This is a genomic window from Sphingomonas sp. ABOLH (assembly GCF_003951715.1).
Lineage (GTDB): Bacteria > Pseudomonadota > Alphaproteobacteria > Sphingomonadales > Sphingomonadaceae > Sphingomonas > Sphingomonas hankookensis_A.
Map to the genome: position 1 here is coordinate 112,601 of NZ_QQWV01000002.1, position 55,325 is coordinate 167,925.

A 55,325-nucleotide genomic window follows, 5' to 3' on the forward strand; every position below is an offset into this window, starting at 1 on the left:
GTCGGCCATCTCGGCATCGCCCTCGGCCTCGGCCATCTCGATCAGTTCGACCGTGTCGGACAGCTCACGCTCGATGGTGCGGGTGGCGGTGATCGCCTCGTCCAGCCGGCGGCGTTCGCGCATCACTTCCTGCGCGGCCTTGGGATCGTTCCACAATGCCTGGTCCTCGACGCGCGCGTTCAGCTCGTCCAACCGGCGCAGCGCGCGGTCCCAATCGAGGAAGCGGCGCAGCAGCGCGAGGGCATCGTTGATCTTGTCTACATGGGCTTGCGCTTCGGCGCGCATGGGGGAAACTCCGGAAAAACGTCATCAGGGGGAATGCCGCCGATATAGGGCGCGCGCTAGTAGATTCCCCCTTCGCGTTGCAAGAAGTCGCTGTCGCGCGGTTGCGCCTGTCGTTGGACCGGCGCGGCGCGGGTCGGGTCGCGGGTGACGGGCGCGCGCGCCTCGCCCAGCCGGCCGGTGGCGCGGCGCGCCTCCGTCTCGGGCTTGAACGCTTCCCAGATGATGCCGGCCTTGGGGTCGGTCGTCGGCCAGCCGCCATAGACCGGACGGCCGCTGGCGCGGTCGATGCGGACCATGCGGATGCCGGCGGGCGCGCGGAACGGCAGCACCTCCATGTCCTTGTACGCCTTGACCGCGAAGCTCTTGTAGATCGGCGCGGCGATCGTGCCGCCCTGCGCATAGCCGCCCAGATTGCGCGGCGTGTCGAAGCCCAGATACAGGCCGGCGATCATCTGCGGCGTGCCGCCGACGAACCATACGTCGGTGGGACCGGTCGAGGTGCCGGTCTTGCCCATGATCGGGCGGCCGAGATCGCGCAGGGTGGTCGCCGTGCCGCGCTGGATCACCCCCTCCATGATGTGCACCATCTGGTAGGCGCTCATCGCGTCCATGATCTGGCGCGACTTGATCTGCGGACGCGGCATCGGCTTGCCGTCCCAGTCGGGCGCGTTGCAGCCGTCGCAGGCGCGCCAGTTTTCGGGCAGGATCACCTTGCCGCGCCGGTCCTGCACGAAATCGATCACGGTGGGTTTGAGCTCGCGGCCCTGATTGGCGAGGATCGAGTACGCATTGACCATGCGCATGACCGTCGTCTCGCCCGCGCCCAGCGCATAAGAGAGGTACGGCGGGAACTTGGTGTCGCTGACGCCGACGCGCTGGATCAGGTCGTTGACCTTGTCCATGCCGGTCTGTGCGGCGGCGCGCACCGTCATCAGGTTGCGCGACTGTTCGACGCCCCAGCGCATGGTGTGCGGCCCGGCGCCGCCGCCGCCGAAGTTGCGGAAGCATTTCTGGCCCAGCCGCCCGCCCTGGTTCACGCAGAACGGGCCGTCGACGATGATCGAGGCCGGGGTCATCCCCGCCTCCAGCGCGGCGGCATAGACGATCGGCTTGATGGTCGATCCGGGCTGGCGCATCGCCTGGGTCGCGCGGTTGAACGACTGGATGCGGCTGTCGAAGCCGCCCTGCATGGCGAGGATGCGGCCGGTGCGCGGGTCCTCGACCACCATGCCGCCCGACACGCGCGGGACCGAGCGCAACGACCACTGGCTGCCGGCAGGGGCCACTGCGAGGATGTCGCCGGGCAGGATCGCGGCGAAGGCGGTGCCGCCCTGCCCCCGGACCGGCATCACCGCATTGCCGCGCGGCAGGACGCCGGTGCGCCCGTCGGCGAAACCGATCCGCGCCTCGCCGCCATCCTTGGCGATGACGATGGCGGCCTGCCAGTCCTGATAATCGATGGCGATGTTGGTGTTAAGCAACGCCGACTGCCAATTGTCCTCGTCGACCTCCAGCCGCGGCTTGTTGAGCGGGCCGGACCAGCCACGCCCCGAATCGAAGCGGATCAGGCCTGAACGCAGCGCGTCCTGCGCATCCTGCTGAATCTTCGGGTCGAGCGAGGTGCGCACCCACAGCCCGCCGGCATAGACGCTGTGCGGACCGTCCTTCGCATTCTCGCCGAACCGGTCGAGCAGCTGGCGGCGCACTTCCTCGATGAAGTAGCCGCCGGCGGTTTCCTGTCGCGGGGTCTGGCGCGGGATGGTGCCGAGCGGTTGGGCGACCGCCGCCGCACGCTGGGCCGGCGTGATGAAGCCGTTGCGCTCCATTTCGCCCAGCACCCAGTTGCGCCGGGCGATCGCGCGATCATAGCCACGTTCGGGGGTGTAATTGGACGGCCCCTTGGGCAGGATCGCCAGATAGGCCATTTGCGGCAGCGTCAGCTCGCGCAGTTCCTTGCCGAAATAGGCGTGGCTCGCCGCCTCGACGCCGAACGCGTTCCGGCCGAGCGCGATCTGGTTGAGATAGAGTTCGAGGATCTGCTGCTTGGTCAGCGCGCTTTCGATGCGATAGGCGAGCAACGCCTCCTTCGCCTTGCGGACATAGCTGACCTCGTTGGTCAGCAGCAGGTTCTTCGCCACCTGTTGCGTGATGGTCGACGCGCCGATCGGGCGGCCGCTGCGCGTCAGGTTGGTGAAGACCGCCGCCGCGATGCCGGGATAATCGACGCCGTGATGTTCGAAGAAGGTGCGATCTTCCGCCGCCAGGAACGCGCGGACCAGCAGCGGGGGATATTCGGCATAGGACAGCTGCACGCGGCGTTCGCGGGCATAGCTGTGGATCGGATCGCCCTCGATCCCCCGGACATTGGTCGGCAGCGGCGGTTCATAGGCGCGCAGCGAATCGACCGAGGGCAGCGTGCGCCACAGCAACAGCCAGATCAGGAACACGCCGATCCCGGCCAGCAGGAACGCGAAGGCCGGCAGGCGGAACCACCACCGCCGCCGGATACGGGCGAAACGGGCGCGCCAGCCTGGGCGGGCGGCGTCGGGAGTGGCTTCGGTGTCGGATACGCTCATCGCCCGCGCGGTTTAGCAGGTTTGGGCGTGGGGGAAAGCGGGGCGTTTCTTGGGCCTCGCCCCGGATACGTCATCCCAGCGAAGGCTGGGATCTCCCGGTTGTAGCATGGGACAGGAGCCGATGGAGGCCCCAGCCTGCGCTGGGGCGACGTGTGTGGCGAGAAAGCTACCGCCCCGCCCCATCCGCCACCAGCGCGTCGGACAACAACGCCCGGATGGCACGCAGTTCGGTGATGCGCGCTGCGCGGCGTGGCGCCGGGGCGACCGGCAGCGGGGCCTTGGCCTCCTGCGCCAGCAATTGCTGCACGCCGCGCACGGTATAGCCCTGTTCGCCCAGCAGGCCGTGAATGCGACGCAGCAGCGCCACATCCTCCGGCCGGTAATGGCGGCGGTCGCCGGCGCGGGTCAGCGGCTTGATCTGCGGGAAGCGCCCTTCCCAATAGCGCAGCTTGTGCTGCGGCACCCCCAGTTCGCGCGCGACCTCACCGATCGTGCGATAGGCGCCGGCCGATTTGTCGACGGGGGGCGCCAATCGGGTCCGATCAGCCCGCCGCGACGATGCGGTCGCGCATCATCTGGCTGGCACGGAAGGTGAGCACCCGCCGCGGCGCGATCGGCACCTCGACCCCGGTCTTGGGATTGCGGCCGACGCGTTCGCCCTTGTCGCGCAGGACGAAGCTGCCGAAGCCCGAAATCTTGACGTTCTCGCCCTTGGCGAGCGCCTCGCACAGATGCCCCAGAATCTGTTCGACCACGCGCGCGGAATCGGCGCGCGACAGGCCGATTTCGCGGTGCATCTCTTCGGCAAGGTCCGCGCGGGTCAGCGTGCCATCGGTTGCCATCGGTTCTGTTCCCCTTCGAAATACGACGAACCGATAGCAGGCCGTATACGAAGATTCAAAAATACGAAAGGATTACCAACGCACTACGGCGGCGCCCCAAGTAAAGCCACCCCCCATCGCCTCCAGCACGACAATATCGCCGCGCTTGATCCGCCCGTCCTTGACCGCGACGTCGAGCGCCAGGGGAACCGAGGCTGCGGACGTGTTGGCGTGCCGGTCGACGGTGACGACCACCTTTTCAGGGGCGAGGCTCAGCTTGCGCGCGGTCGCATCGAGGATGCGGGCATTGGCCTGATGCGGCACGACCCAGTCGACATCGGCCGGGGTCAGCCCGGCGAGGTCGAGCGATTCGCCCATGACGGCGGCAAGGTTGACCACCGCATGGCGGAACACTTCCTTGCCCTTCATGCGCAGCTTGCCGACGGTGCCGGTGGTCGACGGGCCGCCATCGACGTAGAGCAGCTGGTTGTGGCGACCGTCGGCGTGGAGCCGGGTCGACAGGATGCCGCGTCCGTCCGAATCGTCCTGCGCCTCGAGCACGATCGCGCCCGCGCCGTCGCCGAACAGGACGCAGGTCGTGCGATCCTCCCAGTCGAGGATGCGGCTGAAGGTTTCGGCCCCGATCACCAGCGCGCGGCGATGGACGCCGGCCCGCAGCATCGAATCGGCGACCTGCACCGCGTAGAGGAACCCCGAACAGACCGCCGCGACGTCGAACGCGACGCAATCGTCGATGCCCAAAGCCGCCTGCACCTTGGTCGCGGTCGCCGGGAAGGTCTGGTCCGGGGTGGCGGTCGCCAGCACGATCAGGTCGATCTGTCCCGGTTCCAGCCCGGCGGCGGCGATCGCGGCGCGCGCGGCATCGGTCGCCAGCGACGAGGTCGTCTCATGCTCGGCGGCGATGTGGCGGAAACGGATGCCGGTGCGCTCGACGATCCATTCGTCGGAGGTATCGACCCGCTCGGCCAGGTCGGCGTTGGAGACGCGGTTGGCGGGGAGCGCCGATCCGGTGCCGGTGACGATCGCGCGAATCATGCTGCCTGTGCCTCGATACCGGCCAGATCGCTGGCGATGCTGCGGGTGAGGTCGTCGCGCACCATCTTGGCGGCGACCTGGATCGCGTTCGACACGCCGATCGCATTGGCGCTGCCATGGCTCTTCACCACCAGCCCGTTGAGGCCGAGGAAGACCGCGCCATTATGGTTGTTGGGGTCGAGATGGTGGCGCAGCAGCTCGGTCGCCGGCTTCGAGATCAGGAACCCGATCTTCGAGCGGACCGACGAACGGAACGCCCGCTTGAGCAGGTCGGCGACGAAGCGTGCCGTCCCCTCCGCCGTCTTCAGCGCGATATTGCCGGAAAAGCCGTCGCAGACGACGACATCGACCTGCCCGCGCGACAGGCGATCGCCCTCGATATAGCCGGTGAAGGTCATCGGCAGATGCGGCGAGGCGCGCAGCGTCGCCGCCGCTTCCCGCACGCTGTCGATGCCCTTCAGCTCCTCGGTGCCGATGTTCAGCAGCGCGACGCGGGGGGATTCGAGGTCCAATGCGGTGCGGGCATAGGCGGCGCCCATCACCGCGAACTGCACGAGGTTGCGCGCATCGCATTCGGCATTGGCGCCGAGGTCGAGCATGACGAGGTCGTTGTCGCCGAGGCTCGGCAGCAACGCCGCCAGCGCCGGCCGGTCGATGCCGGGCATGGTGCGCAGCGCGAGCTTCGCCATCGCCATCAGCGCGCCGGTATTGCCCGACGACACGGCGGCGGCGGCGCGCCCCTGCTTCACCAGGTTGATGGCGATGCCCATCGACGTGGTCTTCGCCCGGCGAATCGCCTGGCTGGGCTTGTCGGAAGAACCGACAACCTCAGGCGCGTGGACGATTTCCGACGCGGCACTGAGGTTGGGATGCGATTCGAGACCGGCGCGAATCGCCGCCTCGTCGCCGACCAGCAGGAAGCGCATCGATTCGTGGCGTCGCCGTGCATGGGCGACGCCCGCCAGCATGGTGGCAAGCCCTTCGTCACCGCCCATCGCGTCGATGGCGATCCAGGACCCGTCAGCCATGCGTGCCTTCCTGTCCGGTGGAGCGGATTACGCTTCGACCGAGACGACTTCGCGACCGTTATAATGGCCGCAAGCGGTGCACAGATTGTGCGGACGCTTCAGTTCGCCGCAGTTCGGGCATTCCTGGAACGACTCGATGCTCAGCGAGTCGTGGCTGCGACGCATACCGCGCTTCGAGGGCGTGGTCTTTCTCTTGGGAACTGCCATTTCGGCACCTTTATCACTTGGGTATCAGTTGGTTTCGCGATCAACTGACGACGCGGCCCAGGCAAGTGCCGGACCGCTTTTCCGCGACCGGCGACCCGCCGGACCGGCAGACAGGCTGGTCGCGAAGCGAACCGCGCCTATAGCGTTTTCGTGCGCGGTTGCAAGCATTGGGTTGGGTTTGGCGGCCTGCCACCGAACCGTATCCCCGCGCAGGCGGGGATCCAGAGCGCCGAACGCCGGCGTGGCGCTGCTTGTCCCTGGATCCCCGCCTGCGCGGGTATGCGATATCGCGCTTACCTGGCCAGCACCTTGTCCCCCACGAACGGGTTCGTCGCGCGTTCATTGCCGAAGGTGCTGCCCGGACCATGGCCCGGCACGAACGCGACGTCATCGCCCAGCGGCCACAGCTTGGCCACGACCGAGTCGATCAGCGCCTGATGGTCCGACAGCGGAAAGTCGGTGCGACCGATCGATCCCTGGAACAGCACGTCGCCGACCAGCGCGAATCGCGCTTCTTCGTGGAAGAAGATGACATGGCCGGGCGTATGGCCCGGTGTTTCGTACACCGCGAAGCTCGCCTCCCCCACAGTGACCGTGTCGCCTTCGACCAGCCAGCGGTCGGGTTCGAACGGGACGCCGCGCAGGCCCCAGCGCTTGCCGTCCTCGTCCAGCCGCGCGATCCAGAAGCGGTCCGCCTCGTGCGGGCCCTCGATCGGTACGCCCAGCTGTTCGGCCAGCGGCTTCGCCTCGCCGCAATGGTCGATATGGCCGTGGGTCAGGATGATCTTTTCGATAGTCACACCCTGCTGCTCGGCGGCGGCGAGCAGGCGCGGCAGGTCGCCGCCGGGATCGACGAACGCCCCGCGCATCGTCTTCGTACACCATATCAGCGTGCAATTCTGCTGGAGCGGGGTGACGGGCACGATCGCCGCGCGGATCGGGGATGGGGTCATGCCGCCGCCTTATCGTTTTCGGGCTGATCCGGCAAAGCCGGATCAGGCGGCACCGGCCCGCTCCCCCACCCGACCACCCAATCAGGATACGCTGTGGGTGGTCGGGTGGGGGAGCGGGCCGGTACCGCGTCCACGAAAGTGGAGCAGCTTTAATCCCGCGTACACAAAGCACCGTCACAATGCTTGCCCCGCGCGCGCGCAACCGGCAAGCGTGGGGGAATGTTCGACACCACCTGGCCTTTCGTGCTGTTCGACGATGCCCGGCCGGGCGGAACCGCACGGCTGTACCGTGCACCCGGCCGGATCATCCGCGCCGATCGGGTGGAGGAGGTCGCCGATGCGCTGGCGCAGGTGCAGGCGACGACGGCGGCGGGCGAGAGCGTCGCGGGCTATATGACCTACGAGGCCGGCGCCGCGCTGGTGCCGGGTGCGCCGGTGCGGGCCGGCGACGGCCCGCTGCTGTGGTTCGGCGTGTTCGACACGACGGAGACGATCGACGTCGCCACCGCCCTGCCCGATCCGGCCGGGGCGTGGATCGGATCGGTCGCGCCGGGCATCGCCGCCGATGCCTATGCCAGGCGCTGTGCCGACATTCTCGACCTGATCGCGGCGGGCGATATCTATCAGGCGAACCTGACCTTCGGGGCGCAGGTCCCGGTGGTCGGCGATCCGATGGCGCTCTATGCCGCGATTCGACCGCGCGCCGCCGCCGGGCATGGCGCGGTGGTATGGACCGGCAGCGACTGGCTGCTGTCCTTTTCGCCCGAGCTGTTCTTTTCGGTCGAACGGGGGCGGATCACCGCGCGGCCGATGAAGGGCACCGCGACGCGCGATCCCGATCCGGTGCGCGACCGCGCCGCGGCGCAGGCATTGGCAAGCGACCCCAAGCAGCGCGCCGAAAACCTGATGATCGTCGACCTGATGCGCAACGACCTGTCGCGTGTCGGCGTGGCCGGCAGCGTGCGCGTGCCCGAGCAGTTCGTCGTCGAAACCTATCCGAGCATCCACCAGCTGATCTCGTCGGTGACCGCCGATCTGGCGCCGGGTAGGCACGCGGTCGATGCGCTGGCGGCGTTGTTCCCGTGCGGATCGATCACCGGCGCGCCCAAGCGTCGCGCGATGCAGGCGATCGATGCGGTCGAACAGCGTGCACGCGGCATCTACACCGGGGCGATCGGCTGGATCGACGGCGATGGCGACGCATCGTTCAACGTCGCGATCCGCACGCTGCGCCTGCCCGCCGGCAGCGCGAACGCGACGCTGGGACTGGGATCGGGCGTCGTCGCCGATTCGGTCGCCGAGGCCGAATGGCATGAATGCCTCGCCAAGGCGCGCTTCCTCGACGTCACGCCGACGCCGATCGACCTGATCGAGACGATGGCGTTCGACCCGCATGGCGGCATGCCGCTGCTCGAGCGGCATCTGGCGCGGATGACCGAGAGCGCGCGGGCGCTGGGGTTCGCGTTCGATCGCCATGCGACGCGCAACGAATTGCAGGCGGCGACCTTCCGCTTGCGCGAAGCGTCGCGGGTGCGGCTGCTGCTGTCGCGCAGCGGGGCGATCGCGGTCGACGTGACGCCGTTGCCGCCCGCGCTGGCCGGGCCGGTCGATGTCGCGGTGGCACGCCTGCCGCTAGACCGCCGCGACCTGCGCCTCGCGCACAAGACCAGCGACCGCCGCTTCTGGCCCGCGCCGCCGCCCGGCTGTTTCGAGACGATCTTCGTCGGCGAGGATGGCGAGCTGACCGAGGGCAGCTTCACCTCGATCTTCGTCGGTGGTGGGGCACAGTTGCTGACCCCGCCGCTCGACCGGGGGCTGCTGCCCGGCGTGCTGCGCGCGGAGCTGATCGCACGGGGCGAGGCGGTCGAGATGCCGCTGACCCTCGCCGATCTTGCGCAAGGATTTTACATCGGCAACGCGGTTCGCGGATTGATTCGTGCGCGCTTGGTTGCAGATGCGAACATTGGGGCGTAAGGGCGCGTCCACCTGTTCCTTCTCAGCATCGGACGTCCCATGAAGCCCTCCGCCGCGCTCGACCGCATCAACCCGTCGCCGACCCTCGCCATCACGTCGAAGGTGCTCGAACTGAAGCGGCAGGGCGTCGACGTCATTGGCCTGGGCGCGGGCGAACCCGATTTCGACACGCCCGATTTCGTGAAGGACGCCGCGATCGAGGCGATCCGCGCCGGCAAGACCAAATATACCAATGTCGACGGCACCGTCGAGCTGAAGGACGCGATCATCGCGAAGTTCAAGCGCGACAACGGCCTGACCTATGCCGCGAACCAGATCAGCGTGAATGTCGGCGGCAAGCACACGCTGTTCAACGCGCTGGTCGCGACGGTCGATGCGGGGGACGAGGTGATCGTGCCCGCGCCCTATTGGGTCAGCTACCCCGACGTCGTGCAGTTCGCGGGCGGGACGCCGGTGTTCATCGCGGCCGGCGCCGACCAGAATTACAAGATCACCCCCGAACAGCTCGATGCCGCGATCACCGAGAAGACGAAGTGGGTCATCCTCAATTCGCCATCCAACCCGACCGGCGCGGGCTATACCCGCGACGAGCTGCGCGAACTGGGCAAGGTGCTGGAGCGGCATCCGCATGTGTGGATCTTCGCCGACGATATGTACGAGCATATCGTCTATCCCGGCTTCGAATTCGCGACGATCGCCGAGGTCAACCCGGCGCTGTACGACCGCACGCTGACGGTGAACGGCTGTTCGAAGGCCTATGCCATGACCGGCTGGCGCATCGGCTATGCTGCGGGCGCGGCATGGCTGATCAAGGCGATGGCCAAGCTGCAGTCGCAATCGACCAGCAATCCCTGTTCGATCGCGCAGGCCGCCGCCGTCGCCGCGCTGAATGGCGACCAGTCGTTCCTGGCCGAACGCAACGCCGCGTTCCAGCGGCGGCGCGACCTGGTCGTCGCCGAGCTGAATGCGATTCCCGGCATCACCTGCCCGACGCCCGAAGGCGCCTTCTATGTCTATCCCGACATCTCCGGGCTGATCGGCAAGACGACTCCGGCGGGCAAGCGGATCGACACCGACGAGGATTTCGTCGGCTATCTGCTGGAGGACGCCAGGGTCGCGGCGGTGCAGGGCGCGGCGTTCGGCCTGTCGCCCGCGATGCGGATCAGCTATGCCACGTCGGACGAACTGCTGGCCGAAGCGTGCGCCCGCATCCGGTCGGCGTGCGCCGCGCTCAAGTAATTACGCCGTAGAAACGGACTGTTAGGGCATCGTCCCTATCACCACGACAGTTGTGATAGGGACTGCATGCTGCTCGATATTTCCACCCTGTACATCATGGTCGCGCTGTGTTCGGTCGTGGCCGGGATCGTGCATCTGACGGCAGCGGCCGGCGGGCGGTTCGATTCTTGGGCCAAGTGGTGGGGTGTCGGGCATGTCCTGCTGGGGGCGAGCGCGGTCGCGCCGCTGCTGCGTCCGCTGCACCTTCCCGGATTGATCAATATCGGCAACGCGATCGCCGCGACCAGCTATGGCCTGATCTATATCGGCATGCGCCGCTTCGCCGACCCTTCCGAGCGTCTGTGGCCATGGATCGCGATCGCCAGCATCGTCGCCCTGCCGATGCTGCTATGGTCCGGTCCCGTCGATGCCGGATATCGCATCGCCTATCTGAATGTCGTCCGCTCGCTGTTCGACGTGGCGACGGTCGTCGTCGCCGTCCGCATCGCCCGGCAGGAGGCGTTGCGTACCGGATGGATCGTGGCGGTGATGTTCACGATGACGGTGCCGATGTTCCTCGGGCGGGCATGGTTTGCCGTTACCGGCCAGCTCGGCCCCGAACCCACCGGCATGCATGGCGGACCCGCGGCATGGCTGGCGGCCGGCGCGGTCGCGTTCATCATGTTCCGCGGCTTTTCGCTGATGACGATGGATGCGGAGCGGTGCGAACAGCGGCTGGCGACGCTGGCCGAGCGTGACGGGCTGACCGGTGCCGGCAACCGCACCGCGTTCGACCGGGCACGCATCGGCTGGCGCGGCGACGGTGCGGTGCTGATGCTCGACCTCAACCGGTTCAAGGCGCTGAACGACCGCCATGGCCATGCCACCGGCGACGCGGCGCTGCGCATCGCGACCCGGGCGGCGGTGGCGTCGATCGCGATGACCGGGCGCGTGTTCCGCTGGGGCGGCGACGAGTTCGTCTGCGTCCTGCCAGGCATCGACGCCGCCGATGCCGAAGCGATCGCCGCCGGAATCGTCGCCCGGTTCGACCAGGGCATGTCCGCGCTGCTCGGCCCCGGCCATGCCACCGGCGTCAGCATCGGATGGGCGGCGGGATCGTTCGAGACGCTCGACCACCTGATTACCCAGGCCGACCGCCTGATGTATGTCGACAAGCATCGCAGCCGTGCCCGCGCGTCGATTGCGCAACGCAGCGTTGCCGATCCCGCACCCTCGCCGCCCTTGATTTCGCAGTCGCAACATGGTTGAGGCTGTGCGCAACATGAACGGACGCGCCAGCGTCGGTTCAGCCCCGCAAACCTATATCTTGCATCGAACATTGGGCGGCACCGCTGAGGCGGCTCCGCCGGACGCCGCGAACCATACGGGGGAGCGGCCGGGCAAGAGGATGAGACAGATGACCGCCAAGCGCACCGGATTCCTTCGCCATTTCATCAGCGGCTTCGCGCTGGGTGCCGTCGCGCTGGTCGCGGTGCAGGTGGCCGATCGCAGCGACGCGAAGTCGGTCCGTGCCGCACCGGCGGTGGTCGAACGCATCGGTTGATCTGGCGGTGCGCGGTTGCGCACCCCATCTTGGTTCCCGGTCCGCCCGAGGAACCTTTGCCATGAAGTTTCTGCTGCCCGTCGCCATCGCCGCCATCGGCGTGGGCGCCCTGTCTATCCCGCCGGCGACTGCCGAACGCGCGGTTCCGATCCCCACCGTCGTCAGCGACGTGCCGCCGACCCCGGGCCTTGCCACCGCGGTACTCGCCGGCGGCTGCTTCTGGGGGATGGAGGCGGTGTTCGAACGGGTGAAGGGCGTCAAATCGGTCGTCAGCGGCTATGCCGGCGGCACGCGCCAGACCGCCACCTACGACCAGGTATCGACCGAGCGTACCGGCCATGCCGAGGCGATTCGCATCACCTACGACCCGCGCGTCGTCAGCTATGGCACGCTGCTGCGGCTCTATTTCTCGGTCGCGCACGATCCGACGCAGGTGAACGGGCAGTACCCCGATTCGGGGCCGAGCTATCGCTCCGCCATCTTCCCGCAAAACCCGTCGCAGGCGCTGACCGCGCGGCGCTACATCGCGCAGCTGACGCGGGCGAAGGCGTTTCCGAAGCCGATCGCGACGAAGGTCGAAACCGGCGCCTTCTATCCCGCCGAGGCCTATCATCAGGATTTCGCCCGGCGGAACCCGTCGCATCCGTACATCATGCGATGGGACCGGCCGAAGGTGGCCGCAGCGAAGGCGGCCTATCCGGGGCTGGTCGGGTAGAAGAATAGGGGTTCGCGCGGAGGCGCGGAGACGCGGAGGAGGTTGCGTTTGCTGCAACCCGATCGCGCAGCGATCTGTTTTCTGAATAGCTGCCACGGGGATGAAGGGTTCCGCTGACGCGGAACGGCAGGAAAGCCGCAACCTCCTCCGCGCCTCCGCGCCTCCGCGCGAACCACTTTTCTACAACAATCCCAACGCCATCAGCTCGCCGATCAGCCGCGGCGGCAGTTCGTCCGCGCCGCTGCCCTCCCCGCCCAGATCGGCGGGCGCGTCGGCCTCCTCGAGATAGCGCCAGCCCTGATGCGCGCGCTTCGGCCGGGCCTCCACCAGCACCAGCTTGGGTCCGAGATGGATCGCGACCCGCCCGCCCTCCGCCTCACCGAAGCCAAGGATCGGCGAGCGCGCGACGAGGCGGTGCTTCAGGATCCAGAACAGCGATCCGCCTTCGATCTCGGCGGCGCGTTTGGGCAGGTAGCGGGTGGTCAGGAACCCGCCCTCGGCATGGCGCGTCGCCAGCCGGTCGGCGAGTTGTTCGACCGATTCGATAGCGAAGGCGACTTTGGTCAGATGGAGCGGCACGCGCCCCAGATGGGAAGTGCCGGCGTCCGCCTCAACCAGTCAGTCCGCTGACGGTCGCAAGCCCCAGGAAAACCAGGAACCCCATCGAATCGGTGGTCATGGTGACGAAGATCGACGACGCGACCGCCGGGTCGGCGTTGAACCGGTCGAGCGTCAGCGGCACGAACACGCCCGCGAACCCGGCGATAACGACGTTCAGCAGCATCGCGCTGCCGATCACCGCCCCCAGCTGCGGATTGCCGAACCACAGGGTCACGCCGGTACCGATCAGCGCGGCGACGGTCGCACCGTTCATCAGCGCGATGATCATCTCGCGCCGGATCGCGCGCACCGTGTTCGACTGGGTCAGCTGGTTGGTGGCAAGCGCGCGGACGGTGACCGCCATGGTCTGCGTACCGGCATTCCCGCCGAGGCCGGCGACGATCGGCATCAGCGCGGCCAGCGTCACCATCTTATCGATCGTCGCGCCGAACGCGCCGATGATCGTCGCCGGCAACAGCGCGGTGATGAGGTTGGTGATGAGCCAGCGCACGCGCGCCTTGTACGAATCGCGGATCGGTTCGTTGATGTCGCCTTCGCCGGCCCCCGACAGCAGCAGCGCGTCCTCGCCCGCTTCGGCCTGGATGATGTGGACCACGTCGTCGACGGTGATCATCCCGACCAGCCGCCCGCCGCCATCGACCACGGCGGCGGAGATCAGCGCATATTTCTGAAAGCGCAGCGCGACCTCTTCCTGGTCCATGTCGACCGGGATCAGCGTCTGTTCGCGCGCCATGACGTCGCCGATCGCGACCGAGCGCGGGGTGCGGAGAATCCACGACAGCTGGCAGGTACCGACCGGCTTGTGCGCCGGATCGACCACGAAGATTTCCCAGAAATCGGTCGTCAGCACATCGTCGGCACGCAGATAGTCGAGCGCGTCGCCGACGGTCCAGTGTTCGGGCACCGCGACCAGCTCGCGCTGCATCAGGCGGCCGGCGGATTCCTCGGGGTAGGACAGCGCCTCCTCGATCGCGGCACGGTCGTCAGGGTCGAGCGCGCGCAGCACCGCGCGCTGTTCGGCATCGTCGAGGTCCTCGATGATCGCGACGGCGTCGTCGGTGTCGAGCTGGGCGGCGAGATCGGCGACCTGGGTCGCGGTCAGTGCCTCGATCACCGCGTCGCGGACCCAGTCGTTCATCTCCGCCAGCACATCGCCGTTCAGCCGTTCGGCGATGGCGGCGGCCAGCGCGGCGCGCTGTTCGCCGGGCACCAGTTCGAACAGGTCGGCGAGGTCGGCGGGGTGTAGCGGTTCGACCAGCTCGCGCGCGGCCTCGTCATCGCCGCGGTCGACCGCCTCGCACACGGCACGGACGAATTCGGGCTTCAGCCGGTCGTCCTCGTCCAGTTCGCTGGTCGTATCGGGAAGGTCGAGTTCGGTCATGGTCGCAACCCTCCTTCTGGCGCAGTCGGTTCCCGCTGTAGCCATGCTGCACCGCCGTGCCAACGCCTGTGCGGTTGTCCTTAGCCGTTCGAACCCCTAGCTAGACCCCGACTTTCAAGGAGCTTTCAATGGCCGATACCCCCAGCACGCTCGTGATGACGCTCGATACCGGCGAAGTCCGCATCAAGCTGCGCCCCGACCTCGCGCCCAACCATGTCGCGCAAATCGTCAAGCTGGCCGATTCGGGCTTTTATGACGGCGTGCCGTTCCACCGGGTGATCGACGGCTTCATGGCGCAGGGCGGCGACGGTGGTCGCGGTGACGGCACCGGCGGGTCGAAGGAACCGAACCTCAAGCAGGAATTCAACGCCGAACCGCATGTCCGCGGCGTATGTTCGATGGCGCGGACGATGGACCCGAACTCGGCCAACAGCCAGTTCTTCATCTGCCTCGACGATGCGACCTTCCTCGACCGCCAGTACACGGTGTGGGGCGTGGTCGAGAGCGGCATGGACGCCGTCGATGCGCTGCCCAAGGGCGAGCCGCCGCGCAACCCGGGCAAGATCGTGACCGCGCGCTCGGAAGCGTAGACGCCTTCCGCCGCCCCCCCCATCCGTCATCCCGGCGCAGGCCGGGATCCATGGATGGGGGGACGGTTGCGAACCATCGACAACATCCGACACAATGGATTCCGGCCTTCGCCGGAATGACGGGTGTTCCCCCCCCCTACTCCGCCGGCGCGTCCAGCGCCTTGACCAGCCAGTCGTGGAACAGCTTCGCCGGCCGTTGCTGTAACATGCGCGGGCGGCACACGAACCAATGGCTGTAGGTCGAATCGACCGCCATATCGAACAGTGGCACCAGCCGGTCGTCGCGCGCGGTTTCGAAATGCGATTCCAGCATGAAGGCGACGCCCAGCCCCTGTGCGGCGGCCTCCAGCATCAACGTGCCCGAATCGAACCGGTCGATCGCCACCGGCTCCACGTCCGGCACGCCGGCCGCGTGCATCCAGTTGGCGAAGGTGTCGGGCATGTCGCGGTGGATCAGCGCGGTGTGCTGCGCCAGTTGTGACGGATCGGTGATCGGCGTGCGATCGATCAACGCCCGCCCGGCGATCGCGTAGATCCGGTTGCGGTCGAGTCGCCGCGCATAGAATGCCGGGTCGATCGCATGATCGAGCACGATCGCGACGTCGATCCCCTCGCCCAGCCGGCCAAGCCCGTGATGCGCGGTGTCGAAATCGAGATGCAGTTCGGGATGCTGGTCGTGCAGATCGCCCATGCGCGGCATCAGCCGCTGGATCGCGAACAGCGGCAGGACGCCCAGCCGCAGGCGCAGCACCTCCACCGCGCCCGACATCTGCTCCACCGCGTCCGACAGCGTGTCGAGCGCGCCCGAGAGCAGCGCCAGCAGCCGCTCGCCATCGTCGTTCAGCCGCAGCGCCTGGTGCCGGCGTTCGAACAGCGGCTTGCCGATGAAGCGTTCGAGCGCCTGCACCCGGCGGCTGAGCGCGGGCGAGGACAGCGCCAGTTCGTCGGCGGCAAGCTTGACCGAGCCGAGGCGCGCGACATGCACGAACGCTTCGATCGCGGTGAGAGGAGGAAGGCGACGCATCCGATACCCTGAAACCTGGTTGCGGTGCGGTACACGCTGCACCGCAAGCGTGTCACTTACAACGATACGGAGGGATGGTGTTGCATTTTATGCAATGCGAATTGATTTGTTCGCACTTGCACAAAAAGACGCCGCACCGCACATAGGGCGTGCCTTTCAGGCATCCTCTCCTAAAAACTTTCCGGCCGGTCGTTTCGATCGGCCTTTTTTTTCGCCTTGTTGCCGGCAACCCACCGCCCATATCCGCCGTTCCTTGTGCCTTCATGCAGGACGGAAAGTTGATGGCGGACAGCGAAACAGGCGGACGGCGGCTACAGGTGGCGAATGCCCGGCCCGAGGATAGCGGGCGCGGCATCGCCCATCTCCCCCGCTCGGTCATGGCGCTGCTCGGTGTCAACGAAGGCGACGTCGTCGAGATCGTCGGCAAAAAGACGACCCCCGCACGCGCCATCGCCCCCTATCCCGAGGACGAAGGCCTCGATATCGTCCGCATCGACGGGTTGCAGCGCGCCAATGCCGGCGTGGGCTCGGGCGATCAGGTCGAGGTGCGCAAGGCCGAGTCGCGCCCGGCCAGCCGGGTGGTCTTCGCGCCCGCCCAACAGAATCTGCGGCTGCAAGGGTCGGCCAACGCGCTCAAGCGCACCTTTTTCGGGCGGCCTTTGTGCCAAGGCGATATCGTCGCCACCACCGGCCACCAGCGGGTCGACAATCTGTCGCCCAATGTCCGCCGTTATGTGAATGCCCCAGCGTTTTCGCTGCAGGAAATCCGCTTGGCCGTCGTCTCGGCCACGCCCAAGGGCGTCGTCCATATCGACGAATCGACCGAGATCGAGCTGCGGTCGGAATATGAGGAACCGCGCGAGACGCGGCGTGCCGACGTCACCTATGACGATATCGGCGGCATGGGCCAGACGATCGACCAGCTGCGCGAGATGGTCGAACTCCCCTTGCGCTATCCCGAACTGTTCCAGCGCCTTGGCGTCGATCCGCCCAAGGGCGTGTTGCTGCACGGCCCGCCCGGCACCGGCAAGACCCGCCTCGCCCGCGCGGTCGCCAACGAATCGGACGCCGAATTCTTCCTGATCAACGGTCCCGAGATCATGGGATCGGCCTATGGCGAATCGGAAAAGCGGCTGCGCGAGGTGTTCGAGGAGGCGACCAAGGCATCGCCCTCGATCGTGTTCATCGACGAGATCGATTCGATCGCCCCCAAGCGCGGCCAGGTATCGGGCGAGGCCGAAAAGCGGCTGGTCGCCCAGCTGCTGACGCTGATGGACGGGCTCGAATCGCGCGCCAACATCGTCGTCATCGCTGCGACCAACCGGCCCGAAGCGATCGACGAGGCGCTGCGCCGTCCGGGCCGGTTCGACCGCGAGATCGTCGTCGGCGTTCCCGACGAGCGCGGACGGCGCGAGATCCTCGGCATCCATACCCGCGGCATGCCGCTCGACGACAATGTCGATCTGGGCGAGCTGTCACGCACCACCTACGGCTTTGTCGGCGCCGATCTGGCGGCGCTGACCCGCGAGGCGGCGATCGATTCGGTGCGGCGGATCATGCCGCGCATCGACCTGTCGGCCGGCACCATCCCGCAGGACGTGCTCGACAGTCTGTCGGTCACCCGTGACGATTTCGTCGAGGCGTTGAAGCGTGTGCAGCCCAGCGCCATGCGCGAGGTGATGGTGCAGGCGCCGACCGTCCGCTGGGACGATGTCGGCGGGCTGGACGATGCGCAGATGCGGCTGAAGGAAGGCGTCGAACTGCCGCTCAAATCGCCCGACTCGTTCCGCCGCCTCGGCATCCGCCCGGCCAAGGGGTTCCTGCTCTACGGCCCGCCGGGCACCGGCAAGACGCTGCTGGCGAAGGCGGTCGCACGCGAGGCGGAGGCGAACTTCATCGCCACCAAGTCGAGCGACCTGCTGTCCAAATGGTATGGCGAGAGCGAGCAGCAGATCGCCCGCCTGTTCGCCCGCGCGCGGCAGGTGGCCCCGACGGTCATCTTCATCGACGAACTCGATTCGCTGGTGCCCGCGCGCGGCGGTGGTCTCGGCGAGCCGCAGGTGACCGAACGGGTGGTGAACACGATCCTGGCGGAGATGGACGGACTGGAGGAGTTGCAATCGGTGGTGGTGATCGGCGCGACCAACCGGCCGAACATGGTCGATCCCGCGCTGTTGCGCCCCGGCCGGTTCGACGAGCTGATCTATGTCGGCGTGCCCGACCGGGCGGGACGCGCCCGTATCCTCGGCATCCAGACGCAGAAGATGCCGCTGGCGGCCGATGTCGACCTCGACGCCATCGCCGCGCGGACCGAACGCTTTACCGGTGCCGATCTGGAGGACGTGGTGCGACGCGCCGGCCTCGTCGCGCTGCGTGCCTCGCTCGACACGCGCGAAGTGACGATGGCGCATTTCGAGGCAGCGCTGGCGGACTCGCGCGCGTCGGTGACGGTGGCGATGGAGGAGGAATATCGCGCCATGTCCGCCCGGCTGAAACAGGATGCGGTGGCGATCCAGCCGATCGGCTTCATCGCGCCCGGCATGGTCGAGGGGCGCGGGCCCAAGGGATGAGGGAAAGCGGGGACCGGCACGACCGGTCCCTGTCGTCCTGCGTCGGACATTCGTCGCACGACGAAACCGATCCGCTTGCAAGTTCGTTGCGCTTTTGCGACGACGCCGTGACCATGGCCCTATGCGCCATCCGTTCGAGGATTTGCATGACGACGAGTTCAAACGCCGCGACCCGACGGAAGCCGCGCGGTGTCCCATCGCCAGCCGGCATCTTCCTGCGCGGATTTGTGAAGCATCCGGTGATGGTCGGGTCGGTCATCCCGTCGTCGAACAAGCTGATCCGCAAGATGCTGGCCCCGATCGACTGGGCCAGTGCCAAGGTCGTGGTGGAATATGGACCGGGCGTCGGCACCTTTTGCCGCCCGATCCTCGAACGGCTCGCCCCCGATGCACAGCTCATCGTGATCGATACCAACCCCGATTTTATCGATTATCTGAACGCGACGATCCTCGATTCGCGCTTTTCCGCCGTGCACGGCTCGGCGGCGGATGTGGAGCGGATCGTGGCGGAGCATGGCCATCCCCATGCCGATTACGTCCTGTCGGGCCTGCCCTTTTCCACGCTGCCGCCGGGTGTCGGCGACACGATCGCCGCGGCGACGCAGGCGGTATTGCGGCCGGGCGGCGCGTTCCTCGTCTATCAATTCAACCCGCGCGTGCGCGACTTTCTCGACCGGCAGTTCGCGCGCATCGATCACGACATGGAATGGTGGAACATGCCCCCCGCCCAATTGTGGTGGGCGTGGAAGGATTGATCGGGTAGCAGATCGGCTCCCCGCGCGTTGAGCGCAGGATGACCCCCGCCCCTGCGCCCGCCGCCTGGCTCAACGCCGTCGCGACGGCAACCCCCTCGCACGATATCCACGACGCCTTTATCGGCTGGGCGCGACGTCGCCTGCCCGATCGCGAGGCGAAACTGTTCGACCGCATGGTCGAGCGCGCCGGGATCGGCCATCGCTGGTCGGTGCTGCCGATCGGGGTCGATGGCGGGTCGCCGGTGGCGCCCGGCGGCTTCTATGCCGACGCCATGCCCGGCACCGCCGCGCGGATGACGATCTATGCCGATGCCGCGCCCACGCTGGCGATCGCCGCGATCGAGGGGCTGGGCGATCGCGTGGCACTGGACGGGATCACCCATCTGGTCGTGGCGAGCTGCACCGGCTTCGTCGCGCCCGGCATCGATCAGATCATCGCCGCGCGCATCGGCCTGTCGCCGCGGGTCGAACGGCTGCTGGTCGGGTTCATGGGCTGCTATGCCGCCGTCGCCGCGCTGCGCAGCGCCCGCCACATCGTCCGGTCGCAACCGGAAGCGCGCGTGCTGGTCGTCACGGTCGAATTGTCGACGCTGCACCTGCAACCGGCGACCACGCTGGAGCCGCTGCTGGCGATGCTGCAATTCGGCGACGGCGCCGCCGCCGCGCTGGTGACGGCGGACGAGGGCGGCTTTGCGATCGAGACCCCCTTTGCCGCGACCCTGCCCGATTCGGCGGCGCTGATCCGCTGGGACATCACCGATGCCGGCTTTGCGATGCATTTGTCAGGCGAGGTGCCGGGCCGGATCGCGCAGGCGCTGACCGACCCCGACTTCGCCGCCGCCGCAACCGGGGGCCGGGCGCTGTCGCAGGTCGATGGCTGGGCGGTCCATGCCGGCGGGCGGTCGATCCTCGACGCGGTGGAGCGCAGCCTATCGCTGTCTCCGCAAGCCCTGGCGGCGTCGCGTGGCGTTCTGGCTGCCCATGGCAATATGTCGTCGGCGACGTTGATGTTCGTGCTGGCGGCGATGCTGGACGGAACGCCGGTGGCGAACGGCATCGCGCTGGCCTTCGGTCCCGGCCTTGCCGCCGAAGGCTTCGGCTTTCGGAGCGCGGCATGAGCTTTCCGCGCGCGCACGCCGAAGAGGCGATGGACGATCCTGCCCTCAGCGCCGACTCCTATGCGGCGGTGCTGCGCGATCTGGCGCGGGTCAACACGGTCACCATGGCGGCGCGGCCGACGCTGGCGTTCCTCGACAGCGTCGTGCGGCCGGGCGAGCGGCTGAAGCTGCTCGATGTCGGTTATGGCGATGGCGACATGCTGCGTCGCATCGCCCGCTGGGCGGCGAAACGCGGCGTGGCGGCGGAACTGGTCGGTATCGACCTGAACCCCCGCAGCGAAGCGATCGCCCGTGCCGATACGCCCCCTGCCCTGCCGATCGCCTATCGCACCGGCGACTATGCCGATCTGGCGGGCGAAGGCTGGGACGTGATCGTGTCCAGCCTCGTCGCGCATCACATGACCCATGCGCAGCTGGTCGCGTTCCTGGCGTTCATGGAGGGCGAGGCGGCGCGCGGCTGGTTCGTCAACGACCTGCACCGCCATCGCTTCGCCCATCGCGGCTATCCAATGCTGGCGACGCTGATGCGTTGGCACCCGATCGTCCGCGCCGATGGCACGCTGTCGATCGCGCGATCCTATCGCCCCGCCGAATGGCTCCCGATCCTTGCCGAGGCAGGGGTCGAGGGTGCGGTGGTCCGGCGGCGCTTTCCGTTCCGGCTATGCGTCGAACGCCGGCGCTGATCGCCGGCGGCGGCCCGGCCGGGTCGATCGCCGCGCTGCTGCTCGCGAAGGGCGGTACGACGCCGCTGGTGCTGGAACGGTCGCGCGAGCCGCAGGATGCGCTGTGCGGCGGGTTCCTGTCGTGGCGGACGCTCGAATCGCTGGCGAGCGTCGGGATCGATCCGGCGATGCTGGGCGGGCATGCGGTGCGCCGCGTGGTGCTGTTCGCCGGTAGGGGCCGCGCCGAATCGCCCCTGCCCGCCCCCGCCATCGGCCTGTCGCGCCTGCGCCTCGACGCGCTGCTGCTGGCGGCGGCACGGGATGCCGGTGCGGGCGTCGAACGCGGCGTCACGATCCGCTCGGCCGAGGGCACGACACTGCATACCGGCGATGGCGCAGCGGTGACGGGCGAGACGCTGTTCCTCGCGACCGGCAAGCACGATCTGCGTGGGACGATGCGCGATGCGGTGGTCGGTGACGATCCGGCGATGGGGGTGCGGGTCCGGCTCGCGCAGCATCCGGCGCTGACCCGGCTGGTCGGCGACGCGATCGAGCTGCACGCCTTTGCCGGGGGCTATGCCGGGCTGGTGCTACAGGAGGATGGCAGCGCGAACCTGTGCATGGCGGTGCGCCGGTCGCGGCTGCGCGGCGCGGGCGACCTGCCCGGACTGTTGCGGGTTCTGGCGGACGAACTGCCGGCGCTGGGGGAGCGACTCGCGCATCTGGGCGGCACGCCCGCGATCGATGCCATTGCCAACGTCCCTTACGGCTGGCGGGCACGCGGCACCATGCCCGGCGTCTATCGACTGGGTGACCAGGCCGGGGTAATCCCGTCGCTAGCCGGGGAAGGCATGGGCATCGCCATCGCCAGCGCCATTCGCGCTGCGGCGCATTGGCAGCGTTGCGGACCGGACGGCGCGCACGGGTTCCAGCATGCGCTGCGCCGACGGCTGCACCGACCGATCGCGCTTGCCCGATTGCTGCGGACGCTGGCCGAACATCCACCCACTCATGCGTTGCTGCTCAACGGCGGGCGGATACCGGGGCTGGTCGGCGCGGCGGCGCGCTGGACCCGGATCGATTCCGTCAGCACCCGTTCAGCAAGTCGTCAGTAGCGCGCGCCATTCCCAATGCGCCTGAGCGCCCGGGGCTTGTGCCGCCGGGGGCGGGCGCGGTATCCGGCGCATCCAGATGGCACGTTCTCCCCAAAGCCCGCAGAAGCGGTCCGCCGCCCCGTCCCGCTGGTGGCGCATCCTGCGCTGGGTGCTGGGGATCGGCTTCGGCCTCGCCATCTTTGGGGCGATCGCGCTGGTCGTGGCGGTCTATAACGCCAAATCGAACCTGCCGAGCTTCAATCAGCTCAAATCCTCGCCCAACGGCCAGATGATCCGGGTGCGTGCGGCGGACGGGTCGATCCTGGTGTCTTTGGGGCCGAGCTATGGCGAGTGGATCCCCTACTCGCAGATTCCGGTACCGATGCGCGAGGCGATGGTGTCGGTCGAGGATCGCCGCTTCCGCTCGCACTGGGGCGTCGATCCGGTGGCGCTGGCGCGCATCACCAAGTTCGCGATCGAGAATCGCGGCACCGGCCGCCGGTTGCAGGGCGCGTCGACCATCACGCAACAGGTCGCGCGCACCATCTTCCTGTCGAACAGCTATACGGTCGGGCGCAAGTTCCGCGAGATCATCCTCGCGCTGGCGCTGGAGCGCAAGTTCACCAAGAACCAGATTCTCGAACTCTATCTGAACAAGGTCTATTTCGGCGGCGGGGCGTACGGGATCGACGCGGCATCGCGGCGCTTCTTCAACCACCCGGCCACCAACCTGTCGCTGTCGGAGGCGGCGGTGATCGCCGGATTGGTCAAGGCGCCGTCGCGCTATTCGCCGACCGCCGATGCCGAAGCCGCCGTCGGGCGCGCGGGCGTCGTGCTGAAGCTGATGCAGGAAACCGGCGCGATCACCGCCAGCGAGGCGATGGACGCCAATCCCGAGGCGATCAAGCTGGCGCCCGAGCCGCAGCAGAACAGCGTGCGCTATTTCACCGACTGGGCGCTGCCGCAGCTCGAAACGCTGATCGACGAGACCGAGGCGCCGCTCGACGTGTGGACCACGCTCGACCCGTCGATGCAGAAGAGCGCCGATACCGCGATCCGCGCCAATGCGCCCGCCGGGGTGCAGGGCGCGCTGGTCGCGCTCGATCGCGACGGCGCGGTCAGGGCGATGGTCGGCGGCAAGGATTACGTGTCCTCGATCTACAACCGCGCGACGCAGGCGACGCGCCAGCCGGGGTCGGCGTGGAAGCTGTTCGTCTATCTGGCCGCGCTGGAAGCCGGCATGAACCCCGACAGCCAGGTCAACGACGCGCCGATCACCATCGACGGCTGGACCCCACGCAACGCCTCGCGCCGGTTCAGCGGACAGGTGTCGCTGCGCACCGCCTTCGCCTATTCGCTCAACACCGTGTCGGCGCGGCTGGGGCAGGAGGTCGGCTTCGCGACCGTCGCCGACATGGCGCGCCGATTCGGCATCACCACGCCGATCAATACCCAGCCGGCGATGGTGCTGGGCACGTCGGACGTGCGGCTGATCGACCTGACCCGCGCCTATGCGTCGGTCGCGAGCGGGGGCACGGCGGTGGTGCCCTATGGCATCACCCGCGTCACCGCCAACGGGCAACTGATTTACCAACACCAGGTCGACAGCTCCCGCGTCCTCGTCGCCCCCTATGTCGCGCAGCAGATGACCGACCTGCTCCAGACCGCGGTCAACACCGGCACCGGCCGCGCGGCGCAGATCGGGCGCCCGGTGGCGGGCAAGACCGGCACGACCACGTCGTACAAGGACGGCTGGTTCATGGGATTCTCGTCGGGCATCACCACCGGCGTATGGATGGGTCGCGACGATGCGAAGGCGGTCGCCGGGCTGCAGGGCGGCACCGCCCCTGCCCGCGCCTTTGCCGCGTTCATGCGGCAGGCGGTGGCCAGCCGCCCGGTCGAGGAGTTCAATACCAAGGTGACGCTGCCCGAATGGCAGGAGGAGCCGGACGCCGAGAGCTATTATGGTGCGCCGGACGACCGGGTCTATGTCGATCCCGACGGCAATCCGGTCGAGCAGCCGGGCGCAACCCAGCCCGATCCGCCGGTCGAAGATGGCAACGCACCGTTGCCGCCGCAGCAGCGCGTACCCGACGAACAACTCGACCAGGAATGGATCGACCGGGCGCTGGGCAGGAACCCGCGCGGCGACCAGCCGCCACCGCCGCGCCGTCCGGCACCGGACCGTCGCCAGCCTCCGCCGGCCGACCGTTACCCGGACGAGGACGCCCGTCCGTACCAGTGAAGCCCCGCACCGTGCGTGCGCAGCCAGCGGCGGGCATCGTTCGGGTTACCCTCGAACAGCGCGTCGACCAGCGCGTGAAAATCGGGGCCGTGGTGCATGTGGACACGGTGGGCGACCTCATGCGCGACGGTAGCCCGACGGACGAAGCCGGGGGCGAGCAACAGCCGCCAGCTGTAGCGGATCGTGCCGTCGCCGCTGCAACTGCCCCAACGCGCCTTGGGATCGCCGATCGCGACTTTGGCGACGGTGACGCCGGCTTTTGCGGCGTAATGGGCGGTGTCTTCGGTGAGGAGGCGCAGCGCTTCGCGTTTCAGCCAGCGTTCGATGCGGGTCGGGAATTGGTCGGACGGGCCGCCGCAGGTGAGTTCCCCATCGGCTTCCGTATCCCCGCGCAGGCGGGGATCCAGGGCGTCGATCGCTGACGGTCGCACTGCTTGGCTCTGGACCCCCGCCTTCGCGGGGGTACGGTCGGCGGCGGGAGTAAGCGCAACCGTCCGCGACGCCCCTTCCCGCCACAACAGCCGCACCGCGCGATCCGCCACCGGCACCACCGCGCCATCGACGAACGGGCGCCCCTGCGGCAGTTTCGCGCGCTGCGCCGCGATCCAGTCGGCCTTCTCCCCCGCCCAGGCGACCGCCTTGGCCAGCGCCATCCGCTTCGGCACGGTCAGGCGCACCCGCCCGGTGGCCGGATCGACCGACAGCCGCGCGACCCGCGCGCGGGGGTGGCGGACGACCTCGACCCCGTCGATCACAGCGTCCGGTCGGTCAGGTGATGTTCGAGGTCGCCGACGTCATTCTCCGACACGGTCCAGCCGCGCGTCGACTGGCCGGCGGCATGGACGCTCTCCCGGTCCCCGCTGTTGAGATAATGCCAGTCGGGCAAGGGCTTCCCTTCATTGCGCAACCGATAGGCGCAGGTGGAGGGCAGCCATTCGATGTCGCCGACATTGCGGGCGTTCAGTCTCACGCATTCGGGAACATATGCATGGCGGTGGCGATAGTCGCTGCACTGGCCCATGCGGCGGTCGAGCAGCTTGCACGCGACGTTGGTCGCATGGATCTCGCCCGTATCCTCGTCCTCCAGCTTGTGTAGGCAGCATTTGCCGCAGCCGTCGCACAGCGCCTCCCACTGCGCCCGGTCGAGTGCCGCCAGCGGCAGGTCTTCCCAGAAGCGTCCGCTGCTCACCGGACCCATTTCTTCAGTTCGGCGGCGACCGCATCGCCGCCTTCGTCCTGCGGCAGCAGCGCGACCGGCTGGCCTTTGGGGTCCATCAGGATCGCGGTGCGGCTATGGTCCATCAGATATTCGGTGGCGCCGGGCGACTGCTGCTTGGCATAGGTCACGCCATAGGCGCGCGCGGCATCGGCGATCGCCTGCGCACTGCCGGTCAGCCCGACCATGCGCGGGTGGAAGGCGGAGACGAACTTGCCGACCACCGCAGGCCTGTCGCGTTCGGGATCGACCGTCACGAAGATCGGCACGACCTTCGCGCCCAATTCCGGCTCCTCGCTCTCGAACGCCTTCACGCCCGCCGCGATATTCTGCACATCGACCGGGCAGACATCGGGGCAATAGGTGTAACCGAAATACATGATCCGCCACTTGCCGGCGAAATCGGTATCGCGCACGACCTTGCCCGTGGAATCGGTCAGCACGAACGGCCCGCCGATCCGCGCGCCGGCCAGCGGCGGGGTGGCGGCCGGTTCGGGCGCGCCTCCACAGGCGGCAAGGGCCAGCGCGAGCGCCGGAATCACGGTACGCAGGATGCTGTTCATGGTGTTGCCAGCCATGATCTGATAGGCGACGGCTTGCAAGTCGCGTAACGTCCCAGTGGAGCCTGTTCCCATGTCCGCCATCCGCCTCGCCCTCGCCGCCGCGCTGATGCTGCCCGCCGCCGCGCACGCGCAGCAGATGTCGCCGGGCTATGTCTTCCTGAAGGCGATCCGCGACGAGGACGGGAACAAGGTGAACGACATTCTGGGGCAGCCCGGACAGACGATCATCAACACCAAGGACCGCACCACCGGCGAAGGCGCGCTGCACATCGTCGCGAAGAGCGGCAACCTGACCTATCTGCGCTTCCTGCTGGCGAAGGGCGCGAACCCGAACCTGCAGGACAATCGCGGCAACACGCCCGCGCTGCTGGCGGTGGAATCGGGGTCGGTCGAGGCGATCAACGCGCTGGCGGCGCGGAAGGCGAACCTGAATCTCGGCAACAGCAGCGGCGAAACCCCGCTGATCCGCGCGGTACAGCTGCGCAACCTCGACATGGTGCGCACGCTGATCGCCGCCGGTGCCAACCCCGACCAGGCCGACGTCATCGCCGGCATGTCGGCGCGCGACTATGCCAAGCGCGACACGCGGACCCCGGCGCTGCTGAAGGTGATCGAGGAAGCACCGGCAGCCAAGCCCAAGGCGGCGGTCGCCGGTCCTCGCATGTGAGTTCGCCGGCTCGTCGACAGAGTTATCCACAGGGTCGCGTCGCCCGACACCGCCGCTGAGGCCAAGTGGATCGACATTCACGCGCCTATCGTCACCCCGGACCTGTTCCGGGGTCCACCACGCCGCGAACGCTATGGATAGAGGCTCGATCCGCACCGCTTGGCCGCGCCGTGGACCCCGGAACAGGTCCGGGGTGACGAAAATAATGGCGGGCCGCTCTCGTCGTACCGCTGTCCGCGATCAGAACGGTACGTCGTCGTCCAGATCGTCGCCGAAGCCGCCGCCGCCGAAATTGCCGCCCTTGTTGCCGCCGGAATTGAACCCGCCGCCGCTGCCGCCGCCGCGCGATCCGCCGCCGCCATAGCCGCCGCCCGAACCGCCGCCGAAGTCATCGCCGCCACCGAAGTCGCCACCGCCGCGGTTGCCACCGCCGCCGCCCTGGCCGCCGCCGGGACCGTCGAGCATCGTCAGCACGCTGTTGAAGCCCTGCAGCACGATTTCGGTGCTGTACTTGTCCTGGCCGTTCTGGTCCTGCCACTTCCGCGTCTGGAGCTGGCCTTCGATATAGACCTTCGAGCCCTTGCGCAGGAAACGCTCGGCGACGTTGGCCAGCCCTTCGTTGAAGATCGCGACCGAATGCCATTCGGTCTTTTCCTTGCGCTCGCCCGAATTGCGGTCCTTCCACGATTCCGACGTCGCGATGCGCAGGTTCACGACCTTGCCGCCATTCTGGAACGACCGCGATTCCGGGTCGCGGCCCAGATTGCCCACGAGGATGACTTTATTGACGCTGCCGGCCATGGCGCAGTTCTCCGAGAAAAGTATAGCCCGGCTTCCTATGCCACCGGGCTGCGCGACGCCAGTACTTGCCGAAGCGGGGGGCACGGTTCATCGTACCGCGATGGGCGACGTCATCAACCTCAACCGGTTCCGTAAAGGCCGCGACAAGGTCGCCAGGGCGCAGGAGGCGGACGCCAACCGCCGCAAGTTCGGCCGGACCAAGGCGGAGAAGGCGGTCGAGGAAAGCGAGGAGGCGCGGCGGAAGGCATTGCTCGATGGGGCGAAGCTGGACGACTAGCGGCGGTCGGGCAACGCTCGTCATTCCCGCGAAGGCGGGAATCCCGTGCCGCTGACGGTCCTGATACCGGCGCTACCTGAGCGTGTATGGACTCCCGCCTTCGCGGGAGTGACGAAGCCCTACCCCAGCCCGAAGGCGACCGCCGTCCAATAGGTCGCACCCGCCGCGATATAGGCCAGCGCGAAGAGATAGCCGATCATCACCAAAGGCCATTTCCAGCCATTGGTCTCGCGCCGCGCGACCGCGATGGTCGACAGGCATTGCGGCGCGAACACGAACCACGCGAGGAAGGCGAGCGCGGTGGCGAGGCTCCAGCGCCCGGCCAGCCGCCCGCCCAGTTCCTGCGCGCCCTGTTCCTCGTCCGCCGCGTCGATCGCATAGACGGTCTGCAGCGCCGACACCGCGACTTCGCGCGCCGCCATCGCCGGGATCACCGCCAGCGACATTTCATGGTTGAAGCCGATCGGCCGCAGCACGACCTCCAGCCCCGATGCGATCCGCCCGGCGATCGAATATTCCGACTGCTTCACGCCCGCCGGCGCAACCGGATAGGATGTGAGCAGCCACAGCGCGACGGTCACCTGCAGGATGATCGTGCCCGCGCGGCGCAGGAAGACATAGGCGCGCTGCCACAGGCCGATGGCGATGTCGCGGATCGAAGGCAGCTGATAGCGCGGCATCTCCATCAGGAAGCCGCCGCCTACCCCCTTGGTCGCGGTCCGGCGCAGCACGAACGCGGCGATCACGGCGCCCAGGATGCCGGTCAGGTACAGCACCAGCAGCACCAACCCTTGCAGGCCCACCCCCGGCAGTACCTGCCGCGCCGGGATGAACGCGCCGATGATCACCGCATAGACCGGCAGGCGCGCCGAACAGGTCATCAGCGGCGCGATCAGGATCGTGGTCAGCCGCTCCTTCGGATCATCGATCGACCGCGTCGCCATGATGCCGGGAATGGCGCAGGCGAAGGACGACAGCAGCGGGATGAACGCGCGGCCGGACAGGCCGACCCCGCTCATCAACCGGTCCATCAGGAACGCGGCGCGCACCATATAGCCCGATGCTTCGAGCAGCAGGATGAACACGAACAGGATCAGGATCTGCGGCAGGAACACCACCACCGATCCGACACCGTTGATGATCCCTTCGACCAGCAGCGAACGCAGGAAATTGTCGGGCAGGTTGGCGACGGCGGTATCGGCCAGCCAGCCCTGCAACCCCTCGATCCAGCCGATCGGTGCTTCGGACCAGCTGAACACCGCCTGGAACATGACGAACAGGATGGCGAGCAGCAGGATCGGGCCGACCACCGGATGCAGCGCGACGCGGTCAATGCCCCGCGTGACGGCGCGCATCCGCGGCTGTTCGGCGGTCGCGGCGCGCGAGATGCGACGTGCCTCGCGCTGAAAATGGCGGATATCGGCATCGACCGACTCGACCGGCGCGGTGCGCGGTGCCGACGCGAGGATGCCGGCCAGCGCCGCACGCAGTTCGTCCAGCCCGCGCTTGCGCACCGCGACGGTCGCGACCACCGGCAGGCCGAGTTCGGCGGACAGCGCGGCGAGGTCGATCTTCAACCCGTCGCGCGTCGCCATGTCGATCATGTTGAGCGCCAGCACCATCGGCCGCCCCAGCGATTTCAGCTGGAGGACGAAGCGCAGATGATTGTCGAGATTGGTGGCGTCGGCGACGACGATCAGCGCGTCGGGCACCCGCTCGCCCGCCTGCCGCCCCAGCACCACGTCGCGGGTAACCGCTTCGTCGGGGCTGGAGGGATCGAGGCTGTAGGTGCCCGGAAGGTCGACCAGTTCGATCGGGCGTCCGTCGTCCAAGGCAAGGCGCCCCGAATGGCGCTCCACGGTGACGCCGGGATAATTGCCGACCTTCTGCCGCGCGCCGGTCAGCGCGTTGAACAGCGCCGTCTTGCCGGCATTGGGATTGCCGACCAGCGCGACCAGAGGTGCAGGGTTCACGTGAGAGGTGCCGTTCAGCCCGCCAGCGGTGCGACGCGGATCGCGCCAGCGACATGCGCGCGCAGCGCCACCGTCATCCGTCCGATCCGACAGGCCAGCGGCCCGCCCGCCAGCATCGCACGATGGAGCAGTTCGATATCGACCCCTTCGTCGAGGCCGAATTCGCGCAGGCGTCGCGCCTCCGCCGGCGACATGCCCTCCCAATCGACCGATGCGACCGTTGCCCCGCAGGTGCGGGGCAGCTGGGAAAGAGGCAGGTTGGGCGACAACATTGCGACTGATTAGCAATAAGCAGCCGCCAAGGGAAGCGGATTCTTCGCCCGTCGCGGCAGGCGTTTAGACCGCCGGGTAGCGCAGCCGCCCGATGAAGCGCGACAGACTCAACCGCCGTTCGGGATCGCGCGACGACAGGATGCGGCCCTTCATCTTCTCGAACCGCATGATCCCGTCGATCCGCCGCGCCAGGAACGCGCGGGTATCGGCATGGCCGCCGCTTTCGTCGTCGAGGAACACCGCGATCGTCGCGCCATAGACCGCGCCCAGCATCGCCCGCTTGGTATAATGGTTGTAATCGGTCGCCTTGTCGCCGGCCAAGCGCCACATCAGGTCGACCGTCCGCCAGCCGAGCTTCGTCGCGCGCGCGACATTTCGCGGCATGGCGAGGATCGCCAGCGCACGGCGCAGCGCTTCCCGCTCGCCCGCGACCGCCGCCAGCCGCGCCTCGACCAGCGCCGTGATCCTTTCGCGAATCTTCATCGCAGCCAGAGCGTCGGCGCTGACCGCTTCCATCATGCGGCGGTCGATCTCGCCGAACCAGGCATCGATCATCTCGACCGCGCTGCCGCCATAGGCCAGCCGGGCAACATCGGCATCGGCGCCGAAGGTCCGCGCCGCCGCCTCAACCGCCTTGTCGCTCCACCCGTCGAACGCGGCATTGGCCGCGACCAGCGGCGCGAGCGCGGCGCGCAGTTCGTCGAGCGTCAGGTCGGCAGGTGCCAGCGGTGCGATCGCGTCTTCGGTCATGGACCTTAGCTAGGACGCGCAGGGCGAAACGGCAACGGCGGAACCCGTGCGCATCCGACACGCTATGGCGACGTACATGCATCAGAAGGAACCGTCATGGCCGACACCCGCGAAGCGACGCTGTATCGCATGGTCCTGCCCGACCACATCTGCCCGTTCGGGGTAAAGGCCAAGCAGCTGCTGCAATCGGCCGGCTTCACCGTCGACGACCGCATCCTGCGCAGCCGCGAGGAAGTCGACGCGTTCAAGGCGAAGCACGGCGTCGACACCACCCCGCAAGTGTTCATCGATGGCCAGCGCATCGGCGGCAGCGACGATGTGGAACGCTATCTCGCCGACATGTGATCGACGCGCCACGGCGGCGCATTCCTTGCCCGGAGAAGGGATTTTACCCCTGCCGCTTAGGCATTCGATCGGCCTATAGGCGGCATCCACGCCGTCTTCGGGAGTTTTCATGCCGTTCCGTTCGCTGGTCGCCCAGCCCGCCGACTCGCTGCTTCGCCTGATCGGGGCGTTCCGTGCCGACCCCCGAGCGCACAAGATCGACCTGGGCGTCGGCGTGTTCCGCGACGATCACGGCCATACCCCGGTGATGCAGGCGGTGAAGCAGGCCGAAATGCGCCTGATCGCGACGCAGGACAGCAAGGCCTATCTGGGGCCGGAGGGCGACAAGGGGTTCGTGGCGCTGCTCGAACCGCTGGTGTTCGGACGGGGTTTCCCGGCGGAGCGCCGCTGCGGATTGCAGACGCCGGGCGGCACCGGCGCGCTGCGGCTGGGCGCCGAGCTGCTGGCCAAGGCCGGGGTGCGCCGCATCCTGGTCGGCCAGCCGAGCTGGGCCAACCACGCTCCGGTCTTTGCCGCCGCCGGCATCGTCGTGGTGCCGCACGCGATGTTCGACATGGGCGCGCAACGTATCGACCTGCCCGCACTTCGCGCGGCAATCGGGCAGGCGGAGGCGGGCGACGCGATCCTGCTGCACGGTTGCTGCCACAATCCGACCGGGATCGATCCGACGGCGGAGGAATGGCGCGCGATCGCCGATGCGGTCGCGGACAGCCGGCTCGTGCCGTTCATCGACCTTGCCTATCAGGGGCTGGGCGACGGCATGGAGGCCGATGCCGCCGGCACGCGCATGGTGCTGGACGCGGTGCCGTTCGCGGTCGTCGCCTATTCGTGCGACAAGAATTTCGGGCTGTACCGCGAACGCACCGGCGCGCTGTGGGCGACCACGCCCGAGCCGCAAGCGCGCGACATCGTGCTGTCGAACCTGCTGGCGCTGGCCCGCGCCAACTGGTCGATGCCGCCCGACCATGGTGCGGCAGCGGTGCGGATCGTATTGGAAAATGAGCAGCTCGCCGCCGACTGGCGCGGCGAACTGGATGCGCTGCGTACCCGGTTGCAGGGGCTGCGCGGCGAGCTGGCGGCGCTGGGACAGGTGGGGTCGGTCGATCTCGCCCCACTGGCGCAGGGCAAGGGCATGTTCGCGACGCTGCCGCTGACCCCGGCGCAGATCGAATGGCTGCGCGCGACCCACGGCATCTACATGGCGGGATCGGGCCGGATCAACATCGCCGGCTTTGCCCCCGGCGACATCGCCCGGTTCGGCGAGGCGTTGGTCGACCTGGGTCGTGCCGGAATCGCCTGAGCTATCTGTCGGCTGAGCGGCGTGCGCTGACGATCACCAGCGCCGCCGCCACCAGCACTGCGCCGACCGCATCCATCGGCCCCAGCCGCTCGCCATAGGCCAGCCAGCCGATCGTCGCGCCGACCACCGGCTGCACCAGCAGGGCGAGGCCGACGACCAGCGGGCTGAGATGGCCCAGCGCGTAGATCATCAGCCCCTGCCCTGCGATCTGGCTGATCAGCGCCAGCGCGATCAGCGGGGTCCAGTGCTGCGGCATGATCGGCTCGCCCAGCGCCAGTGCGAACGCCAGCAACGGCAGCACGCTGGCGACACTCGACAGCGCCAGCGCGGGCAGCGGCGCCATCGTCCGCCGCACGCCGCGCATCACGATGAAATAGACCGCGTAAAGCACCCCGGCGAGCAGGCAGAACAGATCGCCGGCCAGATGGCGCGACGACAATTCCGCCGACCGGCCCAGCAGCAACAGGCCCCCGACCGCCGCCAGCAGCAGCGCCAGCCCCTGCGCCCGGGTCGGCCAGCGCCGCATCGCGATGAAGCCGTAGATCGGAAAGATCAGTACCGCGCAATTCCCGAACAGCGTGGCATTGGCCATGGTCGTGCGGCGAATGCCGATATGCCACGACCCCAGATCGATCGCGAAGGCCACCCCGCCGATCAGCAACGGCACCAGCAGCGCGCGCGTCGGCAGCAATGCCCGGCGGTCGCTCCATCCCGCCATCGCCAGCAGCACCGGCAATGCCAGCGCGATCCGCCAGAACGCCGCCGCCACTGGTCCGGTATCGGCCATGCGTACGAACCAAGGGCCGAATGCGAGGGCGATGTTCGCGCAGACCACGGCAACAATCGCGCCGCTCGGCGTTCTTGGGGGCGACATAGCATTTGTTTCAGGCGGGGCCGGCTGCATGCCGCCCCCTACCGCCCTATCTGTGCGACGTCGCCTGCCTTTGTGCAGCTTTCGGGAGTTTTCGTTTATGCCCAGTCTCTTCGATCCTATCGCGTTGGGCGATATCCAGGCGCCGAACCGGGTGCTGATGGCGCCGCTGACCCGGGGCCGCGGCACGCGTGAGCATGTGCCGACCGCGATCATGGCCGACTATTATGCCCAGCGCGCGTCCGCCGGCCTGCTGATTTCCGAAGGCACCGGGATCAGTCGCGAAGGGCTGGGCTGGCCGTTCGCGCCGGGGCTGTGGACCGACGAACAGGTCGAGGCGTGGAAGCCGATCACCGACGCCGTCCATGCCGCCGGCGGCCGCATCGTGACCCAGTTGTGGCACATGGGCCGGGTGGTCCATCCCGATTTCCTGGACGGTGCCGCACCCCTGTCCTCCTCGGCGACCACGGCGCCGGGCAAGGCGCATACCTATGACGGCAAGAAACCCTATGAACAGGCGCGCTCTGCAACGCTGGACGATATCGCGCGCGTGCTCGACGATTATTCGCGTGCGGCGCGCAATGCCAAGGCGGCGGGGTTCGACGGCGTCCAGCTGCACGCCGCCAATGGCTATCTGATCGACCAGTTCCTGCGCGACGGGGCCAACCATCGCGACGACGCCTATGGCGGCAGCCCGGAAAATCGCATCCGCCTGCTCGGCGAAGTCGTCGACCGGCTGATCGCCGAGGTCGGCGCCGGCCGGACCGCGGTCCGCTTCTCGCCCAATGGCGACACGCAGGGTGTGGTTGACAGCGATCCGGTGTCGGTGTTCGTGCCTGCCGCAAAGCTGCTGTCGGACAAGGGTATCGCCTTCCTCGAACTGCGCGAACCTGGCCCCGACGGCACCTTCGGCAGCGCGACCCAGCCGCGCGTCTCGCCCGAAATCCGCAAGGTCTTTGCCGGCCCGCTGGTGCTGAACCAGGATTATGATGGCGCGCGGGCGCAGGCCGAACTCGATAGCGGGATCGCCGATGCCATCGCCTTTGGCCGTCCGTTCCTCGCCAATCCCGACCTGCCGGCCCGGTTGGAGCGCGACGCGCCGCTCAACAAGGACGACATGGCGACGTGGTATTCGCACGGGCCGGAAGGCTATATCGACTATCCGACGCTGGAGCGCGAACCGGCCTGACGCCGCCGCCGCGCTGTCCGGCGTCCGGCAGCGCGGCGTAGCTCCGTAGCATCGCTGGTGCGGATCGTCTGGAGGGTCGAGCGGATCGACCGTCCCGGTGGCCCCCGCCATCACCAACGAAAAAGGGCGACCGTTGCCGGCCGCCCTTTTTCGTTCGGTTCGGATCGCGCGCCGATCAGGCGGCGGTCTTTTCCTTGTTATAGATCGCCGCAGCATCCCGCAGGATTTCGATGATCCGCTCCAGCGCCTTCGGCTCGTCGACCTGCTCCATCGCCGCCAGTTCGCGCGCCAGACGGCTAGCCGCGGCTTCGAAGATCTGGCGTTCGGAATAGCTCTGCTCGGGCTGGTCGTCGGCACGGAACAGGTCGCGGACCACTTCGGCAATCGACACCAGGTCGCCCGAATTGATCTTCGCTTCATATTCCTGCGCGCGACGCGACCACATGGTCCGCTTGACCTTGGGCTTTCCCTTCAGCGTTTCCATCGCTTCGCGCATCGTCTTGTCCGACGACAGCTTGCGCATGCCGACGCTTTCCGCCTTGTTGGTCGGAACGCGCAGCGTCATGCGTTCCTTTTCGAAGCGGAGCACATAGAGTTCGAGTTGCATGCCAGCGATTTCGCTACGCTGGAGTTCGATCACACGGCCGACGCCGTGCTTGGGGTACACGACATAATCGCCGACATCGAAGGACAATGCCTTGGCAGCCATTGGTAACCTTTCCGTGGTCGTCGTCCCGAAAGCATCGCTTACTGCCAACGCTGGATCGGGCGGCGGCAGGTCGGGCGACACGGGACGTTGCTAAAGGTGGTCTCCGGGCGGGGCATGAAACTGCCGCCGTCACGTGTGATTATAGCAACGTTGCAACAAAATTACCAGCGCAAAGCCGAAGGGCCGGAACCGCTGCTGCGGCCCGGCCTCGGTTTCACGTGGAACATGGTGGCTGGCGTCAGTCGCCCGCGCCAGGCTCGGCCGAGAAATGCTCGATCTTGTTCTCGACGCCCTTCCACTGATCGGCATCGGGCGGGGTCTGGTTGGCGTTGCGGGTCACGTTGGGCCACTGCGCCGAATAGGTGTTGTTCAGCTCCAGCCACTGCTCCAGCCCGCTTTCGGTATCGGGCAGGATCGCTTCGGCGGGGCATTCCGGCTCGCACACACCGCAATCGATGCATTCGCTCGGGTTGATGACGAGCATATTCTCGCCTTCATAGAAGCAATCGACCGGACACACCTCGACGCAGTCCATATATTTGCAGCGGATGCAGGCGTCGGTGACGACGTAGGTCATGGGTCCGTCCAAACTCCGAGAAATCGTATCGCGACCGCGTTATGCCGGGTCGTCGCCCCCGTCAACGGGGCCGGACCCTGTCGGTTCCAGCAGGGTGTAGAGCGTACGCGCTTCGGCGGGCGGCCCGCGTCGGATCGGCAACGCCTCGACCCGCAGGATATACACGCGGGCATCTTGTGGAAAGGCGATGACCATCCCGACGCGTACCGGACAATGCGCGCGCTCGATCCTACGGCCATCGAGGCGCAGCGTACCGCGTTCGGCGATCGCCTGCGCCGCGCTGCGCGTCTTGGCGAATCGGGCATACCACAGGAACATGTCGAGCCGCATGTGCGGCACCGGTTCCGGCGCGCGTGCCGCCATCAGCGGTCGAACCCCAGTTCAGCGAGCGCGGCAAAGGCATTGCCCGGTCGCGCGACCGGACGCGGGGTCGGCGTCGGTGCCCGGCGGCGCGCGGGTGCCCAGCGCCATTGGGGCACATCGCCCGCTGGCGCGCTCGGCCGGAAGCCCAGCTTCGCCATCAGCCGTACGATCGTTTCCGGCTTCAGCCCCATCGATACCGCCAGCGCCGGATCGGGGGCGAACGGCGCATGCCCCTTGCGCGCGTCATGTGCCGCCTGGGCCAGCCGTTCGATCAGGTCGACGCGTACCGCCTGCGGACCGAAGCGACGGAAGCCCCACGCCCCCTGCCCGACCGGCAGCACCGTCGCCCCGGTCGGCGCCAGCGGCTCGACCGGATGCCCGTCACGTGCCGCCAGCAGCGCAGCGCGCCACCGGGCCGCCGCCGGTTTGAAAAGGCGCGCATCGAACAGGTCGAGCGCGCCGATCAACACCCCTGCCTTGCGCAGCCGCCGCCGGTCGTCGCCGTCGAGCGGCGCCAGCATCACATCGAACCCGTCGCGCGGGGCAATGCCGCCGACCTCGGTCAGCGCCGCCGCGACCGCGCGCAGCGATCCGCTGGCCGCCGGATCACGCGCAAGGGCTGCCAGCGCGCCGAGCGTCGGTGCCCGGCGCGCGACATCGCTTTGCACCCAGGCTGCCAACCGGTCGCGCACCTGCCCCTGCGCCGTGCGGTCGAGCACGTAGAGGCTACGGTCCAGCGTCACCACCGGCCGGTCGAGCGTCGTGCCGCCGGTCAAGGTCGCGACGGTCAGCCCGTTCCACGTCAGTTCGGGCACCGCCCCCGGTTCGGCTGAGAGCGACAATTCGGCGTCCGTCGCCGCGACCAGTTCGGCGCCGCGCTTGCGCAGTTCGCCGGCCAGCCCCTTTTCAGCGGCGGCGATCAACAGCCTCTTGTCGGCGACGCGCGTGTCGGACGATACTTCGAACCGGAAGCCGGTCAGCCGGCCCAGCGCATGGCCATCGACGCTGACCGATCCGTCCGCCGCGACATCGACCGGCAGGTCGGCGGCACCGGCACCGATCCGCCGCAACAACACCGTCGTCCGCTGATCGACGAAACGCTGCCGCAACCGGTCATGGAGCGCGTCGGACAGCTTCTCCTCGACGCCGCGCGTCCGCGCCGCCCAATGTTCGGGGTCGAGCAGCCAGTCGGCGCGGTGGGCAATATAGGCCCAGCTGCGTGCCGCCGCGATTCGCCCGGCGATCGTCTCAACATCGCCGTTCATCTGGTCGAGCCGCTGCAGTTCGTCCGCGAACCATTGGTGCGGGATATGCCCCGCCCCTTCGCTCAGATGACCGAAGATTCGCCCGACGAAACGACTATGCGGGTCGGGGCCGAGCTTGCGGAAATCGGGCAGGCCGCACGCGGACCAGAGCCGCCGGACCATCGCCGGGGATCGCGTGCGGGCGCGGACCCAATCCTCCTCGGCCAGCCGTTTCAGCACGATCAGGTCGATCGCTTCCGGCGCGGCGGTCAGCACCGGATGGTTCGGTCGCGCTTCGAGGCTGTCGATCAGCGCGTCGATGCTGGAGAAGTCCGGCTCGCCGCTGCGCCAGTAGAGCCGTTCCAGCGGCGGCACATGATGCCCCTCGATCGCCAGCACTTCCTCCGGCGTAAAGGCGTTCGGCCCTTCCTCGACCAGCGCGCCGAAGGTGCCGTCGCGGTGGTGCCGCCCGGCGCGCCCGGCGATCTGCGCCATCTCGGCGATGGTCAGCCGCCGTTGCCGCCGCCCGTCGAACTTGCGCAGGCTGGCAAAGGCGACATGCGCGACGTCGAGGTTCAGCCCCATCCCGATCGCGTCGGTCGCGACCAGATAATCGACCTCACCCGACTGGAACATCGCGACCTGTGCATTGCGGGTGCGTGGGGACAGCGCACCCATCACCACCGCCGCACCGCCGCGCATCCGGCGGATCGCCTCCGCCACGGCATAAACCTCTTCGGACGAGAAGGCGACGATCGCCGACCGGCGCGGCAGGCGCGACAGCTTGCGCGCGCCGGCATAGCTGAGCGTCGAGAAGCGCGGACGCGAGATGATCTCGGCATCCTTCACCAGCGCGCGGACCATCGGTTTCAGCGAATCGGATCCGAGGATCATCGTCTCCTCCCGCCCCCGTGCGCGCAGCAGCCGATCGGTAAAGACATGGCCGCGTTCCGGATCGGCGCCCAGCTGCGCCTCGTCCAGCGCGACGAACGCCGTCTCCCGCTCCAGCGGCATCGATTCGGCGGTACACAGGAACCAGCGCGCCTTGGGCGGGACGATGCGCTCCTCTCCGGTCACCAGTGCGACATTCTCCACGCCTTTCATCGCGACGACGCGGTCGTAATTCTCGCGCGCCAGCAACCGAAGCGGGAAACCGATCATTCCCGAGGCATGACCGCACATCCGCTCGATCGCGAGATAGGTCTTGCCGGTATTGGTCGGCCCCAGCACTGCCGTGACCGGGCTACGCGCGAACTGGCTCATCTCGCACAACATCGGGGGTCGCAGGCGCCGGTGCAACGGGTTTCGCGGGTTCCCGCAAAGCTTTCGTCCGGTCGCAGCATTGCCACGCTCCGTCGCAGCCGAATCTGAGGCCGCCGTGGTTCATTTGACTTTAAAGTTTTGGCTTCACAGGGGAAGCAGACCGGGCCGGGTCGGGCGGCCGTCTCTGGGGGCTGGGTGTGTTCCTGCGCACCGATCATGGACTGGAACTGGCGGGCGGCACCAGCGCATTGCGCTTCGGGCGTGCCCCGGTCCTGTCCGCACCAGCCCGCACCGCCGAATGGCGCGGCCGTATCGAATCGTTTGACTGGACCCCGGATTTGGGCGCCGCAATCGGATCGCGCGACTGGTGGCGGGGCCTGGCGACCTGCACCGCATTATGCGCCGCCGTCTGGGCATTGGCACCGTCCTGGAACCGGCCGATCCTCAGCACCGTTCCCGCGCCGCTCGACGGCAGCGCGCTGGACGAGGCGCGCAGCCTGTCTTTCGGTGCAAGCGCGCTGGGCGGCACCAGCGGCATGCGGCTCGCCGCCACGTCGCGCGTCGTGCCGCTCGCCAACACCCCTGAACGGCCGATCGTCGAGGCGACCGCAACGCTGGGTGGCGGCATCGCCAGCGCGCTCGAACGTACCGGAGTCGGTGCCAACGAAGCGCGCGAGGCGGCGGCGCTCGTCGCAGGCCGGGTCGATCCGGCCGAACTGACACCCGGCACCCGGCTCGACATTACGCTCGGCCGGCGTGACAGCCCGTCCCAGCCGCGACCGCTCGAACATCTCGCTTTCCGCGCCAGGTTCGACCTCGCGCTCGAAATCGTCCGCGAAGGCGGTACGCTACGGCTCGATGCCCGACCGATCGCGATCGACCATACGCCGCTGCGCATCCGCGGCCGGGTCGGCGCCAGCCTGTACCGCGCCGCCCGCGCCGCCGGGGCCCCGGCCAAGGCGGTCGAATCCTATATCCGCACCGTCTCCGGACTCGTGCCGATGGGGCAGGTCGGACAGGATGATTCGTTCGACCTGATCGTCGAACAGGCCCGCGCCGCCACCGGCGAAGTCCAGCTGGGCCAACTGCTCTATGCCGGTCTTTCAGGACGCCGCGACGTGCGCCTGGTCCGCTGGCAGGATGGCAGCCGTACCGAATGGCTCGATCCCAAGGGCGTGGGCGAGCGCAAGGGTACGATGATGTGGCCGGTCGCCGCGCGCATCTCGTCCAATTTCGGCTGGCGTGTGCATCCGGTGCTGGGCTTCCGTCGCCTGCACAAGGGCATGGACTTCGCCGCCGCCTATGGCAGCCCGATCCGGGCGACCACCGACGGACGGGTGGCCAGCGCCGGCTGGCATGGCGGCTATGGCAATTTTGTGAAACTCGACCATGGCGGCGGTCTCGCCACCGGCTATGGCCATATGAGCCGGATCGTGGTGCGCGCGGGCAGCCGCGTGTCGCAGGGGCAGGTGATCGGCTATGTCGGGTCGACCGGTCTGTCGACCGGCCCGCACCTGCATTACGAGCTTTGGAAGAACGGCGTGCCGGTCAATCCACGGTCGGTGGCGTTCGCCACCGTGCAGCAGCTGCAGGGCGACGAACTGGTCCGCTTCCGCCGGCATGTCGCCGGACTGATGGGCGTCGCGGCGCGCTGACCCGCCTGCTTTGAACGGACTTCGGTCCGGCAACGGCGGAAATCGCTTGGTTGTATCCCGGTACCGGGATGGCGGATTACCGACCCTGGGTTCGCCAGCGGCGGATGGTACGGTCGACCAATGCGTCCTCGCCCCCTTCCTGCTGCCACATCTCGATAAAGGACGGCGACGCGGACGCGGGGCACAGCGCCGGTTCGAGCAGGTCGAACGACAGCCGGATCGGCGTCGTGACTCCTTCGCCGACGATGATGCACTCACGATTGCGCAGCGCCGGAATCGCGTCGAGCAAGCCGCGCGCATCTTCGGGCATCGCAGCACGGACGAATGCCTGATCGCGTTCATTATTGAGCCGCATGGTCAGGATCGTGCCGCATTGCGACAGCACGCCCTCGGCCAGATCGGACGGACGCTGGGTGATGAGGCCCAGCGACACGCCATATTTGCGGCCTTCCTTGGCGATCCGGCTGAGGATACCCGCCGCCGACGATCCCGATCCGGCCCGCTCGTTGGGGACGTAGCGATGCGCCTCCTCGCACACCAGCAGCACCGGCTTGCTCGTCTCACCCCGCGACCAGATCGCGAAATCGAACACCAGCCGCGACAGGACGGCGACGACGACCGAGGTGATTTCGGACGGCACCGCCGATACGTCGACGATCGAGATCGGCTTGCCCTGCGCAGGCAATCGGAACACGCGCTTCAGGAACGCCGCCATCGTGTCCGCGACCAGCATGCCGGAAAACATGAAGGCATAGCGCGGGTCGGAGCGAATTTCCTCCAGCCGCGCCTTCAACCGCAGATAGGGTGCGTTGTCGCTCCCCCGGTCCATCCGCGTCATTTCCGCCTGCAGGATCGCGGTCAGGTCGGACAACAGATAGGGAATCGGGGCATCGACGGTCAGGCGCGGAATATCCTGTGCCGCGCGGCTCTTGGCCTTCGCCGCAAGGATGCAGCGTGCGAGAATATCGGCTTCGATCTGCCGCGCGGATCCTTCCGACGTCAGCAGGATATCGCAATGTTCGTGAAAATTGAGCAGCCAATAGGGCAGCTGCAAATTGGATACGTCGAGCAATTCACCCTTGTCGGCGAATGCCTTCCCATATTCGCCATGCGGGTCGATCACGACGATATGACCGTGCGGGCTGTAATCGCAGATCCGGTGCAGGATCAGCGCAGCGGTGGTCGACTTGCCCGTGCCGGTCGACCCGACAAGCGCGAAATGCTTGCCGAGCAGTGGGTCGACATACAGCGCCGCCGGCAGGTCGCGCGTCATGTGCACCGTGCCGACGGTGATATGGGGGCGATCCTGCGTCGCATAGATTTGCCGCAGCACGTCGCGCGGGACCGGATAGACCGGCGATCCGGGCAGCGGATAGCGCGTCACGCCGCGGCGAAAACCGCGCATCCCCTGCCCGGGTGCGGGCTCATAGCCCTCCCCCATTAGGTCGACATCGGCGATCAGGTTCGATCCGTCATCCGCCAGCCGGGTCGAGCGGATGCCGGCCACTACCCAGATCTTGCCGATCTGCAATTTGACCAGCGACCCGACCTGTCCGGCCGGTTCGACGTCCGGTCCCTGCTGCGCCGCGAAGGCGGACAGGGCGTGCATGTCCAGCAGCAGCCGGCTCGACGCGCCCGATATGTCGAGCAGTACCCCGATGGTCGGCGCACGTTCGTCGGTTCCGGTGCTGGCAGCGCCGGACAGCGGCGGGCGAATCGGCATGTTCATGTCCATAACCTGCTCGCCTACCTGTAAATTTTGCGTATCAGATGCGCTCGCCGCTTAACCTTTGGCAAACCATGTCCAATTGTCCGAGCGTCGAATAGCCGATCGCGATCGATCCGCCCTTGTCGCCATGGCTGATCTGGACCTTCAGCCCGAGAACGTCGCCCAGCTGCCGTTCGAGTGCGCGCAGATCGGCGTCGCTCGCGCCGTCCTGGCTGGCACCTGCCGCCGGATCGCGTGGGGTGCGGGTCCGCTTGGCCTCGGGCTCGCGCGCCTGCCGCGCCATCCGCTCGACATCGCGTACCGACAGCCCCTTCGCGACCACCTTCTCGGCGATCGTCTCGGCACCGGGGACGTGTATCAGCGCGCGGGCGTGACCCATGCTCAGCCGCTGGTCGCCGACCATGTCCTGGATCGGCTTGGGCAATTCGAGCAGCCGCAGCAAATTGGTGACATGGCTGCGCGACTTGGCGACCAGATTGGCGAGCGCCTCCTGGGTATGACCGAACTCGTCGATCAGCCGGCGATAGCCTTCGGCCTCCTCGATCGCGGTCAGGTCGCGTCGCTGGATATTTTCGACCAGCGCGATTTCCATCGTCTCGGCATCGGTGAAGTCGCGGACGACCACCGGTACCTCGTGCAGCCGCGCCCGCTGTGCCGCCCGCCAGCGCCGTTCGCCGGCGACGATTTGATATCCCTTGCCATGCGGCCGCACGACGATCGGCTGGATCACCCCGCGCGCCGAGATCGATTCCGCCAGCTCGTCCAGCGCCGATTCGTCGAAGAATCGCCGCGGCTGGCCCGGCAGCGGCGACAGCGCGGTTACCGGCAGTTGTCGCACGCCGCTGGGCGGGGTCGATCCGCGCGCGGTCGAAACCTCGCCTTCGGGGTCGCCCAGCAATGAACTCAGCCCCCGACCGAGGCCCCCCATGCGCGGACGGCGCGGTGTCGCCTGCTCGCTCATGCCGCCTCCGCCAGGCTCGGTAGCCGTGCGATCACTTCACGGGCAAGCGCGATATAGGCTTCCGACCCTGCACAGCGATAATCGTAGATCAGCGCCGGCACGCCATGACTGGGCGCCTCGGACAGGCGGACATTGCGCGGAATCACCGTATCGAACACTACTTTCCCCAACACCGCGCGCACATCGTCCGACACCTGGTCGGTCAGCCGGTTGCGCCGGTCGTACATCGTCAACACCACGCCCAGGATCGACAGCCCCGGATTGAACCGCCCGCGAATCCGCTCGACGGTGCTCAGCAGCTGGCTCAGGCCCTCCAGCGCGAAGAACTCGCACTGGAGCGGCACCAACAGCGCATGGCTCGCTACCATCGCGTTAATGGTCAGCAGCCCGAGCGATGGCGGGCAGTCGATCAGGATCACGTCCCATCGCCCCCCGCTCGCCTCGACGACCCGGTCGAGCCGATGGGTGCGCGCCTCGAACTCGATCAGCTCGATCTCCGCCCCCGACAAGTCGACCGTCGCCGGCACGATCGACAGGCGCGGCACCTTGGTTTCGACCGCCGCTTCGTTCAGCATCAGGTCGCCGACCAGCAGGTCGTAGGTCGAATATTCGCGATCGTTGCGACCGATGCCGAGTCCGGTCGACGCATTACCCTGCGGATCGAGGTCGAGGATCAGCACGTTCAACCCGGTGGCGGCCAGCGCCGTACCGACGTTGATCGCCGTGGTGGTCTTGCCGACGCCCCCCTTCTGGTTCGCGATGGCAATGCAAATCATGCTTGGCGCACTCCCCTGGCGACCACGATCGACGATGTCGGATCGGTAATGCTATGTTCCACGTGAAACATTCCGCGCCAGTCGGCCTTCGCTTCGGCCAGCTCCTCGGTGGTGGAACGTCCCTTCGGCAACACCCATATCGTATCGGCGTCGCTATGCCGATGGCCGATCGCAAATAACGCGGCCAGTCGCGCGACCGCACGCGCGGTGATGATCGCCGCCGGGCAGTCGGCGGGCAACTTCTCGATCTTGGCCTGATGGACGACGACATTGGTCAGTCCCAGATCGGCCGCCATAACGCGCAGCAACGTGGCGCGTCGCGCGCGCGGTTCGACCAGCACGACAGGGCGATCGGTCAGGATGGCGGCGACGATCCCGGGAAAGCCTGCGCCCGATCCGATATCGATCCAGGCGCCTTCGTTCGCTGCGTCGGCCAGCGGCACCAGCTGAGCCGAGTCCAACAGATGCCGTTCCCAGATATGGTCGATCGTCGACGCCGCGATCAGATTTTGATGGGCGGTTTCCGCAACGATCCGATCCGCGAATCTTGCCAGCAACGCCGTACGTTCGACCCCGAAGCGGGTTTCGAGCCAGTCGCGCGCGTCCTGCTCGGTCATGCCGCCAGCTTCCCGCCACGATAATGCAGTAGGATCGCCACCAGCGCCGCCGGCGTCACCCCCTGTATGCGACCGGCAGCCGCGAGCGTTTCCGGCGCAGCCGAGGTCAATCGCTCCACCATCTCGTTCGACAGCCCCGGGACCGCGCCATAGGCGAAGTCGGCGGGTAGCACGACATGATCCACGCGCGCCGCGGCCAGCTCGGCCGCCTGCCGCTCGAGATAGGGAGCGTAGCGCGCATCCTCGATCAGTTCGCCCAGCACCTCGTCCTGCACATCAATGCCCAGATGTTGCGGCGTCACGCCGGGCACCAGCAACCATTCGCCGCCGCTGCGGGTATCGGTCCCGGTAACCGGCGCCCCTTTCGCCGCCAGCATATTGGCGCCGTGGCGCGTCGACAGCGCAGCCGCCAGGCTGGCGCGTCGCTCTTCGCGCTCCGTGTTGAACACGATCCGCTCGGCCGACAACAGGCCGGCCTGCGCACCGATCGCCCCCAACCGCGTCGCGGCATTGTCCGACCGCAACCGCAGGCGATATTCGGCGCGCGCCGTCATCATCCGGTAAGGCTCGGACACGCCCTGCAGCACAAGGTCATCGATCATCACCCCGATATAGCTCGACTCGCGCGGCAGGATCAGCGGGTCGAGACCCAGTGCCTCACCCGCCGCGTTGGCACCGGCGACCAGCCCCTGCCCGCCTGCTTCCTCATAGCCGGTCGTGCCGTTGATCTGCCCGGCGAAATACAGCCCGCCGAGCGCCCGCAGCGCCAGCGTCGCCGACAATGCGCGGGGATCGATATAGTCATACTCGACGGCATAGCCCGGCGTGACGATCTCGACCCGCTCGAGCCCCGCCACGCTGCGCAGCATCGCCAGCTGCACATCGGTCGGCAGCGAGGTCGACACACCGTTGGGATAGACCAGATGGGTGTCGAGCCCTTCGGGTTCGAGGAAAATCTGGTGCCCGTCGCGGTCGCCGAAGCGATGCACCTTGTCCTCGATCGACGGACAATAGCGCGGCCCCCGCCCCTCGATCGATCCGCTGAACAGCGGCGACCGGTCGAGCCCGGCTCGGATAATGTCGTGCGTCTCGGCCGTCGTCCGTGCGATCGCGCAGGCGAGCTGCGGTAACCGTTGCGCAGGATCGGACAGCGGCGACATGGTCCACACATCCGCGTCCGAAGGCTGTTCGGGTAGCGCCGCCCAGTCGATCGTCCGCCCATCGAGCCGGGGCGGCGTGCCGGTCTTCAACCGCGCGATCGGCAGCGACAGCTCGCGCAGCTGCTGACCCAATCGGGTTGCCGCTCGCTCCCCGACCCGTCCGCCGACCGACCGCTCCTCGCCCCGGAACATCGTCCCGCCGAGGAAGGTGCCGGTGGCCAGTACCACGGTCCGCGCAGCGATCCGGCTGCCATCAGCCAGCTCGACTCCCGTTACCCGACCGCCGCTGCTCTTCAGCGCAACGGTATCGCCGCCAAGCACCGTCAGCTTCGGATGCGCCAGCAGCGACCTAACCGCCGCAGCATACCGCACGCGGTCGGCCTGCACCCGCGGCCCCTGCACCGCCGAGCCCTTCGACCGGTTGAGCATCCGGTGATGGATCGCCGCCGCATCCGCCGCGCGGCCCATGAGCCCATCGAGCGCATCGATCTCGCGAACGATATGGCCCTTGCCCAGCCCGCCGATCGCCGGATTGCACGACATCGCACCGATCTTGCCGGGATCGAAATCGATCAACAGCGTCGTCGCACCCCGTCGCGCCGCGGCTGCGGCGGCTTCGGTGCCGGCATGGCCGCCGCCGACGATTACTACATCATAGGTCATGCTGTTCTAGGTTCCACGTGGAACATTATTTGCCGATACAGAAGCGACCGAACAGATCGTCGAGAACCGGCTCGGTCGCGCGCATCCCGGTCAATGCCGCGAATGCCTGTACAGCATAGCGCAATTCCTCCGCCAACAACAGCGGGTCGTCCTGCATTGCAGCACGTTGGAGCGCAGCTTGTGCGACACCCGCATGATGCGCCTGCCGCCGGTTCAACGCCAGCTCGTCCACCTTCGGCAGCAGCGAGGCGGCTTCGCGACCAAGGGCGCCCCAGACCGTATCGATCCCGGCTCCGGTCGCCGCCGATACCGCAATGCGACCGTCCGCCCCCAGCGGATCGCGGACGTCCGATCGCGGGTAGAGCGAGATCACCCGCGCTGCGGCCGGCGGCGCGTCGTCCCCCAGCCACAGCACGATATCCGCCGCCGCGATCGACCCGGTCGCACGGTCGATGCCGATCCGCTCGATCGGATCGTCGCTGTCGTTACGCAGCCCGGCGGTATCGAGGAACAGCCACGCCATCCCCTCGCGCGTTACCGGAATTTCGATGACATCACGCGTCGTGCCCGCCACCGGCGACACGATCGCCGCCTCGCGCCCGACCAGTGCGTTGAGCAGGGTCGACTTGCCAGCGTTGGGCGGCCCCGCCAGCACCACGCGGATGCCATCGCGGAGCCGTTCGACCGGGGGCGCCGCCAGCGCCACCCCGATCGTGTCGGCCAAGACGCCTGCCCGCCCACGCAGATCGGCCAGCACCTCGTCCGCTGCATCGACATCGTCTTCGTCGGCGTGATCGAGCACCGCCTCGACCACCGCCGACAATTGGGTCGCCGTCGCGGTCCAGTCCGCCACCGCCCGCCGCAGCCGGCCGTCGCTGTTCGCCAGCGCCATCTGCCGCTGCGCCTCGGTTTCGGCCGACAACAGGTCGCCCAGCCCCTCCGCCTCGGTCAGGTCGATCCGGCCATGCGCCAGCGCCCGCCGCGTGAACTCACCCGGCTCGGCAGCGCGCAGTCCCGGCATCGCCGCCAGCGCCCGCTCGACGCTCGCCACCACCGCGCGACCGCCATGCAGGTGCAGTTCGACCAGATCCTCACCCGTGGCGGTCGCCGGCCCCGGAAACACCAGCACCAGTGCCCGGTCGAGCAACAGCTTATCCACAGGGTCGCGCAATGCCCTGACCGCCGCCCGACGCAGCGGCGGCAAGCGGCCTGCCAGCAGCGTCGCCGCATCCAGCGCCCCGCCCCCCGAAATCCGCAGCACGGCGATGGCGGCGGGCGGACGCCCGCTCGACACCGCGAAGATGGTGTCAGCCGCCACGACCCGCCGTCTCGAACATTTTGCGCCAGAAGGTCATGCCCGCCTCGCCCATCGGTGCCCAGCTCTTCATCATCTGGTCGAGCAGTTCGGGGCTGGCCCCCTTCTCCATCGTTTCGGTCAGCATCGCGACATAGCGTTCATGGACCGGCGTGAAGTCGGGCAGGCCCATCGCGCGACGCGCTTCCTCCGGCGTGCAATCGACTTCGACGTTGATCTTCATGGGCGGTTCCCCGGTTGGTTTGGGGCACGATAGGGGGAAAAGCTGTGGATGGCGATAAGGGTTGGGGACGCCCCCGCCGTACCACGTCACCCCAGCGAAGGCTGGGGTCTCTGTCCACAGGCGTGCCCCACCGTGCATACGACAACGCCCGCCTTTCCCTGTGGAAAAGACGGGCGGTTCGTTGTTGCCGGACGCGGGCGAAGCCCGCGTCGTCGGTCGGGGCGTTGCCCCGCCGGCCGGATCGTCGCGTCTCCTGCGACAGCATGTCGCCGGGCGCGCTCGATTACTGATTCATGCTGTCGAAGAAGTCTTCGTTGGTCTTCGAATTCTTCATCTTGTCGAGCAGGAACTCCATCGCATCGACGGTGCCCATCTGCATCAGGATGCGGCGCAGGACCCACATCTTGCTGAGCTTGGTCTTGTCGACCAGCAGTTCTTCCTTGCGCGTACCCGACTTGCCCACATCCAGCGCCGGGAAGATGCGCTTGTCGGCCACCTTGCGGTCGAGGACGATTTCCGAGTTGCCGGTGCCCTTGAACTCTTCGAAGATGACTTCGTCCATGCGGCTGCCGGTATCGATCAGCGCGGTGGCGATGATCGACAGCGAACCACCCTCTTCGATATTACGCGCCGCACCGAAGAAGCGCTTCGGCCGCTGGAGTGCGTTCGCGTCGACACCGCCGGTCAGCACCTTGCCCGACGACGGCACGACCGTGTTGTAGGCGCGACCCAGACGGGTGATCGAATCGAGCAGGATCACCACGTCCTTCTTGTGCTCGACCAGCCGCTTGGCCTTCTCGATCACCATTTCGGCGACCTGGACGTGACGCTGCGCCGGCTCGTCGAAGGTCGAGGAAATCACCTCGCCCTTCACGCTGCGCTGCATGTCGGTCACTTCTTCCGGACGTTCGTCGATCAGCAGGACGATCAGGAACACTTCGGGGTGATTGTCGGTGATCGCCTTCGCCATGTTCTGCAGCATGACGGTCTTGCCGACGCGCGGCGGCGCCACGATCAGCGTGCGCTGGCCCTTGCCCTGCGGGGACACGATGTCGATCACCCGCGCCGACTTGTCCTTGATCGTCGGATCGAGCTGGTCGAGCGTCAGCTTCTGTTCGGGGTACAGCGGCGTCAGGTTATCGAAATTGACCCGGTGACGCACCGCGTCGGGATCGTCGAAATTGACCGATACGAGCTTGCTGAGCGCGAAATAGCGCTCGCCGTCCTTGGGCGCGCGAACCTCGCCCTCGACCGTGTCGCCGGTGCGCAGGCCATGCTTGCGGACCTGGTTCGGCGAGACATAGATATCGTCCGGCCCGGCGAGGTAATTCGCCTCCGGGCTGCGCAGGAAGCCGAAGCCGTCCTGCAGCACTTCGATCGTGCCGACGCCCATGATCTGCTCGCCATTCTCGGCACGCGCCTTGAGAATCGCGAACATGAGGTCCTGCTTGCGCATCGTCGATGCGCCTTCGACGCCCAGTTCCTCGGCCATCGAGACCAGTTCGGCGGGCGCGTGTTTCTTTAAGTCTTTGAGATGCATCGGGGGGTGGTCCAGATCAGCGATGGTGAGGCAAGGTCGGCAAACGGGGCGGACGCAAGCGGCTGGGACGGGCGCACCGAGGACCGGGCGCCACTGTCGCTCGACCTAGGTGGCGGTCGCAGTCAAGTCAAGCAGGTGCGGTGGTTCAGCGCGCCGGTTCGACCTTCGTCACGCCCGGATCGAGCTGCGCGAACAGCGTCGTCTTCGCCAGTATCTGCCGGGCACAGGGCAAGGCCGCCGCGTCGAGTGCCGCCTTTGCTCCAGGCGCACGCCGGATCCGCTGCACCGACGCCACGATGTCGGTCGCAGGCGCAGCACCTTCAACCCGGCCGATGAAATAGACCATCCCGGCAGTCAGCATCGCCCGCTGGCTCGACGGCTCGGTTTCGAACGATTGCGAAATGCTGGCGATGCAGCGCAGATCGTTCTCGACCGCGGGCGTCGCCGCCTGCGCCGCGACCAACAGCCATGCCAGCATCACTTCTGGTTCCGCTTTTGAAGATGTTCTCCCCACTTCGCGAGCGACCCGCTAATCTCACGCAGCTTGGCTACGCAGCGCGGTCTGGCCGCCTGTATCTTCGTGTTTCCTTCAGCGTCGTCGATCAATCGAACAAGATGGGCTGGATAGTCGAACCCGGGTGCAGCATGGTCGATACGACCCATAAAGTACATAAATCCGCCTTGCAGGCCGCTTTGCTCCTGCGGAGGCGCCTTGTTCGCGGTTGCCGCGATAATAGCGAGGCAGGTCAGATCATCCTCGACCCCCGCCGGCAGCGGCGCTGATACCGCCTGAATCAACGCCAACGCTATCCACATCGCCCATCCCCCTTCAGAACGGTTTGACCACCGCCAGCACGACCGCCGCGATCGCCGCCAGCGCGGGCAGTTCGTTCGCCAGCCGCAATTGTTTCGGCGTCAGCGTCGGCCGCCCCGCCGCCAGCTTCCTCGCATAGCCGACCGCCCAGCCATGATAGCCGCTCAGCAGCACGACGACGAGCAGTTTGGCGTGCAGCCACCCCAGCCCGGCGCCGCCGTCGAACAACCCGACATTGGCCGCAAGCAACAGCCCCAGCACCCACACGACGACCATCGCCGGCGTCAGGATCATCCGCTTGAGCAACGCCTCGCGCCGGATCCAGCGCGGCGGCTCTGCCGGGTCGGACAGCCCCTCCTGATGATGGACCAGATAGCGGGGCAGCATGAACAGCCCGGCCATCCAGAAGATGACGAACACGATATGTGCCGCCTTCATCCACAGATAGGCGCCGCCCAGAAACCCGCTCATGCCCCGCGCACCCGGGCCAACAGCGCCTCGACATGCGCGATCGGCGTATGTTGGCCGATCCCATGGCCGAGGTTGAAGACATGGGGGCGTTCCGGAAAGGCGTCCAGCACGCGCATGATGGCACCGTCGAGCGCCTCTCCGCCAGCCAGCAGCGCCAGTGGATCGAGATTGCCCTGCACCGGCATTCCCGGCGGCAGGACGGCATCGGCCCACACCGGGTCGACCGTCTCGTCCAGCCCGATCGCATCGATACCGGTCTCGCGGGCATAGCGGGGCAGCTTGCCGCCCGCGCCCTTGGGGAAACCGATCACCGGCACACCGGGCCGGCGCTGATGCAGCGCATCGACGATCCGAGCGGTAAACCCGATCACCCAGTCGTCGAACTGCGCCGGGCTGAGGCTGCCGGCCCAGCTGTCGAACAACTGGACCGCTTCGACCCCCGCATCGATCTGCCCCACCAGATAATCGATGGTCAGGTCCGCAATCGCCTCCAGCAGACCGGCAAAGGTCGCCGGATCGCGATAGGCAAGGCTCCGGCTCGCTTCATGGTCCTTCGACCCCTGCCCCGCCACCATATAGGTCGCGACGGTCCAGGGTGATCCGGCGAACCCCAGCATCGTCACATCGGCCGGCAGACGGGCCACGGTACGCCGGACCGTCTCGTACACCGGATCGAGCCGGTGGAAGGGATAACCGCCCTGTGACAGGCCGGGAATGCCCGCCAGCAGCCCGTCGAGCAGCGGCGGGTTCAGCCGCGGCCCTTCGCCGGGGCCGAAGGTCAGGTGCTGCCCCATCGCCCACGGGATCATCAGGATGTCGGAGAACAGGATCGCGCCATCGAACGCGAACCGCCGGATCGGCTGCAGCGTAACCTCCGATGCCGCCTCCGGATCGGTCGCCAGCGCGAGAAAGCCGCCCTTCTCCGCCCGGAGCGCACGATACTCCGGAAGATAGCGTCCGGCCTGTCGCATGAGCCAGATCGGCGGGACGGCAAGCTTCTCGCCGGCAAGCACGCGGAGAAGCGGTTTCGTGGGGACAGGACCGGTCAGCGTCGTCGCTCTCTCTACTATAAAGTAGAATCTAAATGGGTGGTTGGAAGCAGTTGGGGCGTGGATAGCGGGGCTTATGGTGGATTACCCGAAATGCCAACAGATTGACCCTATGGGAGTCGCTCGAATCCGTCGATTCCAATGAAGCCATCCACACTATCCACAGGCTGTTGGCTGAATCGCTCCCTGTGTCGGGATTGTGGATAATCTGGGCATGAAACAGGGCTTTCCCACAGCTTGGCGGACCGGCCGAGTTGCGCTAGCCCCTGCCCCCGACTTATCCACAGCCTTGTGCAGAAAGGCGCCGATGCGACTGCACCTCCACCTCCTGTCCGACTCCACCGGCGAAACGCTGGAGAATATCGCCAAGGCGGCGCTGGCGCAGTTCGACGATGTCGACACGATGCGCCATTTCTGGCCGATGGTCCGTTCGGAAACCCATCTCGAACGCATCCTCGCCGAAATCACCGTCAATCCCGGGCTGGTGCTCTATACGCTGGTCAACCCGGCGATCCGGCGGATGCTGGAGGCGCGCTGCGCCGCACTCGGCCTGCCGATCGTCGCGCCGATGGATGCGGTCAGCAACGCGCTGTCCAGCCTGCTGGGACAGGAGGCCAAGGCGCGGCCGGGCCGTCAGCACAGCCTCGACGCCGCCTATTTCGCCCGGGTCGATGCGATCCAGTGGACCATCGCCCATGACGACGGCATCGCGTCGGAGGACTGGGAAGAGGCCGATATCGTGCTGGCCGGCGTGTCGCGTTCGTCGAAGACGCCGACGTCGATCTATCTCGCCAATCGCGGGTTCAAGACCGCGAACATTCCGATCGTGGTCGAAAGCCCGCCGCCGCCGATCCTGTTCACGCTTAAAAAGCCGCTGGTCGTCGGGCTGACCACCAGCGCCGACCGGTTGATCGCGATCCGGCGCAACCGGCTGTTGTCGCTCAACCAGATGCCCGACACCGATTATGTCGAACAGGATGCCGTGATACGCGAACTGTCCTATGCCCGGCGGATGTTCGCCGACAATGGCTGGCCGGTGATCGACGTTACCCGCCGCTCGATCGAGGAAACGGCGGCGGCGATCATCACCCTGTGCAACGACCGCAAGCTGGAGGCCCGCGCATGAGCTTCATCCTCGCCTCGATGAGCGCCACCCGCCGTGCGATGCTCGACGCGGCCGGCATTCCCCATGACGCGATGGCCAGCGGGCTGGACGAGGAAGCGGCCAAGGCGGCATTGGCGGCCGAGAACCTCAAACCCCGCGACCTCGCCGATGCGCTGGCGGAGATGAAGGCGATGCGCGCCGCCACCCGCGTCGGCGGGGCGATGGTGCTGGGTGGCGATTCGGTCGTCGCGCTGGCCGATGGCACCGTGCTCGACAAGCCGGTCGACCGCGCCGATGCCACCGCGCATCTCCGCGCCCTGTCCGGCGGACGCCACGACCTGTTCAGCGCGGCGGTCTTCGTCGAAGGGGGCCGCCCGGTGTGGCGGCATATCGGCCATGCGAAGCTGACTGTCCGGCCCTTGTCCGATGCCTTCATCGACTCCTATCTCGATGCCGAATGGCCCGCGATCGCCGGCTGTGTCGGCTGTTTTCGGATCGAGGGGCCGGGTGTGCAGCTGTTCGACCGGATCGATGGCGACCATTGGACGATCCTCGGCATGCCCTTGCTCGAAATCGCGCGCTATCTGCGCCAACGGGGAAAATTGCCCGCATGAAACCCTATGCGGAGGTGATCGGCGACCCGATCGCCCACTCCAAATCGCCGCTGATCCACGGCTTCTGGCTCGACCAGTTGGGACTCGATGCCGAGTATCGAAGGTTCCACGTGAAACCTGACGATCTCCGAGCCTATTTCGAGAGCCGCCGTACCGACCCGCACTGGCGCGGGTGCAACGTCACCGTGCCGCACAAGCTGGCCGCGCTCGACCATGTCGCCGATCCCGGCGACGTGCGCGGTTCGATCGGCGCGATCAATACCGTGTTCCGTGGCGAAGGTGGTGACTGGATCGGCACCAATACCGATTCGGCGGGGTTCCACGCCCCGATCGCCGGTCTCGACCTGACGAAACAGCCGGTCGCGGTGATCGGTGCGGGCGGCGCGGCGCGCGCGATCCTGTTCGCCTTGTCGCGGCTGGGTGTCGGACGCGTGACCTTGCTGAACCGCAATCCGCTGAAGGCAGCGGCGTTGCTGTCGACCTTCGGCCTGAAGGGCGACGCCTTGCCGCTCACCGCTCCCCTGCCTGCGGCGAAGCTGCTGGTGAATGCCAGCACGCTCGGCATGACCGGTCAGCCCCCGCTGGAAATCGACCTGGCACCGCTGCCCGAAGATGCGGTGGTATATGACGCGGTCTACGCCCCGATCGAGACACCGCTGCTGGCACAGGCCCATGCGCGCGGGCTCGATACCGTCGACGGCCTCGAAATGCTGGTCGGGCAGGCGGCACTGGCGTTCGAACTGTTCTTCGGAGTCGCCCCGCCGCGCGACCGCGACGACGCCTTGCGGGAACGGTTGCTGGCGTGAGCGATCCGCGATCGAACCGTACCCTCGCGCAGGCGGGGGTCCAGAGTACCACGCGCAACCGCCGCGTTGCTTGGCCCTGGATCCCCGCCTGCGCGGGGATACGCGAGTGAGACGCCCATGACCCACATCCTCGGCCTCACCGGATCGATCGGCATGGGCAAGTCGACCGTCGCGCAGATGTTCCGCGACTTGGGCGTGCCGGTGTTCGATGCCGACGCCACCGTCCATGCGCTGCAAGGCCCGGACGGCGCGCTGCTGCCCGCGATCGAAGCCGCCTTCCCCGGCACCACCGGCCCGACCGGCATCGACCGCCCGACCTTACGCGAACGGATTTTCGCCGATCCGGACGCACGCCGACGCCTCGAAGCGATCGTCCATCCGGCCGTCGCAGCCGAGCGGCAACGCTTCCTCGACGCCCATCGCGAAGCCCCGCTGGTCGTGCTCGACGTCCCCCTCCTTTTCGAAACCGGCGGCGACTCGCGCTGCGATTCCGTAGCGGTCGTCTCGGCCGCACCCGAGGTTCAGCGCGCCCGCGTCCTCGCCCGCCCCGGCATGACCGAGTCGGCGTTCGCAGCGATCCTCGCCACCCAGATGCCCGACGCCGAAAAGCGCGCTCGTGCCCAACATCTTATCTACACCGATACGACACTCGCCGCGACACGGGCGCAGGTCGCCGCGCTGGTCGCTTGCATGGGGCTCCGCGAAGGCGGATAAGGTGGGAATGCGTGAAATCGTGTTCGATACCGAAACCACCGGCTTCAAATTTTCGGAAGGCGACCGACTGGTCGAAATCGGGTGTGTCGAACTGGTCAACCGGGTCGAAACCGGCGCCACCTTTCACGCCTATTTCAATCCCGGCCGATCGATGCCGAAAGAGGCGGAGGCGGTCCACGGCCTGTCCGATGCGTTCCTTGCCGACAAGCCGGCGTTCCACACCGCGATCGACGACCTGCTCGCCTTTATCGGCGACAGCCCGCTGGTCGCGCACA

58 protein-coding genes (2 of these 58 running past the window's edge) are annotated in these 55,325 nt (G+C 67.6%); 23 read left to right on the plus strand and 35 right to left on the minus strand.

Annotated features, from left to right (window positions below; translation table 11 throughout):
- The 8 genes from prfB to CA237_RS01545 all read right to left on the minus strand — a co-directional run.
- Nucleotides 1–285: the 5' end (the start) of a peptide chain release factor 2 gene (prfB, locus tag CA237_RS01510; RefSeq protein WP_066692462.1), read on the minus strand. The gene continues 843 nt to the left of window position 1, outside the view; 285 of the gene's 1,128 nt are visible here — the first part of the coding sequence; its start codon is at nt 283–285; the stop codon falls past the left edge of the window.
- Nucleotides 286–341: 56 nt separating this feature from the next.
- Entirely contained in the window at nt 342–2,861 is a 2,520-nt protein-coding gene (locus CA237_RS01515; RefSeq protein WP_066692465.1) for a PBP1A family penicillin-binding protein, read from the minus strand.
- 166 nt (nt 2,862–3,027) lie between these two features.
- The gene (locus CA237_RS01520) at nt 3,028–3,393 is read right to left on the minus strand and encodes a MerR family transcriptional regulator (RefSeq protein WP_066692467.1); all 366 of its coding nucleotides are present in this window, start codon (nt 3,391–3,393) and stop codon (nt 3,028–3,030) included.
- Nucleotides 3,394–3,403: 10 nt separating this feature from the next.
- Nucleotides 3,404–3,703 carry an integration host factor subunit alpha gene (locus tag CA237_RS01525; protein WP_066692468.1) on the minus strand — a complete coding sequence of 100 codons (300 nt, stop codon included), beginning with the start codon at nt 3,701–3,703 and terminating at the stop codon, nt 3,404–3,406.
- Nucleotides 3,704–3,775: 72 nt separating this feature from the next.
- Nucleotides 3,776–4,738 carry a beta-ketoacyl-ACP synthase III gene (locus CA237_RS01530; protein WP_066692470.1) on the minus strand — a complete coding sequence of 321 codons (963 nt, stop codon included), beginning with the start codon at nt 4,736–4,738 and terminating at the stop codon, nt 3,776–3,778.
- Nucleotides 4,735–5,766, minus strand: a complete 1,032-nt coding sequence (gene plsX, locus CA237_RS01535) for a phosphate acyltransferase PlsX (RefSeq protein ID WP_066692471.1) — start codon at nt 5,764–5,766, stop codon at nt 4,735–4,737. Before plsX ends, CA237_RS01530 begins: the two co-directional genes overlap by 4 nt.
- Nucleotides 5,767–5,793: 27 nt before the next feature.
- On the minus strand, nt 5,794–5,973 hold the full coding sequence (gene rpmF, locus CA237_RS01540) for a 50S ribosomal protein L32 (protein WP_066692472.1): 180 nt from the start codon (nt 5,971–5,973) through the stop codon (nt 5,794–5,796).
- Between the two features lie 293 nt (nt 5,974–6,266).
- A complete protein-coding gene (locus CA237_RS01545) occupies nt 6,267–6,926 on the minus strand; it encodes an MBL fold metallo-hydrolase (RefSeq protein WP_066692474.1) in 660 nt (219 codons plus the stop codon).
- Nucleotides 6,927–7,145: 219 nt separating this feature from the next.
- On the opposite strand from CA237_RS01545, the gene pabB reads away from it, so the two are divergent.
- From pabB to msrA, 5 genes are all read left to right on the plus strand, one after another.
- Nucleotides 7,146–8,900 carry an aminodeoxychorismate synthase component I gene (gene pabB / locus CA237_RS01550; protein WP_198158591.1) on the plus strand — a complete coding sequence of 585 codons (1,755 nt, stop codon included), beginning with the start codon at nt 7,146–7,148 and terminating at the stop codon, nt 8,898–8,900.
- A gap of 39 nt (nt 8,901–8,939) precedes the next feature.
- Complete coding sequence (locus tag CA237_RS01555; protein WP_066692477.1) at nt 8,940–10,139, plus strand: pyridoxal phosphate-dependent aminotransferase; 1,200 nt, start codon at nt 8,940–8,942, stop codon at nt 10,137–10,139.
- 66 nt (nt 10,140–10,205) lie between these two features.
- Nucleotides 10,206–11,387: a diguanylate cyclase gene (locus CA237_RS01560; RefSeq protein ID WP_066692479.1), complete on the plus strand. Its 1,182-nt coding sequence runs from the start codon at nt 10,206–10,208 to the stop codon at nt 11,385–11,387.
- A 148-nt stretch (nt 11,388–11,535) separates the two neighbouring features.
- On the plus strand, nt 11,536–11,682 hold the full coding sequence (locus CA237_RS19530) for a hypothetical protein (protein ID WP_157092776.1): 147 nt from the start codon (nt 11,536–11,538) through the stop codon (nt 11,680–11,682).
- A 61-nt stretch (nt 11,683–11,743) separates the two neighbouring features.
- Nucleotides 11,744–12,397 (plus strand): peptide-methionine (S)-S-oxide reductase MsrA, encoded by a 654-nt coding sequence (gene msrA / locus CA237_RS01565; protein ID WP_066692489.1) that lies wholly within the window; start codon nt 11,744–11,746, stop codon nt 12,395–12,397.
- A gap of 180 nt (nt 12,398–12,577) precedes the next feature.
- Here msrA and CA237_RS01570 read toward each other — a convergent pair whose 3' ends face one another.
- Complete coding sequence (locus tag CA237_RS01570; RefSeq protein WP_066692492.1) at nt 12,578–12,976, minus strand: DUF1489 domain-containing protein; 399 nt, start codon at nt 12,974–12,976, stop codon at nt 12,578–12,580.
- Nucleotides 12,977–13,007: 31 nt separating this feature from the next.
- The gene (gene mgtE, locus CA237_RS01575; protein ID WP_066692495.1) at nt 13,008–14,399 is read right to left on the minus strand and encodes a magnesium transporter; all 1,392 of its coding nucleotides are present in this window, start codon (nt 14,397–14,399) and stop codon (nt 13,008–13,010) included.
- Between the two features lie 128 nt (nt 14,400–14,527).
- On the opposite strand from mgtE, the gene CA237_RS01580 reads away from it, so the two are divergent.
- Nucleotides 14,528–14,989, plus strand: coding sequence for a peptidylprolyl isomerase (locus CA237_RS01580; protein ID WP_066692505.1), 462 nt, complete (start codon nt 14,528–14,530; stop codon nt 14,987–14,989).
- A gap of 136 nt (nt 14,990–15,125) precedes the next feature.
- Here the strand turns inward: CA237_RS01580 and CA237_RS01585 are convergent, their stop codons facing one another.
- Complete coding sequence (locus CA237_RS01585) at nt 15,126–16,013, minus strand: LysR substrate-binding domain-containing protein (protein ID WP_126012505.1); 888 nt, start codon at nt 16,011–16,013, stop codon at nt 15,126–15,128.
- A gap of 281 nt (nt 16,014–16,294) precedes the next feature.
- Here CA237_RS01585 and CA237_RS01590 point away from each other — a divergent pair, with 281 nt between their 5' ends.
- From CA237_RS01590 to CA237_RS01615, 6 genes are all read left to right on the plus strand, one after another.
- A complete protein-coding gene (locus CA237_RS01590) occupies nt 16,295–18,583 on the plus strand; it encodes a CDC48 family AAA ATPase (protein ID WP_066692820.1) in 2,289 nt (762 codons plus the stop codon).
- Nucleotides 18,584–18,729: 146 nt separating this feature from the next.
- Entirely contained in the window at nt 18,730–19,338 is a 609-nt protein-coding gene (locus CA237_RS01595) for a methyltransferase domain-containing protein (RefSeq protein WP_066692512.1), read from the plus strand.
- Between the two features lie 38 nt (nt 19,339–19,376).
- Complete coding sequence (locus CA237_RS01600; protein WP_066692516.1) at nt 19,377–20,456, plus strand: type III polyketide synthase; 1,080 nt, start codon at nt 19,377–19,379, stop codon at nt 20,454–20,456.
- The gene (locus CA237_RS01605) at nt 20,453–21,139 is read left to right on the plus strand and encodes a methyltransferase domain-containing protein (protein WP_066692518.1); all 687 of its coding nucleotides are present in this window, start codon (nt 20,453–20,455) and stop codon (nt 21,137–21,139) included. Before CA237_RS01600 ends, CA237_RS01605 begins: the two co-directional genes overlap by 4 nt.
- Nucleotides 21,118–22,233 (plus strand): FAD-dependent monooxygenase, encoded by a 1,116-nt coding sequence (locus CA237_RS01610; protein ID WP_126012508.1) that lies wholly within the window; start codon nt 21,118–21,120, stop codon nt 22,231–22,233. Before CA237_RS01605 ends, CA237_RS01610 begins: the two co-directional genes overlap by 22 nt.
- Before the next feature lie 76 nt (nt 22,234–22,309).
- On the plus strand, nt 22,310–24,457 hold the full coding sequence (locus CA237_RS01615; RefSeq protein ID WP_066692520.1) for a PBP1A family penicillin-binding protein: 2,148 nt from the start codon (nt 22,310–22,312) through the stop codon (nt 24,455–24,457).
- Here the strand turns inward: CA237_RS01615 and CA237_RS01620 are convergent.
- From CA237_RS01620 to CA237_RS01630, 3 genes are read right to left on the minus strand one after another with little or no spacing between them, the layout of a single operon-like run.
- Nucleotides 24,424–25,212 carry a SprT family zinc-dependent metalloprotease gene (locus tag CA237_RS01620; protein WP_126012511.1) on the minus strand — a complete coding sequence of 263 codons (789 nt, stop codon included), beginning with the start codon at nt 25,210–25,212 and terminating at the stop codon, nt 24,424–24,426. The genes CA237_RS01615 and CA237_RS01620 overlap by 34 nt on opposite strands.
- Nucleotides 25,209–25,655 carry a YcgN family cysteine cluster protein gene (locus CA237_RS01625; protein WP_066692527.1) on the minus strand — a complete coding sequence of 149 codons (447 nt, stop codon included), beginning with the start codon at nt 25,653–25,655 and terminating at the stop codon, nt 25,209–25,211. Before CA237_RS01625 ends, CA237_RS01620 begins: the two co-directional genes overlap by 4 nt.
- On the minus strand, nt 25,643–26,236 hold the full coding sequence (locus CA237_RS01630) for an SCO family protein (protein WP_241215407.1): 594 nt from the start codon (nt 26,234–26,236) through the stop codon (nt 25,643–25,645). The genes CA237_RS01625 and CA237_RS01630 overlap by 13 nt, the downstream gene beginning before the upstream one ends.
- 70 nt (nt 26,237–26,306) lie before the next feature.
- On the opposite strand from CA237_RS01630, the gene CA237_RS01635 reads away from it, so the two are divergent.
- Nucleotides 26,307–26,903, plus strand: coding sequence for an ankyrin repeat domain-containing protein (locus CA237_RS01635; protein ID WP_066692530.1), 597 nt, complete (start codon nt 26,307–26,309; stop codon nt 26,901–26,903).
- Nucleotides 26,904–27,143: 240 nt separating this feature from the next.
- Here the strand turns inward: CA237_RS01635 and ssb are convergent, their stop codons facing one another.
- On the minus strand, nt 27,144–27,704 hold the full coding sequence (gene ssb / locus CA237_RS01640) for a single-stranded DNA-binding protein (RefSeq protein ID WP_066692532.1): 561 nt from the start codon (nt 27,702–27,704) through the stop codon (nt 27,144–27,146).
- A gap of 100 nt (nt 27,705–27,804) precedes the next feature.
- Between ssb and CA237_RS01645 the strand changes: the two genes are divergently transcribed.
- Entirely contained in the window at nt 27,805–27,981 is a 177-nt protein-coding gene (locus CA237_RS01645; RefSeq protein WP_084401707.1) for a DUF4169 family protein, read from the plus strand.
- A 119-nt stretch (nt 27,982–28,100) separates the two neighbouring features.
- Here the strand turns inward: CA237_RS01645 and CA237_RS01650 are convergent, their stop codons facing one another.
- The 3 genes from CA237_RS01650 to CA237_RS01660 form a co-directional block, all read right to left on the minus strand.
- Complete coding sequence (locus CA237_RS01650) at nt 28,101–29,954, minus strand: ferrous iron transporter B (RefSeq protein WP_066692537.1); 1,854 nt, start codon at nt 29,952–29,954, stop codon at nt 28,101–28,103.
- Nucleotides 29,955–29,968: 14 nt separating this feature from the next.
- The gene (locus tag CA237_RS01655; protein WP_066692545.1) at nt 29,969–30,226 is read right to left on the minus strand and encodes a FeoA family protein; all 258 of its coding nucleotides are present in this window, start codon (nt 30,224–30,226) and stop codon (nt 29,969–29,971) included.
- A 64-nt stretch (nt 30,227–30,290) separates the two neighbouring features.
- Nucleotides 30,291–30,977, minus strand: coding sequence for a COQ9 family protein (locus CA237_RS01660; RefSeq protein ID WP_066692549.1), 687 nt, complete (start codon nt 30,975–30,977; stop codon nt 30,291–30,293).
- A gap of 96 nt (nt 30,978–31,073) precedes the next feature.
- On the opposite strand from CA237_RS01660, the gene CA237_RS01665 reads away from it, so the two are divergent.
- Entirely contained in the window at nt 31,074–31,322 is a 249-nt protein-coding gene (locus tag CA237_RS01665; RefSeq protein WP_066692551.1) for a glutaredoxin domain-containing protein, read from the plus strand.
- Nucleotides 31,323–31,431: 109 nt separating this feature from the next.
- Complete coding sequence (locus tag CA237_RS01670) at nt 31,432–32,622, plus strand: aromatic amino acid transaminase (RefSeq protein WP_066692553.1); 1,191 nt, start codon at nt 31,432–31,434, stop codon at nt 32,620–32,622.
- A gap of 1 nt (nt 32,623) precedes the next feature.
- On the opposite strand, the gene CA237_RS01675 is transcribed toward CA237_RS01670, so the two are convergent.
- Nucleotides 32,624–33,496, minus strand: coding sequence for a DMT family transporter (locus CA237_RS01675; protein ID WP_269746916.1), 873 nt, complete (start codon nt 33,494–33,496; stop codon nt 32,624–32,626).
- 97 nt (nt 33,497–33,593) lie between these two features.
- On the opposite strand from CA237_RS01675, the gene CA237_RS01680 reads away from it, so the two are divergent.
- Nucleotides 33,594–34,682: an alkene reductase gene (locus CA237_RS01680; RefSeq protein WP_066692556.1), complete on the plus strand. Its 1,089-nt coding sequence runs from the start codon at nt 33,594–33,596 to the stop codon at nt 34,680–34,682.
- A gap of 175 nt (nt 34,683–34,857) precedes the next feature.
- Here the strand turns inward: CA237_RS01680 and CA237_RS01685 are convergent, their stop codons facing one another.
- The 4 genes from CA237_RS01685 to CA237_RS01700 form a co-directional block, all read right to left on the minus strand.
- The gene (locus CA237_RS01685; RefSeq protein WP_055757298.1) at nt 34,858–35,391 is read right to left on the minus strand and encodes a CarD family transcriptional regulator; all 534 of its coding nucleotides are present in this window, start codon (nt 35,389–35,391) and stop codon (nt 34,858–34,860) included.
- 238 nt (nt 35,392–35,629) lie between these two features.
- A complete protein-coding gene (gene fdxA / locus CA237_RS01690; RefSeq protein ID WP_066692559.1) occupies nt 35,630–35,968 on the minus strand; it encodes a ferredoxin FdxA in 339 nt (112 codons plus the stop codon).
- 39 nt (nt 35,969–36,007) lie between these two features.
- Nucleotides 36,008–36,331 (minus strand): S4 domain-containing protein, encoded by a 324-nt coding sequence (locus tag CA237_RS01695; protein ID WP_232308026.1) that lies wholly within the window; start codon nt 36,329–36,331, stop codon nt 36,008–36,010.
- Nucleotides 36,331–38,838 carry a helicase-related protein gene (locus CA237_RS01700; RefSeq protein WP_066692563.1) on the minus strand — a complete coding sequence of 836 codons (2,508 nt, stop codon included), beginning with the start codon at nt 38,836–38,838 and terminating at the stop codon, nt 36,331–36,333. The genes CA237_RS01695 and CA237_RS01700 overlap by 1 nt, the downstream gene beginning before the upstream one ends.
- A 197-nt stretch (nt 38,839–39,035) precedes the next feature.
- Here CA237_RS01700 and CA237_RS01705 point away from each other — a divergent pair, with 197 nt between their 5' ends.
- Nucleotides 39,036–40,493, plus strand: coding sequence for a M23 family metallopeptidase (locus tag CA237_RS01705; RefSeq protein WP_126012514.1), 1,458 nt, complete (start codon nt 39,036–39,038; stop codon nt 40,491–40,493).
- Between the two features lie 76 nt (nt 40,494–40,569).
- On the opposite strand, the gene CA237_RS01710 is transcribed toward CA237_RS01705, so the two are convergent.
- The 12 genes from CA237_RS01710 to hemE form a co-directional block, all read right to left on the minus strand.
- The gene (locus CA237_RS01710) at nt 40,570–42,216 is read right to left on the minus strand and encodes an ATP-binding protein (RefSeq protein WP_066692835.1); all 1,647 of its coding nucleotides are present in this window, start codon (nt 42,214–42,216) and stop codon (nt 40,570–40,572) included.
- Between the two features lie 43 nt (nt 42,217–42,259).
- Nucleotides 42,260–43,183, minus strand: coding sequence for a ParB/RepB/Spo0J family partition protein (locus CA237_RS01715; protein WP_066692570.1), 924 nt, complete (start codon nt 43,181–43,183; stop codon nt 42,260–42,262).
- Complete coding sequence (locus CA237_RS01720) at nt 43,180–43,959, minus strand: ParA family protein (RefSeq protein WP_066692572.1); 780 nt, start codon at nt 43,957–43,959, stop codon at nt 43,180–43,182. The genes CA237_RS01715 and CA237_RS01720 overlap by 4 nt, the downstream gene beginning before the upstream one ends.
- The gene (gene rsmG / locus CA237_RS01725; protein WP_066692579.1) at nt 43,956–44,576 is read right to left on the minus strand and encodes a 16S rRNA (guanine(527)-N(7))-methyltransferase RsmG; all 621 of its coding nucleotides are present in this window, start codon (nt 44,574–44,576) and stop codon (nt 43,956–43,958) included. The genes CA237_RS01720 and rsmG overlap by 4 nt, the downstream gene beginning before the upstream one ends.
- The gene (gene mnmG / locus CA237_RS01730; protein ID WP_066692585.1) at nt 44,573–46,399 is read right to left on the minus strand and encodes a tRNA uridine-5-carboxymethylaminomethyl(34) synthesis enzyme MnmG; all 1,827 of its coding nucleotides are present in this window, start codon (nt 46,397–46,399) and stop codon (nt 44,573–44,575) included. The genes rsmG and mnmG overlap by 4 nt, the downstream gene beginning before the upstream one ends.
- Before the next feature lie 25 nt (nt 46,400–46,424).
- Nucleotides 46,425–47,717, minus strand: coding sequence for a tRNA uridine-5-carboxymethylaminomethyl(34) synthesis GTPase MnmE (gene mnmE / locus CA237_RS01735; RefSeq protein ID WP_126012520.1), 1,293 nt, complete (start codon nt 47,715–47,717; stop codon nt 46,425–46,427).
- Nucleotides 47,707–47,937 (minus strand): DUF6489 family protein, encoded by a 231-nt coding sequence (locus CA237_RS01740; RefSeq protein WP_066692592.1) that lies wholly within the window; start codon nt 47,935–47,937, stop codon nt 47,707–47,709. The genes mnmE and CA237_RS01740 overlap by 11 nt, the downstream gene beginning before the upstream one ends.
- 283 nt (nt 47,938–48,220) lie before the next feature.
- Nucleotides 48,221–49,477 carry a transcription termination factor Rho gene (gene rho, locus CA237_RS01745; protein WP_066692595.1) on the minus strand — a complete coding sequence of 419 codons (1,257 nt, stop codon included), beginning with the start codon at nt 49,475–49,477 and terminating at the stop codon, nt 48,221–48,223.
- A 145-nt stretch (nt 49,478–49,622) separates the two neighbouring features.
- Nucleotides 49,623–49,955, minus strand: coding sequence for a hypothetical protein (locus CA237_RS01750; protein ID WP_066692597.1), 333 nt, complete (start codon nt 49,953–49,955; stop codon nt 49,623–49,625).
- Nucleotides 49,955–50,293, minus strand: coding sequence for a hypothetical protein (locus tag CA237_RS01755; RefSeq protein WP_066692598.1), 339 nt, complete (start codon nt 50,291–50,293; stop codon nt 49,955–49,957). Before CA237_RS01755 ends, CA237_RS01750 begins: the two co-directional genes overlap by 1 nt.
- A gap of 13 nt (nt 50,294–50,306) precedes the next feature.
- Complete coding sequence (locus tag CA237_RS01760) at nt 50,307–50,762, minus strand: CopD family protein (protein ID WP_066692600.1); 456 nt, start codon at nt 50,760–50,762, stop codon at nt 50,307–50,309.
- Nucleotides 50,759–51,811, minus strand: coding sequence for a uroporphyrinogen decarboxylase (gene hemE, locus CA237_RS01765; protein WP_198158596.1), 1,053 nt, complete (start codon nt 51,809–51,811; stop codon nt 50,759–50,761). Before hemE ends, CA237_RS01760 begins: the two co-directional genes overlap by 4 nt.
- 307 nt (nt 51,812–52,118) lie before the next feature.
- Here hemE and CA237_RS01770 point away from each other — a divergent pair, with 307 nt between their 5' ends.
- The 5 genes from CA237_RS01770 to dnaQ form a co-directional block, all read left to right on the plus strand.
- Entirely contained in the window at nt 52,119–52,937 is an 819-nt protein-coding gene (locus CA237_RS01770; protein ID WP_066692608.1) for a pyruvate, water dikinase regulatory protein, read from the plus strand.
- Complete coding sequence (locus CA237_RS01775) at nt 52,934–53,530, plus strand: Maf family protein (RefSeq protein ID WP_084401709.1); 597 nt, start codon at nt 52,934–52,936, stop codon at nt 53,528–53,530. Before CA237_RS01770 ends, CA237_RS01775 begins: the two co-directional genes overlap by 4 nt.
- Entirely contained in the window at nt 53,527–54,336 is an 810-nt protein-coding gene (locus tag CA237_RS01780) for a shikimate dehydrogenase (protein ID WP_066692610.1), read from the plus strand. Before CA237_RS01775 ends, CA237_RS01780 begins: the two co-directional genes overlap by 4 nt.
- Before the next feature lie 117 nt (nt 54,337–54,453).
- A complete protein-coding gene (gene coaE / locus CA237_RS01785) occupies nt 54,454–55,050 on the plus strand; it encodes a dephospho-CoA kinase (RefSeq protein WP_126012523.1) in 597 nt (198 codons plus the stop codon).
- A gap of 7 nt (nt 55,051–55,057) precedes the next feature.
- Nucleotides 55,058–55,325 carry the start of a DNA polymerase III subunit epsilon gene (dnaQ, locus tag CA237_RS01790; RefSeq protein ID WP_066692621.1) on the plus strand. It continues 419 nt past the right edge of the window, so 268 of the gene's 687 nt are visible here — the first part of the coding sequence; its start codon is at nt 55,058–55,060; the stop codon falls past the right edge of the window.

Excerpts from the sequence above, each read along its gene's own strand:
- coaE (WP_126012523.1), top strand. The coding sequence starts at position 54,454 with ATGACCCACATCCTCGGCCTCACCGGATCGATCGGCATGGGCAAGTCG.
- CA237_RS01595 (WP_066692512.1), top strand. The coding sequence starts at position 18,730 with ATGACGACGAGTTCAAACGCCGCGACCCGACGGAAGCCGCGCGGTGTC.
- CA237_RS01630 (WP_241215407.1), bottom strand. The coding sequence starts at position 26,236 with ATGAACAGCATCCTGCGTACCGTGATTCCGGCGCTCGCGCTGGCCCTT.
- CA237_RS01695 (WP_232308026.1), bottom strand. The coding sequence starts at position 36,331 with ATGGCGGCACGCGCGCCGGAACCGGTGCCGCACATGCGGCTCGACATG.
- CA237_RS01515 (WP_066692465.1), bottom strand. The coding sequence starts at position 2,861 with ATGAGCGTATCCGACACCGAAGCCACTCCCGACGCCGCCCGCCCAGGC.
- CA237_RS01615 (WP_066692520.1), top strand. The coding sequence starts at position 22,310 with ATGGCACGTTCTCCCCAAAGCCCGCAGAAGCGGTCCGCCGCCCCGTCC.
- CA237_RS01685 (WP_055757298.1), bottom strand. The coding sequence starts at position 35,391 with ATGGCTGCCAAGGCATTGTCCTTCGATGTCGGCGATTATGTCGTGTAC.
- CA237_RS01680 (WP_066692556.1), top strand. The coding sequence starts at position 33,594 with ATGCCCAGTCTCTTCGATCCTATCGCGTTGGGCGATATCCAGGCGCCG.
- rpmF (WP_066692472.1), bottom strand. The coding sequence starts at position 5,973 with ATGGCAGTTCCCAAGAGAAAGACCACGCCCTCGAAGCGCGGTATGCGT.
- CA237_RS01665 (WP_066692551.1), top strand. The coding sequence starts at position 31,074 with ATGGCCGACACCCGCGAAGCGACGCTGTATCGCATGGTCCTGCCCGAC.
- CA237_RS01585 (WP_126012505.1), bottom strand. The coding sequence starts at position 16,013 with ATGCGTCGCCTTCCTCCTCTCACCGCGATCGAAGCGTTCGTGCATGTC.
- msrA (WP_066692489.1), top strand. The coding sequence starts at position 11,744 with ATGAAGTTTCTGCTGCCCGTCGCCATCGCCGCCATCGGCGTGGGCGCC.
- CA237_RS01750 (WP_066692597.1), bottom strand. The coding sequence starts at position 49,955 with ATGCTGGCATGGCTGTTGGTCGCGGCGCAGGCGGCGACGCCCGCGGTC.
- CA237_RS01780 (WP_066692610.1), top strand. The coding sequence starts at position 53,527 with ATGAAACCCTATGCGGAGGTGATCGGCGACCCGATCGCCCACTCCAAA.
- CA237_RS01760 (WP_066692600.1), bottom strand. The coding sequence starts at position 50,762 with ATGAGCGGGTTTCTGGGCGGCGCCTATCTGTGGATGAAGGCGGCACAT.
- CA237_RS01590 (WP_066692820.1), top strand. The coding sequence starts at position 16,295 with ATGGCGGACAGCGAAACAGGCGGACGGCGGCTACAGGTGGCGAATGCC.
- pabB (WP_198158591.1), top strand. The coding sequence starts at position 7,146 with ATGTTCGACACCACCTGGCCTTTCGTGCTGTTCGACGATGCCCGGCCG.
- CA237_RS01655 (WP_066692545.1), bottom strand. The coding sequence starts at position 30,226 with ATGTTGTCGCCCAACCTGCCTCTTTCCCAGCTGCCCCGCACCTGCGGG.
- CA237_RS01700 (WP_066692563.1), bottom strand. The coding sequence starts at position 38,838 with ATGAGCCAGTTCGCGCGTAGCCCGGTCACGGCAGTGCTGGGGCCGACC.
- CA237_RS01775 (WP_084401709.1), top strand. The coding sequence starts at position 52,934 with ATGAGCTTCATCCTCGCCTCGATGAGCGCCACCCGCCGTGCGATGCTC.
- mgtE (WP_066692495.1), bottom strand. The coding sequence starts at position 14,399 with ATGACCGAACTCGACCTTCCCGATACGACCAGCGAACTGGACGAGGAC.
- CA237_RS01670 (WP_066692553.1), top strand. The coding sequence starts at position 31,432 with ATGCCGTTCCGTTCGCTGGTCGCCCAGCCCGCCGACTCGCTGCTTCGC.
- CA237_RS01560 (WP_066692479.1), top strand. The coding sequence starts at position 10,206 with ATGCTGCTCGATATTTCCACCCTGTACATCATGGTCGCGCTGTGTTCG.
- CA237_RS01610 (WP_126012508.1), top strand. The coding sequence starts at position 21,118 with ATGCGTCGAACGCCGGCGCTGATCGCCGGCGGCGGCCCGGCCGGGTCG.
- mnmG (WP_066692585.1), bottom strand. The coding sequence starts at position 46,399 with ATGACCTATGATGTAGTAATCGTCGGCGGCGGCCATGCCGGCACCGAA.
- rho (WP_066692595.1), bottom strand. The coding sequence starts at position 49,477 with ATGCATCTCAAAGACTTAAAGAAACACGCGCCCGCCGAACTGGTCTCG.
- CA237_RS01720 (WP_066692572.1), bottom strand. The coding sequence starts at position 43,959 with ATGATTTGCATTGCCATCGCGAACCAGAAGGGGGGCGTCGGCAAGACC.
- CA237_RS19530 (WP_157092776.1), top strand. The coding sequence starts at position 11,536 with ATGACCGCCAAGCGCACCGGATTCCTTCGCCATTTCATCAGCGGCTTC.
- CA237_RS01660 (WP_066692549.1), bottom strand. The coding sequence starts at position 30,977 with ATGACCGAAGACGCGATCGCACCGCTGGCACCTGCCGACCTGACGCTC.
- CA237_RS01645 (WP_084401707.1), top strand. The coding sequence starts at position 27,805 with ATGGGCGACGTCATCAACCTCAACCGGTTCCGTAAAGGCCGCGACAAG.
- CA237_RS01675 (WP_269746916.1), bottom strand. The coding sequence starts at position 33,496 with ATGTCGCCCCCAAGAACGCCGAGCGGCGCGATTGTTGCCGTGGTCTGC.
- CA237_RS01625 (WP_066692527.1), bottom strand. The coding sequence starts at position 25,655 with ATGGGTCCGGTGAGCAGCGGACGCTTCTGGGAAGACCTGCCGCTGGCG.
- rsmG (WP_066692579.1), bottom strand. The coding sequence starts at position 44,576 with ATGACCGAGCAGGACGCGCGCGACTGGCTCGAAACCCGCTTCGGGGTC.
- CA237_RS01530 (WP_066692470.1), bottom strand. The coding sequence starts at position 4,738 with ATGATTCGCGCGATCGTCACCGGCACCGGATCGGCGCTCCCCGCCAAC.
- CA237_RS01525 (WP_066692468.1), bottom strand. The coding sequence starts at position 3,703 with ATGGCAACCGATGGCACGCTGACCCGCGCGGACCTTGCCGAAGAGATG.
- plsX (WP_066692471.1), bottom strand. The coding sequence starts at position 5,766 with ATGGCTGACGGGTCCTGGATCGCCATCGACGCGATGGGCGGTGACGAA.
- CA237_RS01755 (WP_066692598.1), bottom strand. The coding sequence starts at position 50,293 with ATGTGGATAGCGTTGGCGTTGATTCAGGCGGTATCAGCGCCGCTGCCG.
- CA237_RS01710 (WP_066692835.1), bottom strand. The coding sequence starts at position 42,216 with ATGCCGATTCGCCCGCCGCTGTCCGGCGCTGCCAGCACCGGAACCGAC.
- CA237_RS01600 (WP_066692516.1), top strand. The coding sequence starts at position 19,377 with ATGACCCCCGCCCCTGCGCCCGCCGCCTGGCTCAACGCCGTCGCGACG.
- CA237_RS01715 (WP_066692570.1), bottom strand. The coding sequence starts at position 43,183 with ATGAGCGAGCAGGCGACACCGCGCCGTCCGCGCATGGGGGGCCTCGGT.
- CA237_RS01580 (WP_066692505.1), top strand. The coding sequence starts at position 14,528 with ATGGCCGATACCCCCAGCACGCTCGTGATGACGCTCGATACCGGCGAA.
- CA237_RS01605 (WP_066692518.1), top strand. The coding sequence starts at position 20,453 with ATGAGCTTTCCGCGCGCGCACGCCGAAGAGGCGATGGACGATCCTGCC.
- CA237_RS01770 (WP_066692608.1), top strand. The coding sequence starts at position 52,119 with ATGCGACTGCACCTCCACCTCCTGTCCGACTCCACCGGCGAAACGCTG.
- ssb (WP_066692532.1), bottom strand. The coding sequence starts at position 27,704 with ATGGCCGGCAGCGTCAATAAAGTCATCCTCGTGGGCAATCTGGGCCGC.
- fdxA (WP_066692559.1), bottom strand. The coding sequence starts at position 35,968 with ATGACCTACGTCGTCACCGACGCCTGCATCCGCTGCAAATATATGGAC.
- CA237_RS01545 (WP_066692474.1), bottom strand. The coding sequence starts at position 6,926 with ATGACCCCATCCCCGATCCGCGCGGCGATCGTGCCCGTCACCCCGCTC.
- CA237_RS01555 (WP_066692477.1), top strand. The coding sequence starts at position 8,940 with ATGAAGCCCTCCGCCGCGCTCGACCGCATCAACCCGTCGCCGACCCTC.
- CA237_RS01635 (WP_066692530.1), top strand. The coding sequence starts at position 26,307 with ATGTCCGCCATCCGCCTCGCCCTCGCCGCCGCGCTGATGCTGCCCGCC.
- CA237_RS01740 (WP_066692592.1), bottom strand. The coding sequence starts at position 47,937 with ATGAAGATCAACGTCGAAGTCGATTGCACGCCGGAGGAAGCGCGTCGC.